This is a genomic window from Seleniivibrio sp. (assembly GCF_021209385.1).
Taxonomy (GTDB): Bacteria; Chrysiogenota; Deferribacteres; order Deferribacterales; family Geovibrionaceae; genus Seleniivibrio.
In genome coordinates this window covers 57,672-115,342 of sequence record NZ_JAJOIL010000022.1, presented here as the reverse complement: position 1 = coordinate 115,342, position 57,671 = coordinate 57,672, and the positions used below count along the sequence as shown (strand labels likewise).

Genomic DNA, 57,671 nt, shown 5'->3' with positions numbered 1-57,671 from the left:
CCATTATAGTTTTCGCAAAGCAAAAGAATAGTCTGATTGCCGGATGGATTTTTAGTCTTGAATTTTCCGACGGAAAATAAGATAATGATTATCATTATCTTTAGTGGACGTTACAATGGCTGCAATCTTAAAGCAAAGCAATTCCGATATGCATAATATGTGGACAGTTACGAACAATGACAAAACCATCGGGCGCATCAGAAGGATGAATCTTGATAAAGGCATGTGTTTTACACACAGCAGCATCACTGCAAATGAAACTTTTGATTCGTTTCATTATGAATCCGGATCGGTGTATAATTTTGTATTCGTTCTTAACGGGCTATTTGATATCCTCACCGAAAACAGGTTTTACAGAAAAACCATGTCCAAAGGTTCCGCCTACGCTTTTAAAACCGGTGACGAAAAAATCTCTAAAATTTTAAAGAAAAACATTTCTTCGGAAGCCATAATCATAAAAGTTTCGGAAGAGAAAATGGACGAACTTCTCTCGGACACAGGTTCCGCCCTTGCCGACGGGATGGAAACTCACTGCTTCAAAAAAACAGCGGAGCTTATGTGCAGAAGGATGCTCTCCTGTAAATATTCGGGAGGCACTGCCTGTACTTATCTGCAATCGGCAGCGGTTGATCTTCTGGTTTCTGAATTTATGACACATTCAGCAAACACCACCGGAACCGAACAGAACACGGTCTATGAAATAGTGGACTATATAGAGAAAAACCACTCAGCCGACTTCACTCTGAGCGGACTGGCACGCATGGCTGGAGTGAGTCACACCAAGCTTAACAGAATTTTCAGGGACGTAACAGGTACAAGCGTTTTCGATTACATAAGAAATTCAAGAATAAAGACCGCCGAAAACTATCTTTCAAAATCGGATATGAGCATCACTGAGATAGCTATGAACACCGGATTCAGTTCATCCAGCCATTTTTATTCCTGTTTTCTGAAAGCAAAAGGTATCTCTCCTAAAAATTTCAGAAGCAGATCAAACGGAAATAACTGATCCGCACATGCCGATATCACTGCTGAAATGGGAAATAAGCATCAGTGAGCATCCGTTTTCTTCGCAGTAAGAGCGGACAAGGTTTGCTGCTTTTTCCCTCAGAACTGAGTCCAGAGCACTGAAAGGCTCGTCCATAAAAATAATGTCAGGTTCGTTTATCAATGCTCTCGCAAGTGCTGTTCTCTGCGCCATGCCGCCGGATATCTGCGAAGGTCTTAAATCACACGCATCCCCGATTTCAAACATCCGCATGTACTTTTCAGCTTTTTCAAATGACTCATCGTCCGGAACCCTCCCTTTAAGGGGAAAAACGATATTCTCCGAAACAGTTTTCCATGGCAGAAGTCTGTAATTCTGAAAAACGAAAGACGCTCTTGCATAATTGCGCAGAACCTCACCGGAATCCGGCTTCAGAAGTCCGGCGCATAGGCCGAGTAGGCTGGTTTTACCCTTTCCGCTTCTGCCTGTAATACCGAGAAACTCACCCTTTCCGAGCTTCATGCTGAACCCGTTCAGTATACGGTTATCTCCGTAACCGAAAGAGACATTATCAAGCTTTAAGATATCGTCAGACACTTCCCCATCTCCTTAGCAGATATTTAGATGCAGACTCCATCAGCCAGACCAGCCCGAAACATATGATCACGCAGCCGTACAGAACGGGCATATCCAGCCTTGCCCTTGAAACCGATACCACAAAACCGATACCGCTTTCTGTTCCCATCACTTCCGCGAGGATGACAAGTCGCACGCAGTTGCCTGTCACAATGAGTATGGAAGCGCAGAGAGCTGAGTATACAGCAGGAATATATATATCTGTTACGCGGTAAAAAACAGGTATCTGAAAAACTTCTGCCACCTGTATATATTTTTCATCGCTTAATCTTATCCCTTCCGCAACGTTGGCATATACGGTGGGGACGATGAAAACCGTACTCAGAACTATGACCATCAGACTGCCGAGTCCGAACCAAAGCATTGCCAGCACGGCTGCAACTATACCAGGGATACTGGTAAGCACTCTCCTGAAAGGCTCAGCGAAAATAAAAAAATGTCTGCGAGTCCCTCCGAGAATTCCCAGAATAACTCCGGCAACCACCCCTGAAATAATTGATACGGATATTCTGAATATCGTAACGGCAAGATGGGTTTCAACAAAATCCGCATTGTTCAGAAGTCTCCATGCGGCACGAAACGAATCTTCCGGCGAGGCAAGGACCAGACTTCCCATACCTGCCGAGGCAGACTTCCACACCAGAAACAGCAGGAGCACCCCGGCAATTCTTGCAGAAACATCAATATTCAGTTTCAACATACCGCTTCATAAGACCGATGAATTTATTAATTCCGCCGTTTTCAATGGAACCGCCGGAAACTTTAACCCGGCTGTTTTTCATTATTTTTTCGGCTGATTTCCTGTCCAGAGCAGGAAAATACTCCATAAACGCATCAACTGATCTGTCCGGATTGTCTCTGCATATTCTGTCATATTTAACATACAGCCTGCGAAACAGAGAATTCTGCCCGCTGTCCGTACTGAAGCCCGCAATGCCGCTGAAAATCAGAGGTATGTTTTTCTGATAAGCTCTGTTCCATTCATCGTAAACTGATATTTTTTTAACCAGTTTCCGGAGCCTGCTGTCCTGAAATGACATGGACTCTGCTGTGGATGCCATCGGATCGGGAAGAAGAACGGCATCCGCCCTGCCTGTCATAACAAGCTGTGCGGATGAAACTGGTCCTCCGGCGGAGACCACTCTGACCTTCTTTCTGTCAACGCCTTTTCCGGCGAGGAGCATATCCAGCAGAATCTCCGGCATATCACCCCTGAACGGCAGAGCTATTGTTTTTCCGGATATGTTTTCCATTGAAAAATCTTTGTCGCATGACAAAAACCACATGGGTGTGTTTTCAACGGCAAATAACAGCGACGCTCCCTTTACTCTCCCTGAAAGGCGCATGTAATCAAGCATGCTCACTGTCACATAAACGGATTTCCCCTGAGATACTGCAACTCTGTACTGATCGGGCGAGTTCCATCCTGTAAATTCAGCCGAATATCCTGCCCTGACGAACTCCGGATCTTTCTGCATCATTATCATCGGACAGCTTTCGTAAACGGCAGTTCCGGTAAGCAGAATTTTATCACCGCAGTAACCGTATGCAGCAGCAGCGATTATAAGAAGCGTATAAATTATTTTCATGGTTTCCTCGCTATAATTACGTCAGCTTCCCCGCCGGAATCACCGGATATTCTGCTTCCGACAAGAATCAAGCCGCTTCCGGCTACTGCTTCCTCAATTTCTCCAATTTTGATGGAAACGTCAGAACCGGAAAGAGCCACACCCAGTCTGTTGATAATCACTTCCTGCGGCTGTGTTTTTTCGTTGTAAAGTCCTTCGTGAACCGATATAAAATATCCGCCGGCATTCAGAGCGCCCGCAATTTTGCAAAGCAGAGCATGGAGATCATCGGCATAATACAGACTGCGGCTCGCCCAGATAAGGTCGTATCCGCTTCCTATATCATCCTTAGAGTAACTCCCTGAAATATAGCTTATCCTGTCTCCGTGAATTTTCTGTGCCATTTCAATAACAGATGGCAGATCAAAAAGCGTCATGGACATTGACGGAAAAGTATCCAGAATGGATATGCCGATAAATCCGGGACCACCGCCAAGATCAAGAAATCTGCCGTCGGTGTTCAGTCCCTCAAGGGAAACAACAGTTTCCACAGCATTTAAGCCCACCATTTTCTGAAAAGGGATAAGGTTTTCAAACGCCTCTGTCCACACCGGTTCGTTGCCTAGATTAAAAACTGCGGCATCTTTTGCCGCTATAAGCGACATTATATCGTCAAGCCCGTACAGTCTTCTGGATGCAAGAGAAAGCACCAGTCTGCCCTGATACGTTTCTGAATCAGAAACCAGATACCTTGCACTCAGACTGCTGTTTCTGTATCTTCCGCAGCATTTTTCCAGATAGCCGCAGCTTACGAGTGCATCCAAAAATATCTCTGTTCTGTCGGTGCGACCGCCGAGTTTTCCTGCAACTGTACCAGCAACCGTCCATTCTTTAATATGGTCAAACACATGATGTTTAATGGCTGAACTTATCAGCTGCCAGCGTATATATCCGTTCATTTCGTTTAAAAGGGTTACATAACCCTTCATATCAGTATCTGTATGCAATTTTAACTCCGAATGTTCTGGGTTTTCCGTCTTCCGCAACTGTTGTCGCTCTCATGAATGACTGGGATTCCGTATAGGAAGTATCCGTCAGGTTTTCACACCATAGCGTCAACTCAATATGATCCCAAAGATATCCGGTTCTTGCGTTATAGAGAACATAAGCCCCTTCTTTCAGATTGTTCGCACCATCATAATAAAATCCTCCGGTATAAACAGAATCACCAGATATAAAAAATCCTGACGGGTGTATATACTCAAACCCTATGTCAAAAGTGTGTTCAGGAACAGTGGGAAGTCTGTTACCGGAATAATCGGTATAGGTATACTTCTGAGAGGATGAGTTATACTGTGAATCAATCCAGTCATCTGCAAAAGATTTTGTTAATCCGGCTGAAGAGAACAGCGTCAACCCCTTCGCAGCTTTATAATTGGCTGAAATCTCAGCTCCGTAAGCATGCGCTTTCGATGCGTTGCTTATCTTTACATTTCCTGCCTCGCCGGAAATAACCTGGCTGACCTGTTTATCTTTCATGTCTGTGTAGAACACTGCAGCATTAACACCCAGCCTTCCGGAAGCGAGAACCGCTTTATATCCGAGTTCATAGTTGATGGTATGTTCCGCACCGTACAAAAGGGATTCGTCGGAAGTGGCAAGATTATAGTTAACACCGCCCGCAAGATAGCCTTTCGCCACTGATGCGTACAGCAAACCGCTTTCAGTTTCAAAATTCAGTGAGAGTTTCGGAAGAACCTGCGTGTATGTTTGGCTGTCCGAAAATTTATAAAGAGCGGATGCTTTCGCATAATCCATATCTGAATCTATGGACGACTGCTCAATCCTCAGTCCAAGGTCAACATAAAAACTTTCTGTAATCCTTGGAGAAAACTGTCCGAAAACAGCATATCCCTTGTTTTCTGTATCGGCTGTTCTTTTTTCTTTGGTAAAAGTTTTCTCAAAGACTGTGTCTGTATCCTGTGTGAAGGCATACAGACCGCCTATGAATTTATAACTGTTTGTTTTACGGCTGATTTTCAGTTCTTCACTTAAAGCGGTATCTTCAAGATCAAGCACCGAAAGCCCTTGCGACTGAGAGGTTCCGTCAAAATCCTTTGAAAATTCTCTGGAATAATCAGTATAACCCGTTGTGGATGTGATAGTGTATCCGTTCAGCTCGTATGAATAACTCAGACTGTTCACCCAGCCGTCGTAGCTCTGAGTATATTTATCATTGTAATTTATCGAATATTGCGGCGTTGCATATGTGCCGTCCAGAACTCTGAATTTTCCTTTGGCATCGTCAGCATTGTAGTAATATGAACTGAAATATACCTCTGATTTCGCAGAGGGCAGAGCTCTCAGCTTAAACGTCAGATCCTTTCTGTCCAGTTCTCCGGCTTTGTCATCTCCGTTATATATATTTTTAAAATACCCGTCGGTACGGTTTAAAACCGCAGACAACCCCACAAAAAATCTGTCTTTTACCATTGGACCGCTGACGTCAAAGCTGTATTTTGTTCCGTACGGGTTGTCTCCGGTATCGTAAACATAATATTCGGCAGATATATAACCATTTACAATGTTATCCGGTTTCTTCGTTATGATATTAATAACACCTGATTCCGAGTTCCTGCCGTATAGAGTTCCCTGCGGTCCTTTAAGGATTTCGATTCTCTGAACACCGCTCAAATCCGGCTGCTGCATAAACAGCGTAGGCAGAGCAACTCCGTCGATATAAACGCCTACAGGATTTACAAGGGTTGTCGTGAAGGGCGCGACACCTCTTATAACAACCGAGTTGCCGACGTTATCTGACTTGATGTGCACATTTGCCGAGTAATTTGATAAATCCTTAAGTTCCGAAACATCCTTAGATGATATGTCGGCTTCGTCATACGCATCAATGCTCAAAGGCGTTTTATACTGTTTCTCTTCATATTTCTGCGCGGTGACGTTTATCTGGTCAATAACCAGCTCTTCCTGTGCCGAGGCATTGACTATGCCCGACAACAGAAAAACTGAAAAAAGAAATCTCTTCATAACTGCCTCCTGATAATTTCCGTGAATAATACAGAAGACACCAGCCGCAAAATATCATTTCCCGAAATAAAACATTCAAACGGCGCAAAAACAGTCTTTTGAAAACAAAAAAGATATTTTACCAGCGCTCGATATTGCAGTTTATCCAGAGATTCGCCAGATTAACGGCACCGCGGAAGCCCATGAATGGCGGCTCAAACGGGTGCAGATGCCATAACCTGTCAGGATATGATATCTGCATTGACAGGCTTCTCCCCGACCATTCCAATATCTCGCCGCTGGACATGAAAAGTCCGTCTTTCAGTCCCTCAACGGCGGAAATCCATTTTTCTTCTGAGTAATAAGGCAGCTCATCAGTCCCCATATCGGGGTTGTCGCACCAGCAGATGCCTTTATGAAATCCGAGCTCACGGCATCCGAAAGACAGTATGCCGCCAACAACATCAGCATGAGCGCCGAGATGGAGCGTAACATCCTCCTGATGCGCCCTCGCCATATGTCTGAAATGTGGCATGACCGGTTCAAGCCTTTTGCGGGCAATACTTTTTTCCGCTTCAATAAACTCCTTTGCGGGGCTTATTCCAAGCATCCTGCCTATTCTCTCAAGCCATTCGGCAGTTCCGTCAATCCCGTAGGGACGGTGGAGAATATACGGCGTTCCGTATTTCCTTTGCAGGTATTTAGCCGCCGCCTCGCCCTCACGTCTGATCACGAGGTTTATATGTGCCGAACCGATGCGTTCAATATCCTCAACACAGGTGTCGGATGTCAGCACGCACAACGTCTTCATTCCGAAAGCACCCTCAACAACCCGAACGGTCTCCTGTGCATCCGCCTGAAAACGGAACAGGTCGGCACAGGAACCTATTATGTTAAAAGAGGGTTCAGGTGTCCTTTCCGTTTCAGCGGGGATACTTTTAACAAGTGTCAGCAGGGCGTTTTTGATGCCTTCATGCTGATAAACGTTAAATCCGCCCTGCCCGAAAGGAATCATCTTAACCTCGGGATGTTCCTGCTGCAGCTCGTCACAAAGCGCGCGCAGATCGGTTCCGATGACCTCCGGCACGGCGGACGGCAGGAAGAAAATGACCTTTGGGCTGTCGTTTTTTATAACGCCTGCGACTGTATGCTCAAGCCGATCTGTTCCGCCCAGAGCTATGTCCGTTTCGTCTATGTGGGTTGAATAAAGTCTGCAAAGGTCGTTTACTCCTCCGTGTTTCAGCGTCACGCCGCTGTAAAGCATATGCCCCATACAGCCGAACTCCACCAGTGCGGCGTTTTTTATAGTTGAAAGCGTCCAGAGCGTCCCCATTCTGCCGGACGGTATCGGTTTAAACCTGAGAAGACCCATTTTATTCCCCTGTAACTTCAAAAATCCTTTTAAGAATGTTTACGGTGCGCCCGTATCCGGTCTGACCGTAAAAATCATACATATCCGAAACGCACTGTATATCGGTTTTCTGAAAATATCCGAAGCAGACATCCGGTTTAAGCTCCCTTATGAGCTTTTCATCTTCGGCTATATGCGTTATCCGGCAAACGAGCGGGTCGTGTCCGGCATCTTTTATTTTCTTCACATGTACGCTGTCGGCAGGGTAATATTCTTCAAGGTGCAGAAGCAGAGGCTCCATACCAAGCCCTGTGAAATAACCCGCCAGCGGAACAGGCATGTCTATTCTCTGGGAGAATACAAAACTCATCCCTTTGAGCCTTTCAGCAGCTTTCGCCTGCAGGTTTTCAGCCCCGAGCTTTTCCGCATCAAACTCACCGTTCCAGCTGAATCCAGCCGCATCGGCTATGTCTGCATATGCCTTCTCAATCTCCGCTGGGTCGTATTTATCGTGCAAAGCTATGAAGGGAGTGCCGAAGTCCTTCTCCATACGCACTGCCAAAGGCTGGGCAAACGGCGAAAGAACTATGTTCAGCGAAGCATCCGGAGCCTGTCTGAAATCATCCAGAGATGCTCCCGGCGCAAGATATCTCAGTTTCAGCTCTGCCGATTCCAGATGATCCAGTAAGGCGGGTCTCGGGATATGCTCCTCAACTGGCGACCTGCCCAGAATGTTTACCCTCATGCCGTCCCTTCCGGCGCTGTCCATCAGTGATGCCATAGCCTCCATGGTTTTCCATGAACCTGGCGGATAGCTTACGTTCTTGAACTGACCGAGCATAACGAACGCAACTCTTGCCTTCAGCTCAGGCTGTATCTCGTGTATCAGCCCCTCCATATCCTCGCCGATAAGCTCCGGTATGCAGGTGCCTATTATGAGAATCGCCTCAGCGCCCGCTCTGTCCATTTTGCGCAGAGCGTCCATAATGCCTTCGCGGCACCCGAACACAACTTCGTTGGAATCTATAACATAAAGCCAGTGCAGTTCGCCGTGTCTGCCTTCCGGCAATGGGCTGAAAAGTCTTGAGTGGGTGGCACATTCAGGTGTACCAACCAGAAGGGATGAAAGCCCCTTAATATCCTCAACGATCACAGATGCGATCCTCATGGGGCAGTGATTGCCCGGAAAGACCGCAGGAGAAAGAAATTTTATACCGTTGCCGGATTTCACTGCTGAAAGTTTTTTTAAATGATCAAACATCTTCGCCGCCATCCAGCAACAGCTTTGCGAGGGTTCTGTAATGCTCTGCCATATCAGAATCAGGAAACGCCTCAATAACTGTTTTGCCGTCCGCCTCCGCCTTCTGAACAAGCTGGTTTCTAGGCATTCTGTAAAGCACGGGAGTGCCTATCTCCGCCGCCGCCTTGTCCACAAGCTCCTGTTCGCCTTCAAAGTTCTTCGCATTCAGAATCAGTCCGCGCAGAGAGGCATAGCCCCGTTTTCCGAAACTGCGCACTGCGTGGGATATGTTCGTTGCGGCATAGAGTGACATCATCTCGCCGGACGTCACTATGCAGACGTCATCCGCATAACCGCCCCTGATAGGCATGGCGAAACCGCCGCAAACCACGTCGCCCAGAACGTCGTACATAACAACGTCCGGCTGATATACGCCGAAAGCGTCCAGCTCCTCCAGTTTTTCAAATGCAGTGATAATACCCCGTCCGGCACAGCCCACACCGGGTATGGGACCGCCGGATTCAACGCAGTAGACCCCTGTGGTACTCTTTACCACAAGATCTTCTAGTTCGGGGTCGCCCTTCTTTCTCAGCACCTCAAGAACCGTGGGGATGTTCTGTCCTTCTGTCAGGTTTCTTGACGAATCCGCTTTCGGGTCGCACCCCACCTGAAGCACTGTCAGCCCCATTGAAGCCATTGCCGCAGATATATTTGATACGGTGGTGGATTTCCCTATCCCACCCTTGCCGTAGATAGCTATTTTTTTCATACTGAATCTCCTTCGTCCCTTATCAGGTCATATGATATACACGCCGGTCGTCCCGAACGGGGGTCTGTGACTATCTCCGCATGTACGCGGAAGGTTTTCTTTAAAACTTCCGCTGTCATAACCTCTTCCGGTGTGCCGTATTTCATTATGTTCCCGCCCCGTATGGCGATCATGTGATCTGAAAAGCGTGCTGCAAGGTTCAGATCGTGCAGAACCATGGCTATTGTGCAGTTCTGTTCGCGGTTCAGCCTGTAAAGCAGTTCAAGCACCTCAAGCTGATATGACATGTCCAGATAAGTTGTCGGCTCGTCCAGCAGGATAAGGTCGGTCTGCTGAGCCAGCGCCATGGCAATCCACACCCTCTGCCTCTGTCCGCCGGACATGTTGTCAACCGCTGTGGTCTCAAGGTCGCTGAGTTTCGTCACCTCGAGCGCCCATTCAATTACCTTTCTGTCCTCAGGTTTAAGAACGCCGAACCCTTTCTGGTGCGGATATCTGCCGTATGCGACCAGTTCACCCACCGTCAGACCCGAAGGAGCCTGCGGTGACTGGGGAAGAATAGCCATCTTTCTGGCTATCTCTTTTGTCGAAAGGTCGCTTATGTCCTTTCCGTTCAGATATACCATTCCGTTCTTAGGTTTCATGATGCGTCCGATGGTTTTAAGAACCGTGGATTTGCCGCATCCGTTAGGTCCTATGATGGAAGTGACCCTTCCTTTGGGTATGTTAAGATCAAGCTCATCAACGACAAGCTTCTCCTCATATGCAACACTCAGGTTTTCGGTGGTGATGCTGTTCATAAACAAGGCTCCTTACTTTCTCGTCATCAGCCATATGAAATACGGCGCGCCTATCACTGCGGTGACTATTCCTGTGGGAATTTCCGAAGGCTGAACAATGACCCTTGCAAAAGTGTCCGCCGCCGAAACAATAACGGCTCCCGTGAGAGCGCATACGGGCAGAAGAACCGTATGACGTGGACCCACAAGCCGCCTCGCCATATGTGGCGCTATCAGCCCTGCGAAACTTATATTCCCGCTGACAGCCACGCATGAAGCCGCAAGAGCAACTGCACATGCGAGCAGAATCCTCTGTTCCCTCTCAACAGCGACACCGAGACTGCACGCGGCACTGCTGTCAAGGCTCAGAACATCCAGCATCCTCGACCTGTAAATAACAAAAGGTATAAGAACCGCCTGCCACGGCAGAAGCGCCAGCACATATTTCCAGCCGGAACCCCATATGCTTCCCGCCTGCCACATGGCAACGAAATCGAACTGTGTCTCGTCAAGATTTATGACCAGCACTGTCGTCAGGGCAAAAATCCCCGCCTGAACAGCGATACCTGTCAGGATAAGCCGAACGGGTGAAGTTCCCTCGCCCGCCTTAAAAGCGAGCAGATATATCAGAACGGAAGTGACACCTGCACCAGCAAAAGCGAGTATGGGAAGGGTGAACACCGCCATGAAAGTTGTTGTACCGAAAAAAAGTACGTAAAGCAGAACAGCTAGTCCGGCTCCTGCGTTGATCCCCAGAAGTCCGGGGTCAGTCAGCGGGTTTTTTGAAATATCCTGAATGATACAGCCGGAAAGCGCCAGCCCCGCACCTGCCATTGCCGCCAGCACAACACGAGGCAGCCGGAACTGGAACAGTATAAGATTTTCAGCATCCGTACCGCCGCCGAACAGTATCCTGAAAGTATCCGACGGAAGAAGTCTGGTATATCCTGTGTTCATGCTGACCACAAGCGCCGCCAGCAGAAGCAGAATGCCCGCCGATGCCACGGCAGTATTGCGCATATACACTTTTCTTTTATATACCTGACAGGCGGTTGACATCAGACCGCCCTCTTCTGTTTACGCGAGAGATAAAGAAAAAACGGAACGCCTATCAGCGCAGCAAAAGCACCCACCGGAGTTTCTGCGGGCGGGTTAATGGTTCGGGATGCAAAATCCGCCAGCACCATCATAATAGCGCCGAGAACCGCCGAGACCGGAATTATCCGTCGATAATCCGCACCTGTGATAAATTTTGCCAGATGCGGGAATATTAAACCTACAAAACCCACAGCGCCCACAACAGCAACCGACGCGCCTGCAAGCAAAGTCACACATATAAACGATGCCAGCCTGACAGTGAACACATTAAGCCCAAGCCCCTTTGCAATATCTTCGCCGAGGCTGAGGACTGTAATATGGCGGGATATCAGCATGGATACTGCCAGTGCGGCGAGTATGCATGGCGTAAGTACGGCAACCTGATTCCAGCCGACACCTGCAACGCCGCCAACAGTCCAGAACATGATATCCTGCGCGACGTTGAAATACAAAGCTATACCCTGACTAAGAGCCGCCAGAAGAGCTGTCACCGCCGCCCCGGTTAAAACAAGCCGCATGGGGGACGCTCCGCCTTTGCGCATGGAAGCCACAGAATAAACGGCAAACGCACCGAAAGCCGCTCCCGCAAAGGATGCCATGACGATATAAACATATCCTGCCGACGGGATGAAAGCGAAACAGAGTGCAACGGCGAACCCTGCCCCTGCGTTAAGTCCCAGAAGTCCCGAATCCGCAAGGGGGTTGCCCGTGGTTCCCTGCATAACGGCACCTGCAACAGACAGTGCCGCACCCACAAGCGCACTGGCAGCAACCCTAGGCAAACGCAGGTCAGTCACTACGAGATGCCGCATGTCGGACGGGTCAAAGTGAAACAGCGCCGACCACACCACGGCAAAAGGGATATCGGAACTGCCGCCTGAAACCGATAGAAACATCAGCAGGACAAGAACAGCCATCCCTGAAACAATTACGGAAAATGATAAGAGGAATTTTCTCAACGGGAATATACCTTTAAAAGATTTTCGGCGGTAAGGCGCAGAGCCAGCGGTCCGAATGAATTGAAGGAATCGTCGAAATAGAAGACCCTGCCGTTTTTGACTGCATCAAGTGAACGCCAGACGGACATACTTCCGAGAAATGAAGCATACGCGTCCGATCTCGCAGTGCTGTCCTGAAAAACAATATAGTCTGGGTTCATTTCTGCAACCGATTCGATTGATACAGGTGAGTACTCATCAGGGTAACCCTTCGGTTTTGATAATCCGAAAAGCGCGTAATAGTCTTTATCCGCTCTTGTAACAAGTGTCTTTCCATCGGTGCGGAACATTGCAAATGTCCTGTCTTTATGTGCGGAGAGCTTCTCTGCGGCGGAGGCTATAACGTCTTCAGTCTCCTTTATAAACTGTTCGGCGAATGCCTCTCTGCCGGCAACCTGAGCGCAGAGTCTTGTCTGGTGCTGCCACGGGGCGTAAAAATCTATCTGAACAACCGGAGCAATCTGCACCAGTCTGTCATATACTCTGCCGGCATGTCCTTTAAATGTGACAATAACATCGGGGTTCGCCGCAAGCACTGCTTCGGCGTTTATTTCGCGGGCGCTGCCAAGATCTATTATATCCGCAGTATTTCTGTAAGGTTCTAATGTTTCTGCGGCGTTTATAACGTCAACGGCATTGCCAGCAGACGCACCCGTTGAAGCAACCGGAGGTTTACCCAGTGCAAAAAAATATTCCAGATACATTGCATGAAGTATCACTATTCTCTGCACATCCGCTTTAACGGTGATGGATTTTCCCGTATCATCAACGATCGTTTTCGTCTGAACGGTATCTTTCTTTTTGGTATGAGTTTTCGTACAGCCAGCAATCAGTATGATCAGCGGCAGAACCGCCGCAATAATAAACTTATTCATTATCTCTCCGCAGTCATGATATCAAAGAGCGCTCTTCATGGGAATCGCCCCATCCTGAAACGCACATGGATTATTCCTGAACAGCTCACGCAGTCCGCTTGGCGAAACACCTATGCGCTTTCTGAATATCCTGCTGAAATACAGCTGATCCGGATAACCGACACTCTTCGCGACACAGCCGACAGCTCCGTCAGTGGTTATCAGAAGTTCTTTCGCCCTGTTGAGACGGTACTGGGTTATATAGTCGGCAGGTCCCATGCCCGAAAATTTAGTAAAAACATAAAACAGCCTGTTCTCGTTCACATCGTTCAGCTCTGCCAGTTTCCGCACGCTTAGAACATCCATGTAGTGTTCATGGATATAAGAAGAGACATGTTCAAAAAGACCAAGTGAGCCGTCACTCTGGCGGTTGCCGGCACAAACGAAAACCTCCTCAAGCACGCATCTGAAAAGCATCTCGGTGCGAAAAGCGGAAATAGCTCCCGGCTGGTTATAAGCCCGCCATAAACGCCACAAAAGATCGATCAGCCGCGGACTCTGACCTGTCACCAGCTCAAAATCCTTACCGGATGGCGTAAAGTCTTTCTGTTTTTTCCCCTCTGTTTCGTAAAAGACGGAGATGTATTCCCACTTTTCACTGCCCAGCACTTTTTTTTCAAGATACATGTCCGGTCCACCATGGATAACATTTCCCTGACGCACTATGTATGGCGTACCGTTGAATTTGAACTGAGCCTTTCCCGACACGGGAAACAGAAATCCGGGAACGGGAGCAGTCATTTGATTATGCACCGTATTGGGTTTTATGGTGTAATGGTGCACGCCCACCACCTTAAAAGATAATCCGGCGTAATATCTTACCAGTGAGTTAAGTTCCATCTCCATTTTTCCTTCCACGACAACCACCGCACGAAAAATTCAGGCGTTTCCGGCACAGTGTATTTTCTGCTGCGCCGGAGAACGCCAAATCTACCTACAGGTGGTCGCCGATATTAACTGTTTTATCTTTATGTCAGAATCTGACGGTCATATCCGCCGCAATCCTGAGACCTTCGTCCACCATCCAGTTGCCGTCCAGCCCGCCTGTACGGGTGCGGTTGTCAATGGCAACTTTTTTATCGGTTATGTTAAGAACAGACATTTTGAAAGTTACATATTTGTTCAGGTCATACGCGCCGCCGATATCATATGTCGCCGTTCCGGGGCGTGTTCTGCTGCTCATGGCATAGTTCCTGAATCCTAACCAGTATTGCTCGCTGACAACGTTTACACGGGTAAACAGACTGAGAGGTCTGATAGGCTGCCAATCAAGCTTTGCGTTGAACATGTGTTCGGGCGTCTTGTCCAGAGGTTTGCCGTCCAGAGAACTGCCGTCGAATGCAGTTTCGCCGCCTTTTCGCTCGGAATCCGTATATGTGTAGTTGGTCGTCAGTTTAAGTTTCTTTGTAAGAGGCGTTGCGAAAGAAACTTCAGCGCCTCTTATGGTTACCTTGTCGATGTTTTCATATTCGTAGATATAGTTGTTGTATGCGTCCTGTTCACCTGTGGCATAGCTTGAAACTTTGTTCTTTATCTCGTTATTAAACACTGTAAAGCCAAAGCTAAGCCCGTTGGGTCTGTCGTATCGGATACCGATCTCTTCCGTGAGGCTGGTTTCGGGATCCAGATCAGAACTGCCGCAAAGAACTCCGGGAGAATAAGCAGTTCCGTTGCCTGTTGTCATGCAATAGCCGTCGGTTGTCTGACGAAGAGTGGGAGCTTTGAAGCCTGCCGCAACACCGCCTCTGAGTGTCCAATCGTTTGCAATTCGGTAAACAGCATAAACTCTGGGCGTAAAATGGTCGCCGTATCTTTCATCGTCGTCCATGCGCAGTCCGGCAGTAAGGGATAAATTATTCGTTATGAAATATTCATCCTCAAGATAAACGGCATATGCGTCGTTATCAACTTCGTCCGTATTTACAGGATAGTTGGTGAGTGATGCCTCTTCGCTGATTCCGGTGAGTTCGGATTTTATAACCTGTCCACCGATGCGCAGTGTATTGGTTGAAAAACTATAAGCCATTCCGGCATCAATAACAGTGTTGGTAAGCTCCTGTTTTGATGTGCTTTCAACCCCGCCCGTCCATTTTCTCTGTTCCGCTATTTCCTGACTGATAGCAAGGTTTGTCGTCGCTTTGCCATATCTTCCGTCGTGAGTTACAGACCAGTGGTCGCGAGTATGTCTCGTTTCAAGATCAGCGGCGTTATCCGCAAGGCTCTTTCCGCTGTTCTGGGTGTATATGAGCTTCTCGTTGCCGACCTCGATGTTTATATCGTTATTGCTGTTGGGGGTTATAGACACCTTTCCTGTGAGGTTCTGTTCCTCTTTCCCATAGTTGCCGCTGGCATAGGAGTTCGCATAATAGATATCATCCTCCATCCTGTCCACCAGATCACCGTAAAACTGTATGCCTACTTTGTTTTTAATGACAGGACCGCCTACCCAGAATTCTCTGTTTACGGTCTGTCCGTATTCTCCATCCTTATGCTGTATGGTTCCGAAAGTGAACGAACCATGCCATTCGTCGGGAACTTTTTTGGTGATGATATTAACAACGCCGCCCATAGCATCTGAACCGTAAACCGAAGACATGGGTCCTCTGACGATCTCTATCCTCTCAATGGCGTCAAGCGGCGGGATCATGTTAGCCTGAACGCCTGAGGTTCCTCTGTTCATCGTTTCTCTGGTGTTCTGCCGCTTCCCGTCCACCATTATAAGAGTATACTCGCCCGGCATACCGCGCAGAACAATATCAGTTTCGCTCGCCATCCATCCTGTGATGCTTACACCCTCCACGGTTTTAAGCAGATCTGTGATGGTTGCCGCAGGCATCTTTGCAATCTCCTCTTTAGTTATCACGCTGATGCTTGCGGGTGCATCCGCAATGTACTGTTCAAATCCCGTTGCAGTTACAACAACAGGCTTGATCTCCTGAACCTCTTCCTCTGCTTTAGCCGTAAGCGATGAAAGGAGCATGGAAACCGCAATCAACAATCCGCCGGTTTTGAATAAACGCCTCTGATTCATCTTTCCTCCGTTTTTTTCTCCCACACCAAGCATGTAACACATCACGACTTAATCTGTGGTATTGAAAATCATTATCAGTATCGAGAAGTATATCAAAACCTTACCTGTATTGGAATAGTCCCATCCTGAACGGTTTATAGACTGTTACTGAATTTTATTCCGATTCTGCATTTATAAGGAAAACCGGATGCAATAAAAGATATTGAGTATTAATATCATTATATCAACGTGTATTAGTTATCAATGAAATCGACCTCTGTCAACTGTTTTCGGAGATTTCTGATATTTAAGAGAAGGGTATGAAAACTACATATATCAAGGCATAAACCGAAAATATTTAAGTAAAATTTAAACCGATCTTATACCCTGCGATTTTCATAGCCGTTTTCAGTTTTGTCTGAACGATCTTTTCCATATCCCATGAATATATTTAAATACCACAGGCACAATCAGAAGGCTGAGAAATGTCGAAGCCAAAAGACCGCCTGTAACAGCCAGCGCCATCGGACGCCGGAAGCTCGCGTCGCCTCCGAAACCGAGTATTATGGGCATCATCCCCGCTATCATGGCGATAGTGGTCATAACGATCGGCTGCGCCCTTTTATGACATGCGTCAAGGAGCGCTTCTGTCAGCGGCATATTGTGTTCCTTCATGTTCATTATGGCGTAATCAGCCAGCAGGATAGAGTTTTTTGTAACTATCCCCATCAGCATGACCATCCCTATGAGCGCGACAAGACTGAGTTCCTCACCGCTGAAAAGCAGCGCCGCAACCGAACCGCCTATGGATAGCGGCAGCGCCGAAAGGATGGATATTGGTTGTAAAAAATCTTTGAACAGCAACACCAGCACACAATACATGCACAGAACACCTGTCACCATGGCAACACCGAAACCGGAAAACAGCTCGTTCATAAGCTCCGCATCCCCGCCGTCTATTATACTGACGCTTTCCGGGATATTCTTCATGGACGGCAAAGCCTTCGCATCTTCGATTGCCTTACCCAACGGCACCGAGCCGATGTCGGCACTCACGGTTATGTATCTTTTTCGGTCATAACGGTTAATCTCCGCAGGACCGTTGCCCACGGATATATCAGCAATATTTGAGAGAGCCGTCGTCCCGTCCTGTGTCGGGATTCTAAGATTGCTTATAACTGCAATATCTGAAACGTCGGCATCCGACATATAGGTACGGATGTATACCTGTCTGTTATCGAGATTAAGCTTCGCAAGGGACGAATCGTAATCTCCTGACATTGCCACCCGAAGAGTGGACGCTATATCAGAAGCGGTCACCCCCAGCTCTGCGGAGCGCAGAACATCGGGGCGAACTATCAGCTCCCGTTTCTGAAGGCTGGCAGTGGATTTTATATTATTCAGATAATCCAGAGTTCTTAATTCCTTTTCAAATGCTGTCACAGTGGAGTTGAGCGCATCCGCATTGTCTCCGGCAAAGATGACGTTAAGTCCGTCGTTCTCCGACCCCAGAGTAAAACGCGCACCCGCTACAAGTTTCAGCTTCTGACGAACTTCGTTCTCAATCTCCCTCTGCGAAGGTCTTTTTCCCATCGGAGTGAAAACCAGCGTCATTTTGCTCTTATCCATTTCGCCGGAATTCCCCGATTCACCGACAACGCAGAACACATGGGCAATACCGTTAACATCACCGAGAACACTCCGCAGTTCCTCCGCTGTCTGTCTGCTCTGTGATATGGAACTTCCGGGCGGCAGTTCGATGCCTACGTCGGTGTAACCTTCGTCTGAAGCCGGTATAAAACCTGCCGAAAGTCCCGAAGCAAGGATGAAAGTCAGCACCATGTAAACGGAGGCAAACGCAAGTGTGTCTTTCCGTGTCCGAGACACCATCTGACAACAGTTATATAAGTTTTCATTACAAACCCGTCAGGCTTATGCGTATGAGCGTCGTCCTTCAGAAACCGGAACGCCATCACAGGGGTTAAAAGCCGAGCCACCAGCAGGGAGAACAGCACGGATATCACCACCGTCCACCCGAACTGTTTAAAGAAAAGTCCGCCCACACCAGCCATCAGAGAGGTCGGAAGGAACACGACAACTATGGTGAAGGTTGTGGCTATGACAGCCAGCGCTATTTCGTTGACGGCATCAGAAACGGCGGTGAAGACAGGCTTGCCCATCCGCTTGTGACGTACGATATTCTCAATCTCAACTATGGCATCATCTACCAATATCCCCACAACCACCGCCTGCGCAAGAAGTGTCAGAGTGTTCAGCGAATATCCCAGCCAGTGCATCACAGCATAAGTCGGGATGATGGAAAGCGGAAGAGCTGTCGCAGATATCAGTGTAGCGCGCCAGTCACGCAGAAAAAACCACACAACTATGACGGCAAGCAGAGCGCCTTCATAGAGCATACTCATTGAGCCTTCATACTGCGTTATGGTGTAATTGACAGTATTATTTACCTGTGTCAGAAAAATTTCCGGATGTTCTTTCTCAAGTTTTGTCAGAACTTTATGCACGTTTTCGGCGATCGTCACCTCATCCGCGCCTTTGGCTCTGTATATGTTGAACCCAACAACCTCTTTCCCGTCCAGAAGCGAAAGCTGGCTGCGCTGTGCATGGGTATCAAGCACCTTTGCCACCTGTTCAAGCCTTACGGTTCGTCCATCCTGCGACGGTACGGAGAGCTGCGAAAGTTCCGATGCCGTTGAAGCCGTCGTTATGGTGCGGATAAGCTGTTCCTGCCCGTCAAGCCTGCTCCGTCCGCCGGAATCTTCCGTCTGAACGTTTTTCAGGGTTTGCGAAACATCAGCCGCAGTCACGTTGAGAGAGGCAAGCTTTACGGGGTCTATTTCAATTTTTATCTCCCTGTCCGTTCCGCCTATGCGTTCAAACTTACCCACTCCATCCACAGCAAGAATCCTTTTGCCGATAACGTCATCCGTAAACCACGAAAGCTCCTCTTCGTCCATGCCCGCAGAGGAAACAGCGTACACCATAATGGCATTGGATCCGATGCGGTCGGCAGATATCACAGGTTCTTCAAGGTTGGGCGGCAGGTCTGATCTTATGCGGTCTATTGCATCCTTGGTCTCAAGCAGGGCATCCGACAGATTCTTTTCCAGCACGAACTGCACGTTCATCGAAACAAGACCGTCGATAACGGTTGTGTTTATGTGTTTGATGCCTGCGATGGTCGCCAGAGAATCCTCCGCCTTTCGCGCAACTTCCGTTTCAAGCTGAACAGGCGAAGCACCGGGAAGGGTCAGCTCAACATTCACCGCCGGAAGGTCGATATCAGGAAGATCCTGTATGTGAAGGCTTTTAAAACCGTAAAATCCCGCAATTGTGAGAAGCGCAAAAAATAATATTGACGGTATCGGGTTTCTCAGAGACCAGCTGGCAAAATTCATCTTCCATCCTTAGTTGTCATTTGGAGATAACGGTAACAAAGTCCCCGTCGTTCAGAAATCCGGCTCCGCGCACTGCAACGACGTCCTTTTCAGCAACGCCGCCGGCTATCTCCGTCAGCCCGCGGGACATACGCCCTGTTTCCACTTTCCTGCGGACAGCTCTAATACCCTTTTCCGACGTTTCCACGCGGAACACATAGCTGAATCCGTCGCGTATTACCACACTTTCGGATGGAAGAACCATCGCAGGCGTTTCGGGCAGGGTTATCACCCCTTCACAGTAAATCCCTGCCCGAGCGGAGCTTCCGCTTTTTATGTCGGCATACACCGTTGCCATGCGCGATTATTGTCCAAAGAGGGGGCGATCCTGCTTATGACCGCTTCGGCAGAGTTACCGTCGGGAAGTTTCAATTTGACAATCTGCCCTTTTTCAACCCTGTCCAGCTGTTTTGGCGTAAGCTCGCCCTGCCACTCCAGACGCCCCTGACGGATTATGCGGAACAGTTCCTGTCCCTGCGTGCCGACGGCACCCAATATAGCCGAACTGGAGGAAATGATGCCGGAATCCGGTGCCGTCACCGCCGCATATCCTATCTGGAGATCTTTTGAATCCAGCCGCGCTTTCGCACCCGCCGCCGTATTCAGATAATTGTCTATGGTCTGTTCGCTCATGGCTCCGGTTCCCTTAAGCGCCAAAGCTCTCTCTGCGTCGGCATCCGCCTGATCCCATGCGGCTTTCAGCTCCGCACGCTCCGCAAGCAGGGTCTCTGTTTTGAACCGCGCCAGAACCTGTCCTTTTGTCACTCTGTCGCCGACCTCCGCGTCTATCTGCCACAAACGCTGACCGTCTGTTTCCGAAGCTATCACCGCTTCGCGCCATGGCGCTATGGAACCGGTTGCCCTGACCGTTTCGGCAAGCATTATTTTTTTAACCGACGCCGCTGTGACGGTCATAACAGGCGTCTGCGTTTCATCCTTTTTTTCCGGTTTCCGGTTTACAATAAATATGGCAATGCATAACACCAGAAAGATTGCCGCGGCTATCGGGATGTATCTTTTCATTTTATATTTTTCAGAATCTGTACATCAGACCGGCGCCCGCCATGAACTGTCCCTCAGAACCGTCCTTATCAATTATAGGGCTGTCTGCCGCGTCGCCCAAAAGACGTTCATATTTTGCGATTCCCATAACGCTCCAGTTCATGTTGAAACTGTAACCCGCTTTAAAGCCTACTCCGACGTTCTTAAACCCGCCTCCGGCGCTGTATTCTCTCAGCCCGCTTCTGGCGGCATTGTCCGCATCCACACCGAAATAGGTCTGGTTATAGTTCTCGTCCGCATAGACTGCCGACAGACTGACACCGAGTATCACTTTTTCAACGGGAAAAAACTGATACTCGGACTCAAGGCTGACTGTGTATCCTTCGTGTGTGTCGCCTGTGTCGGCTAAGTATTCAACCTCAAGCGACAGCTCGTCTCTGTCTCTGAACAGGTCTTTCGTTGATATCTTGGCAAACACGCCCGCCTCAGCGGCATCGTCTATCTTGCGCATTTTAGCGACATATTCGTTTTCCACATCACTGTCACGCCCTCCGTGCATGGAAACAGTCGGTCCGAACTCTATCCCTTCCAGCGGGGATACGTTCGCACGAACACCAAGTTCTTTCGCTTCAAGGTAGTATCCGTCATATTCTATCTTGCCCATAGCCATGGGAATGAATTTATAATCCTTTGAACCTTCGTATTCCGGCGCCATACCGCCGCCGATCATGATATTTCCGCCTATTCCGCTCTCCTGTGCGAACGCAGGCACAGAAACAGCTGCAAAGGTCAGCATAAGTGTGATAAAAGCCATTTTTTTACTGAAACCCATATAGAGAATCCTCCTGTTCTGATTTGATATAACGCATAATAGGACATGGACGCGTAACAGTGGGTATCAATATGTAACATTATATTTCAGCCGCCGAATGGGCTTTAAAGTACGTCTGAACTCATGTTATATTGATGTATGAAATCTGAAAAAACAGCACCGCACATACTTATAGTTGACGACGATTACTCCATCCGCAGTATCCTTGCCGAGTTTTTACAGAGCCACGGACTGATAACATTTCAGGCGGCGAACGGTGCGGAAATGTTTTCTGCACTGAAAAGGGAGAGCATCGACCTTATCCTGCTTGACCTTATGATGCCCGGGGACGACGGGCTGACTCTCTGCCGCAGACTCCAGAACGGGTATCAGATACCCGTTATAATACTGACAGCAGTCGATTCTGAAACCGACAGGATAATAGGACTGGAACTGGGTGCCGATGATTACGTCACAAAGCCTTTCAGCTCGCGGGAACTGCTCGCGCGCATCCGCAACATACTGCGCAGGTTTGGTGACGACCCGCGGAAAACTGCGGAAAAAAAGCCAACTTCATACAGATTTGCAGACTGGACAATAGACTCCAAAAGAAGAACTCTCTTCTCGCCATACGGAACTCTTATCGTTCTGACCAGTACTGAATTTGACCTATTGATGGTCTTTGTCGAGAACTCACAAAGGGTTCTGAATCGCGATGCACTTCTCGACGCACTCCACGGACGCACATCTCATCAGTTCGACAGAGCCATAGACGTTCAGATAAGCCGTCTGCGCCGAAAGATAGAGACCGACCCGCAGAACCCGGAATTCATCAAAACAATCCGCAACGAAGGGTATTTCTTCACCCCGGACATAGAGCAGGCTGACATAAAATGAGAATAGCACCAAGACTGATAATACTTATGCTGTTCATCCTGCTGGCTTTGATTATCACCAATACGATATCCAATCGCCTGATAGCACTGCCGAACGTGTATCTGTTTGAATCCCGATGGCTTACCGAAAGAATCATTCATACGAAAAAACTTCTTGACGATAATTTGGTATCGGAACGTAAAGCTGTTCTCGGCAATGCGCCAGACCTTAACGAGTGGTTCGACATGGCCGTTGTCCCGAAAGGAGAGTTCACCCCTGCCCTGACATATCTTCCCGAAACACTCCTTAAACTTCAGGATGAACTGAAAAAACGTATAGGCGGTTCCGTTGCTCCGGTGATAACTGCAAAATACCCTTATTTCAGTTATAATAACAGGTTACGACCTCTCACCGTTGTTGTGGCAAAACTTCCAGTCAGCATGGATGATAAACTGGAGGACAAAGGTCAGGGCGATGTCGCTATATCCGCCGATCTGAAAATAAACATTCCTCTGTCAAACGGCGACTGGCTGATCCTTACCACAAAAAACAGCAATCTCGCTGCACAGGCATATCTGAACCTGCTTATAACCCCCGTTGTAGTGATAATCTTCATTCTGGCGGCATCCGTCTGGACAGCACGTTCACTTCTTAAGCCGCTTTACAAGCTGTCTGAAGCAGCCGAAACCCTCGGACGCGAGCGCACGCTGACTCAAATACCCGAAATGGTGATACCCGAATACAAAAAAATAGCAGATGCGTTCAGCAAAATGCAGATTCAGCTAAGCAGGTTCGTGGATGAACGAACCAATATGCTCGCGGCGATATCCCACGATCTGCGGACGCTTCTGACCCGTTCACGCCTTCTGACAGAGAATCTTGAGGACGGACACAGCAAAAAACAGATACTTGCCAGCCTTGCGGATATGGAAACCATGATAAGGGAATATCTCACCTTTGCCAGAGAGGACGCGACACAGGAACCGCGCGTCAAAATGGACTTGGTTTCATTGATAGTGAGCATCTGCGACACATGTCAGGATGAAGGGTATGACGCGGTATATTCCGGAATCGAACACGCACAGCTCCACTGCCAGCCCACAGCAATGAGACGTGCATTCGCAAACGTTATAGAGAACGGATGCAGATACGGCGAAAGCGTCAGAGTTGAACTGACCGACGGCAAAGATTCCATAATCGTTACGGTGAAAGACAAAGGGCTTGGAATTCCGCCTCATCTCATAGAGCAGGCTTTCCTGCCTTTCAAGCGTCTGGACACATCCAGAAACAGAGACACCGGAGGCACGGGGCTTGGACTTGCCATAGCCAAAGATATCATACACGCACACGGCGGCGAGATACGCCTTGAAAATGCGACGGAAGGCGGTCTGGTGGCAAGCATAATCCTGCCGAAATCGGATTCGGCGGAAAAATAAACTGAGACATGATGTTCATTTCACCATGTCCCAGCCTGTATTGAAAACTATTGAGTAACAAATCTATCCACAAGCATTTTAAGTTCATCCGCCTGCTGCTGAAGATAGTTCACGGTTCTGGTCACTTCCGTGAGTGCTGCCGAACTCTGATCCAGCCCGGAAGATATCACCTGTGCATTGTCGTTGATATTCGTAATGGCGCATCCACAAAATACTGGAAGACGAAAACTGGCGATGACGTCACTGTCAAATACATAGGACACTGTCCGGTTTTGAAAACCGGACAGTAACAAAGGAGGATGTTGATAAAGAATCTTTTTTTATCAGGGAACAGATATCTGGAAAGTATGGTGACAAGTATTACAGTACAATTTTGAAGGATTATGACCGGAATGGCACAGGGTACATCTGATCTGTCCGGCGTGTGAATTGTGGGGGCTGAGTTTATACTCTTTTCCGCCCTGATCTTTAAAAGACAGTTCTTTACTGTCTTTCATATCGCCGTGGCAGGCAATGCATTGTTTAGCAGATGCCTTTTTAGTAGGAGTATCCTCCAGGTGGCAATCCGCGCATTTCATACCGTTCTCTTTATGTTTGTCAGCAAGTCCGCTTCCATCCGCCAGCGCAGAAAGAGCGAAGCAGAGGCAAAACAGTATCGCAATTGAAATTATTGTTTTCATTATGTCCTCGGAATTGAAACAAAGTGCGCCGCACGATTTTTATACGGCGCACAATATCTTATCTGTTATTTCAGACCTTTTGCAGCGTTCTCGCCTGCGAGCATACCGGATGTGAAGCCAAATCCAAGAGTACCGCCCTCAATATCAACATAACCGTTTCCGTACATACCTGTTGCATCATTACCGACGGCATAAAGACCTTTGATAACTTTGTTGTCGTTGCCGAGTACCTGAAGGTTCTCATTAACAACGATACCGCCAAGTGCACCGATGGATCTGCTGATATTGCTGAATGCATAGAAGGGACCTTTCACTACAGGATACATAAAACGGGGGTCATTATAGAAATCCTCGTCTTTGCCTGCTTTGGCAAATTTGTTGTATCTGGTCACTTCAGCCTTAAGAACAGCGGGATCAATATTCATTTTAGCTGCAAGTTCTTCTATTGTATCGGCTTTAACCATAGAGCCGCCTACAATTCCGTCCTCAATGAATTTTGTAAGATCTGTGGGAGTCGCCCATTTTTTAGCGCGTTCGCTCACAGATATTCTTTCGTTGAATTCGTAGAATTCCTGTTTGGAATTTTTCCACTCACCGTATTGATTAATGATTGCAGAGAAACCGCTTTTTTTGATCTTGTCTACTGATGTCTGATCAAAAATCTGCCAGGCAACGTGCTGGGGCTGATCAAATATAGCGTTACCGATCATTGCATAGTCAGATGCTCTGTCCTCTCTGATGAATCTTTTTCCAAGGATATTGACTCTGAGGAAAGGCAGATCGCAAAGTGTCCATGTTTCATCAGACATACCAAGGGGTGTGTCTATTTTGTTATTAGGGTTGGTAGCAAAATTCTGCATGATCACGTTGCCTTTTTTCGCTCCGGCAGCCCATGCCATTGCGAGACCTTCACCCTGTGCATTATTAACAGGTGAAAGAGGCAGGTCGGGATAATTAAAGAATTCTTTAAGCATTTCTGCATTGGCGCCCATACCGCCTGTTGCAACGATGACAGCTTTGGAAGCCATCAGACGAAGTTCGTTTCCGTCTGCATCTTCAGCAACTACACCTGCAATGCTTCCGTCAGCATTTTTGATAAGGCTTGTTGCTTTGGTTTCAAAAAGAAGAGTACCGCCTTTTTTCTTGAAAGTGTCCTGAAGACGACCGATGTTTTTTGAACCGCCGCCGTTCTGATATCCATGAAGAACAGCCTCTGTACCTTTGTGCCAGTATTGACCGCCTGTACCGGGATCTACAAGCTTCATTTGAGCGCCGTTGCTGTTGACAAAGTCAACCGCACGACCGGCATTGTTTACAATATTGGCTACAAGTCTTGCGTTGGCGTGATAGTTGCTCTGCTCCATGTATCTGTCGATGAGCTTCTTTTTGTCTACAGTCTTGCCAAGTTTCTTTTGCTGTGAGCTGTCAGCGGCAAACATACCGCCTGAAAATGTTCCTGCTCCGGCAGGAAAAGCACCTTTTTCAATAAGTATGGTTTTTGCACCGTTTTCAAGAGCCGAAAGAGCCGCGGATGTACCGGAAGTTCCCGCTCCGATGATAACCACGTCGGCATTCATAACTTCTGCCAGCGCTATCGGAACAACTAAAATAAAAACGAAAACTGAGATCATCAGTTTTTTAATTAAATTGCCCATTGAGACCTCCTAAAATTTTCACTAATCATAATGAAAGGAGGTTTTCAAACAATGCTCAGATAATGAATAATTACCTTACCAGATTTTTTGGTAAGCTCTATCTCGGTGCGTATTTTTTGATGTGTGATGCGACTCTGCCGAGCGTTTCGTCCAGTAAATCCATATCCAGCCCGACATAGTTGAACCATAGAAAATTTCTGCTGCTGCCGAAAACTTCCGGTGGATAAACCAGAATACCGTCAGACAATATCTCCTTGAATACCCTGCTGATATCGAAATCAAAATTAACCCTGAAGCTGACGCCGCTGTCCGGCTTTTGCCATGTGCCTATCCCATCAAAATGTTTTCTGACAATTGCATCGGTCTCACTGCATTTATTGATAATCTGCGGTCTGATGCCATTCATATAGCCGGAATATATCCCTTTTGAAAGAAGATTTTCCAGCAGAAGCTGAGACATAATATCAGTGTATTCGTCATGGACAAGCTTAACGCTGATCAGAGAAGGCATAACTGCTTCCGGAGCTATAATAGCTGTCAGCAAAGGGTTCATGAAGGGTCTTGCAAGCGAGAATATGTATATCACGTTTTCGTATCTGTCCATAGCCTTCAGAGAAGGGTACGGCGGATGTGTATGCCAGCAGTCGCGGACAGCCGGACACTCAACTATAGGAAGCTGATGCTCGTATGATATCTTCAAAAGCTCCTTACGGCGCTCTTTAGAATGAATAATACCGGTTGGCATAGCATAATCTGAATCTATGAAAAGCATCCCTGATTTCTTACCTTTGATGCGTTTCCGAAGCTCCATGGGAATCATTCCTTCGTTATCAAGCGGAATTTTTATGAACCGCAGATAGTTATCCGCATGAAATATTGATTCTTCCTCAATGTAGCATGCCGAAGAAAGATTCAGCGTCGCCTCAAAGATAGTCATATAGGCATTCTCAAGACTGTTGCATATCAGAACCTGAGAAGGGGTAACATCTATCCCGTCACCGCGCAGATGGTCGCATATCGCCCGGCGCAGAGACAAAATACCGCGCACGTCGAAACAGGTACGGTGATCAATAGCTGCCAGATCCTTGCTGAGATAACTGAATGCCTCCTGAAGAGGTTCGTATGGATGAAGGTCGTGTCCGAAATAACACTCAAACAGATTTATGAGGTTCTTTTCACTTCTTATAATATTATAATCTTTATATAACAACGAATTATCAATATGAAACGACGATTCTGAGTATTGAGTCCAATTAATCGGATTATACTCCTCCGTATCCTTTCTGATATTAATAACCGCCCTCTTTTTCGCCTCTATCCTAATGAGATGTTCATAATCCAAAAGCTCAAAGACCTTTGATATTGTCGGGCGGCTCACATCCAATATGTTGCAAAGATCTCTCTGAGACGGCAGCTTATAACCGTCAACAATGGATCCGTCTTTTATGAGGGCTTTAAAATAGTCTGCAAGCTGTTCATAAATAGGTTTCTGTGAATCATTTTCCGGTTTCCAGTTACTAAACATGCTGCACCTTGTATATGGGCATTATTTTGATCAAATCCGGTGAACATACAATACCAAATTTCAGAAACTTTACACGCAGAAATCAACGATCGGATATCATATCGGAATGTCCGAACCAACTCAGGCTGCCGGTTGAAAAGACATAAAGAGTTATCATGAAAAGATTGATGATACCTGCACTGATAAAGGCAGCTCTGACTGAAAACAACTCTATCATCAGAGACGCAAAGAGCGTCCCGCATACAAAACCGATATTAAGAATACTGCCGAACCGTCCCATGACAGATGATGATACACTCTTATCAGAAGAACAGCTGAACAGCAATGAAACACTCGCAGGTTGAGAAATCGCCCCGCATAACCCGAAAAGAGCCGAAAACACCATCGCCTGCTTAAACGTAAAAATATCCTGAATATGAAAAAAAGCAATTGAAGACAGTATGCCTCCCGCCACGACCAGAAGCGGTTTTGATACCCTGTCCGAAAGTTTTCCCATCGGGCGCAGGAACAAAGCCATAACGCCCGTGGAAAAAGATATTGTAAAACCTGTCTCAAGAGTTGTGAAATGACATTCATTTAAAAGAAACAAAGGAAAGTAGACCGTATAACAGGCAATCAGAAAGGATTTTCCGACTATGAACAGATAAAGCGAATACTCCGTTCTGCTTGGTCTGGACACATGACACACATGTTCATCCTGTTTCTGTCTGAGGAGACATATTCTGTTCAGGCTGAAGCTGATCAAGGCAGCCAGCAGACAGATAAAGAGCAGTACGGCAAAAAGTGCCTCGAATCCGTAGCTGTGTATTATCCAGCCTCCAACGAATGGTCCGGCAGCAATGGATGCATAGAAAGAGATATCAAAAGCGCCGAAAACCTCACCTTTTTTCCCTTCGGACATGCTTCCGTTGATCATGCTGTACATTATAGGTTTTAACGACGAACATGCAGCACCCTGAAGAAACCTCAGAAGGACAAGGATATAAAGACTGTTTAAAACAAGATAAGATATTGAAACCACAACATAAATAAGAAGACTGACAACGATAAGCCGTCCGCTGCCGAATCTCTGCTCCAAACGACCCACAAAAGGTCCGAGAACAATTTTGGATATCTGATATGACGATGCCGAAAAACCTATAAGAGCAGCATTCGCACCCAGGTTCTGAAAATATGCGGGAAAAAAACTGTCGCTCATGCAAAAGCCGAAACTGATCAGGAAATTAATCGTGAACAGCATCCGAAAAATGGATACACCGTTATTACGGTCCTCCGCTAAACTGCTCATAATAATAACCACGCTTTATAATGGATTTTGATGATTCTAGCGGAGACTTAATTCATTTAATATAACCAGAACAAAGAAATGTGACTTACCAGATTAATAAGCAGGGACGGCATGAACACGCCGCCCCTGTTATCAGATATTCAGCTTATTTTTTTCCGCCGAATGCAAATGAGTATGAAGCAATCACATGAAGTTCTGTCATGTCAGGATCGTCTTCATAGTCGATCTGAGCATATCTTACTTCAAGATGAAGACCGTTCAGCGCGCCTTTCAGTACAGCATCGTTGAAATCATACATTAAGTTCCAGTCAACTTCTGAAGCGTCGGATGCTTTATTCACACCTGAATCAGGAGTATCAAATGTAGCGTATGTAACCGCCGCATAAACTCCTGGCATACCAAGTTTTGAAAATTCATAACCTGCATAAGCCATCATAGCTTTTTCTTCGGCTCTTTCTGAAACAAGGAACTGAGCAGGCACAGCCGCGCTGTGTCCCCAACCTCTGAAAATCTTGTCGTCGCCGGTTTTAGCATAGTACAGACTGGCATTGAAACCGTAAGCGTCAACACCTGCCACACCGCCATATTGATAAGTATCAAAATCGCCGCCGACTTCATCACCTGTGGAGCTTTGTTTCAGATATGAAGGAGTAACGTATACGTTCCATTCGCCGAGTTTTGTGCCGATTGTTGTTCTCACATAGTTGTTGTTAATGAAATTTTCCATGTGATATGTCCAGCCCTCAGCACTGAATTTGAGGTTTTCGGAAGGCAGGTTGTATTTGATACCGCCGATAAGAAGAGGCTCTGAATCCGCAGTAGGATTTGCGGTTTCCATGATATCTTTAAAACCGCTTTCGTTCCACATTGAAATACCTGTTATGTAGTATGCGTGAATCTCTGTGTTGCTGATGCTTTTGTTGACAAGTGATGCACCGCGATATGTGATTGGCAGCATGAAAGGATAAATATCATCATTTACCCAGGGGGTGCTGATCTGTTGTGCGCCGTATTTTACGGTGGTGTCAAACAATTCACCCTGAACATAGTATTCCTTCATGGAGTCAAAGCTCTGGTGGCCGTCACCAAGCACTCCATAAGAGAAATCGTCTTTGTCACTGTAAGCATTGTTTGCAGTGCCGAATGTCACCCCAAGGCTCACACCGTGAAGGCTTCCTGTTTTTGCAGCCAGAATACCGCCTATGCCGCTGTCTGAAGCATCGGTGGAGTTTTCCATTTTCAAGTCATTAAAACGATAAAGTAACTTTCCTTCGACTGACGTTTCCTGAAACATGTCTGCAATGTTGTCCGCGGCAAACGCCTGAAATGAAAACATGGTACATACGGCAGCGATCAGCAGCTTTGTTCTGCCGGACATGCCGGATAAATGTTTAGAACTCATGTAAAACCTCCTTAAAAATATTGTTTGAATTTTATTGTTTTTTAAGAGAGGCTTACAATAACCAGAAAAATAGTCCGAAGATTACCAGATATAAAGAGAACAAAATCATTAAACCATTCAGCGTGGCATCCGATATCCGTATTTCTGTTTCAGCAGAAAAAACCGCCGCACTTCTCAGTGCAGCGGCTCTGTAACATTTCAGATCAGATCTATTCAGCGTGACATGTATCGCATTTGTCGAACAATTTCATATGATGGCATGTATAGCAGGCTTCAAGGTTCGGGCGGACAACTTCAGCCGCAGACTGGATATCCTCTTTGTGCGGAGTGTGGCATTTGGTGCAGTCCGGAATACCTGAGTCACTAACGTTCTCATGGGGCCAGTACCTGTGCGGATTGACCTTTGTGATACCTCTTTTTGAATCCTTTCCGTTGAATTTATCGTAGAAGGGTTCCTTTGCCGCCAGATCTTTGTAATCACCGTGGCAGTTAAGACAATACTGAGCTTTTTCGTTGATCCCTGCTGCAAAAGCAGTCAGAGCTGCAAACAAAACAAATACCATGCAGACCGAAAGACAGATATAATATTTCCGTTTCATACCAACCTCTTATTAATTATTGATATTAAAACGGTATAGCAAATGCAAAAATTGAACAAGTTACAGAAACAGGGTCGCTAATGGTCACAGATACAGAGAATGTACACTTTTCAGTCGGTTTTCATTTTTGAGATGGCGGATTTTGCCAGACGGGAAATAACCATAAGCACAGTCTCCATTTCCGTTATCGATATGCATGAGTAGCAGAGCCACAGACAATTCCTGTAGCTGTTGCCCGCCAGAGCGCCGGAATATATCAGAATACCCTCTTTTTCACATGCAAGGCTGCTCGTATCAATATCGCTGTTGAATCTGATCCAGAAATTCAGTCCGCAGTCCTCTTTCTTCCATGTTGCTATATCGCCGAGATACCTCTGCATAAGGAGATCAACCTCGTCTCTCCGTTCAAGAAGAGCCGGTCTGATGCTGCCCATATAGTTTTTGAAAAGATTTTCCGAAATGAGCTCACCGAACGTAAGCTGACTTATGGTATCAGTTCCCCATTCGCTCTGAAGCTTTACATCAGCAAGCTGATTAATGACCTGCGAAGGAGCGATGATAGCCGCCATGCGCAGACCGGGGATCAGAGGACGGGTAAAAGAGTAAATATAGATGCAAACACCGCTTTTGTCATATGCCTTCAAAGGAACGGGAGGTTCTTTAACAAGCCAGTATTCCCGCATCATATCGTTTTCCATCACAGGAAGCTTTTTTGCAGAACAGAGCGAGAACACATCTTTTATTCTCTGGTCGGACATGGTAAGCATGTTAGGCCAGAAGGCAACAGGGTTGACATGCAGTATCCCGCCCCTCGCCTTATGTGTCTTTGATTTCAGATCCTCAATATTTATTCCGCCGCTGTCCTGATTCACATTGATTACATTCAGACCGAACGTGTTGAAAAAGTTCATAGGTTTAAGTGAATTGGGGGACACGGTAAAAACGTTTGTACCTATTGACAAAAGCCCTTTGCAGATAAGGGTCATTGCGTTCATGGGACCGGATGTCAGAAGCACCTGAGACGGGTCTGCCTCTATACCGTATTCCCTGACAGCAGAACAGACCAGTTCGCGCACCATAGGGATACCTTTGACATCGAAAAAACTGTGGTGATACAGACCGGATATCTTCTTTGACACCTTCGCCAGAGCCTCATTAACCGGAACTTCCGGATGGAACTCTTTGCCCAGTCTCATTTCATAGGTGTTGATAAGCCCCGCCTGACCTCTGAGATAGCTTAGTCTGTGGTAGTGTTCGTCCGTGGGAAAATGTTTTCCGTGTTTGATATACCGGAACCAGTCGGGTGACGAGCTGGACGGCAGATTATTTGTTGTATAGATAACAACAGGTTTTTTCTTTGGACTGATCTCAATGAGTCCTTCACTGCTTATCTGTTCCAAAGCGTTGATGCAGGTGTTCCTGCTGACTGCAAAAACGTTCTGCATAACAGAAAGCGAAGGAAGCTTTGTTTCGGGGAGTATTCTCCCGTCGATGATTTCGGAACGAAGATAGCTTGCCAACTGCATATAAAGAGGAGTCTCCGATCCTCTGTCCGGATTCCAGTTACTGAACACAGCTACCTCCTATATTAAAAAGTTTGGCAGCCCGAAGCTTTGCCGCGGGCCGCCTTTGTGATTATAATAGATAAAACCTTAGGGAGGTGGAAAGCTTATTTCGCCGCTTTACCCCCGAAATTGAAAGTATACACCGCATACAGACGTTTATCCACATAGTCTGTTCCGCCGTCTGTATCAATATCGGCATATCTTGCTCTCAGCGAAAGACCTTTCAAAGCAGGCATACTGAATTTATATGTCAGGTCATAGTCGGTCTCACTCTGGTCATCGCTTTTATTAACTCCTGAGTCCGGTGTATCGTAGTTTGCATAAAACACTGCGAATGAAAGTCCGGTAGCGCCAAGTTTAGTAAAATCATATCCCACTTTTGCGGCATATGCTTTTTCCTCTGCTCTTGTTGAGGCAAGTACCTGCTGAACGATAACCTTTGAGTTGCCCCAAGGAGCGGATACAGCATCGTCGCCCGTTTTGGCATAGTAAAGACTGATGTCAAAACCGTGTGTTTTCAGGTTGCCCGCAACACCGTACTGATATGTGTCAAGATCACCGCCGTCTTTTGAACCTATAGCCTTCTGTGAAAGATAGGAGGGTTTCACAGAATATTTACCTAAAGGAGAGGCACCTGTAAACTCAACATTGCCGTAAGTGAAAGCAAATCCGTCCTGCATTGTATAATACCATGCCTGAGGAATAATTTTGAAAGATTCGCTTACCTCTGCCGAATATTTAAGACCTGCCGCATAAAGAGGGTTGTCATCCATATTTTTATTAAACGAATAACCCGCATCAACATAGTCCAAAGAGTTGTTATCCATAAAATCTGTGATGTAATACAGTGAAGCTTCAAGGTTTTCAACTGATCTGTTAACGACTGCGAGACCTTTGTAAGTTTTAGGAGACATACGGAAGTCGTATTTATTTACAAACGGAGTCACAATTTCCTGTGCTCCGTAGCGTATGGTGGTGTCAAACCAATCGCCCTGTACAAAGTATTCAGCCATTTTGGTATAGCTTTCGTGGCTTCCGTCGGAACCTTTTGCAAGGTTGCCGTAAACATCGTCATCGTCATCACTGTTGATATCGTTTGAAGTATAGAAACCAACGCCGAAGGATACGCCTTTAAGAGGAGCTGTTTTATAATGGAACATACCTCCTATCGCCTGATCCTCCATATCAGCCTTGCTGCTGTTGAATGTTCTGTTGAAATAGAGTGTCCGTATCTCAACTGAACCCGTTCCCTCTTCAAACATCTCTTTGATGTTTGTCGCGGCAAATGCCTGCATTGCCGTGATAAGAATAATTAAAACTAAAAAATACAATCTGGTTTTCATGTTTCCTCCTTTATAATACGGAAATCTGATATGGAAAGAATCAAGTATTCCCGACAAATCAACAAGTTACAGATTGCCTTGTAATAAAGGTCACAGTTTTGTCAGGTACCGCAAAAAACAGCCGATCTATGCGTAAAGTTCTGAAACACCCCTCAATACTGCGGAAAACAATGGTCACAGATTAAAACACCGCTTAGTCATTGATTTATAAAACGTGTCTTTTCGCGCCTATTAAAAGCCAAATAACCGTTTCTTATATCCGGCTGAAATCTGTAACCATTCATATACTCTGTTCTGTAACTTGTGGCACAGCCACGCAGGAGATATTTATTAGGCATCAAACTTGTGTTTTTATAATAACAGGAGGTTCTCAATGAATTTTTCCAGAAGAGACTTTATTAAAACAGTAGGAGCAAGCGCAGGAATATTCGCAGCAGCAGGTATTCCGGCTGCGCATGCCACTATCCTTCCCGAACCTAAAAAGAAGATCAAGGCTGACGTTATCGTGGTCGGTTCCGGTATGGCGGCAACATGTGCCGCTCTTCAGGCGGCAGAGCTCGGCGTTAAAACCATCATGATCGAAAAACTGCCCCTCGAAGAGATCGGCGGCAGTACAAAATTTTCAGGCGGTTCAATAGGTGTTGCGTCAGAAGACACCCCTGAATCCAAACAGATATTCTTTGAAGAGATAGACAAGGCGAGCCTCGGCAGAGGAAACAAGGAGATAATGAAAGTTATCGCTGAAAACAGCCTTGAGAACACACGCTGGATAAGAAGCTATGGTCCCACAGCACCCGACCCTATGTACCGCCCCGGAAAAAAAGCTAAATCTGTTATCTTTGACCCCGGAATGTACAGAAACATGCGCGTGGTTCTGGCAAAACTCAGAGAGGCTTACCAGCAAAAACTTAAAGGTCAGATACACTGTGACACAAAAGCAAGACAGCTTCTTCTTAATGATAAAGGCGAAGTTATCGGCGTGAGAGCAGAAACAAAAGCGGGACTTGTGGACTACATGGGTAAAGTGGTTCTTGGAACAGGCGGCTATGCCAGAAACAAGGAAATGCTTGAAATGTACGTCGGTCCCGACGCAGACGAAGCATGGTACAGAGGTTCTCAGGGCAACACCGGCGACGGTCATTTGATGGCAAAAGAAATCGGTGCTGGTCTCGTGAGAATGGGGGGTTCCGAATCAATCATGCTTGCAAACGTAAGCCCTGTGAATCCTCACGCCGGTAACCCTTCATACATCGTTCAGTATGGTCTTATGATAAACGTTAAGGGTAAAAGATATATCGACGAAGGTCTCGGATACGGCTACGTTTGCCCCGTTCTGCTCAACCAGCCCATGCAGACGGCCGCGATGGTCTTCGACTCTGAAATGAGAACAAAATTCGGCGCCATCGACGTAATGGTCAAACTTTTCGATACTAACAAAATTCCTTACGTTCAGGCGGATACCCTTGAAGGGCTTGCCGAAAAGATCAACGTTCCCAAAGACGAGTTCATGAAAACCGTTCAGGACTACAATGCCGCTGTTAAACCGGATGGAACAGCAATCAACCTCGTTCCCCAGAAAACAAACAGCGCAATTAAACTTGAAAAAGGTCCCTACTACGCATTTTATCCCCTGATGCCCGGCATTACGCTCACTTTCGGCGGTATCAACATCAACACCGACGCTCAGGTTATGCAGGCGGATGGTCGCGTTATAAAAGGTCTTTACGCAGCAGGCGAATGTGCTGGCGGAGTTTTCCACCACGAATACTATTCAGTAGGTCTGCCACTGGCAAACGCTATGACAATGGGACGCATCGCAGGGCGCAACGCCGCGAAGCTGAAGCTTTAATACATCTCATTATCTTTGGTCCCGCTGCGGAGCGGGACCTTCTTATTTTTCAAAGTGCCTGTCGTAAATTTTAAGAACGAAAACATAAAACAGAACCGCAGGAATTATATTCAACAGCCCAACGGAGATGAACAGTTTATCAAACGGAATCGACTCTGTTGCCTTTCCGCAGAAAACAGCTCCTGTGACTATGCCGAGAGAAAAAGCACACTCAAGAGTTGAGTTTGCCCTTCCCAGTGACGCCTTATCAACTATCTTCGCGGCTATGGTGGGCATCATGGTATGCTCTATTCCGGCTCCCATTCCTATGATAAAGGCTCCCGAAACTATCCCGAAATACTCTGTCGATACTGCAAAAATGCAGTAACCGACCAAAAGAAGGGAATAGGCAAGCCATGCGATTACCCCCGGAGACCTTTTGTCAAAGACATAGCCGGCAATAGGACGCATTATGATATTGCCCAGAGCATAAGCCGTAAGAACCACACCTGCGTTGGCTATGCCGGAATGACGGGCATGAAGCACCGCGTATGAAACAAAAAGCCCGTGCCAGATGCTGACTATAAACCGGAGAAATGCGGGCATAAGCACCCTGTATTCAAGAAAACTGGCGAGTGTCAACTTCCTCGAAGGCAGGATTATCTTCGGAACACGCATGAACATCACAGGAACCAGAGACAGGCAGAGAATGATACACAAAGTCATAAAAAGCATTTCATAGTCAATGTGTTCCAGAAAATAAAAAACTATCGGCGAAGCAACTACCATACCCATCATACCTGTCAGCCCTATGAAACCGATACCTTTGCCCGCGTTATGTTTGCCTACGATGTCGACGGTAATGGCAGGATATACCGCCCGTATGGCACCGGAGCCGGCACCCTGTGCGAGACGAACAAAAACCAAAGCCGTGAACATTGTCGTAAACGCATAAAAACCGGAACAGATAAGACACAGGATAAGTCCGGCGGTCAAAACCACCATTCTTCCCGTTCTGTCTGCTATGTAACCTGTAAAAAACTTAATAACCAGTGCCGAAACAGAAAAAATACCTATAAAAAGCCCGACATAGCTCCTGCCGTAATGGAGATTCTCCGAAATATAAACCGGAAATACTGCTATTATGCTGTACTCAACGAAAAAAGACATGGACATCGAGCAAAATAAGAGCAGTAAGTCCCTTGAAAGAAACTTATTATTATTCATAATCACGCCGTCATTGTTTTTATTTATTATATATTTTTCTTCAGGTATTTAAATTAGATTATTATATTTTCCCGGCAAAGGGTTTAATCAAGAAATTCTTTTGAAACCAACATAATACAAACACAAAACCAAACTGATACCATGATTATGGCTTAATCTGATACCTGACGTAAATTATTATGTTGCTTATTTTTAGGTTTATCCGGCGAAATACCGGACTGTTGGTAAAGTACGCTCTGCTAATCAAAGGGGAACCTTTCGGTTCCCCCTGACATTAAACTATTTCCCAAGTGATTCCATCGCGCTTTCTGCTGAAAGCCTGCCGAAAACAAGGTTCCCCGCAACTGCGTTGCCGCCGTAACGATCCTCTCCGTGCCATCCGCCGACAACTTCGCCGGATGCGTAAAGACCTTTGATAGGCTGGTTGTTCTCGTCAAGAACCTGCATCTTGGTGTTTACAGCCACACCGCCGAGTGTACCTCCGATACCCGGAATAACCTCTATCGCGTAGAGATTTCCGTTGGTCAGAGGTTCGGATATGGTAGGTCTGTTGAAATCAGTATCTTTCTGATTTTTGTAAAATAGAGCGTAGTTCTTCATGGTACTGACAAAAGCGTCAACCGGAAGTCCAAGCTTTTTAGCCATCTCTTCGGGAGTTGACGCAGTTGTTACAAAATTGAGATGGATATAACCCTCATGAACTTTTTTGCGGAGTTTTGCCACGTTGTCGTCATATATCAGAAATACTGACTGACCTTCCTGCCGGAGTATCTCTTCACCCATTTTGTTTCTGGGAGCCAGATCGTCCATAAAGCGTTTTCCAGACTTGTTGACCAGAATACCGCCGCCTATCCTCATATTCTGTGTGACCATAATAGACGTACCTGCGGCTGCGTTGGGGTGTATCTGAACGTTCTCCATATTAATGGCTTTCGCCCCGATCTTTTCAGCCATAACAACGCCGTCGCCGTGCGAACCGGGCTGGGCTGTGGTTATGATATCCTTAAGCTGGGGATTATATTGTGTCACAAGTGCCTGATTGTTTGCATAGCTTCCAGTCGCAATGATGGTCGCACCCACCTTCACTTCATAAAGTCCGCTGTGCTTTCCGTATATCAAAGCGCCTGTGACCCTGCCGTCTGCATCAGTTTTAAGCATTACCGCTTTACTGTTCGTTCTGACATCATTACCGGTTTTGCGCAGTTCTTTCAGCAATATAGGGATCATATACTGACCGATGGCGCCTGTTTCGGTATAGTGTGAACGGGGAACGGTTGTACCCCCGGTTTTGACTTTGGGGTTAAGAGTGAGATTCGCTCCGGCATTTATGAACCATTCCAGAGCTTCGTTTGATCTCTCCGCGAGGATACGCACAAGAGCCACGTCGTTTGTTTTACCGATGGCAAGGGTATCTTTGACCATGATTTCCGGAGAGTCGTTCATAACTCCTTTTTCATGCTGGATCTTTGTACCTGCGGCGTTCATACCGCCTGTGGAAAGGATTGAGCTTCCTCCGATAACAGGCATTTTTTCAACAATAATGACCTTTTTGCCTGCGTTTGCAGCAACACCGGCAGCCATAAGCCCTGAACCTCCGGAACCGATGACAAGGACATCCGCAGTTTCCACACGGTTAGGCTCTTTATCGTAATAATACGAAAGGTTTTCAGGAACATAGGGCGTTTTTGCCTTTGCAAAAGGAATCTTCATATCAAATGAATGGCAGTAGTTACAGTATGGGAAAGAACCCGAATGTCCCGAGTGGCAGGCAGTGCATGAGACATCAATCAGGTGTCCCTCGTGTCCGCTGACCTTTACAGGTCCTTTGTGACCCTTCTGTTCCTGTTTGATCTTCGCCTTGAACTCATCATAAGTTCCGTGGCAGTTGCGACAGCTTTTATTCAGCTCTGTTTCGCTGTCGTCCACATCAACAGATTTTCCATGGCAGTCTGAACAGCCGGAAACATACTCATTTCTGATGTGCAGACCGGCAAGATAATCATTCTTTACCCCATGTGAGTAAGCCTTGCCGACAATCATTCCCTCTTCCGGCGAACCGGCTTTGCCTGCTGTTCCGGATAAGGCGCACCCGACCAGCATAAGCAGAAACAGAACAGGAAGAAGAAAGTTCTTTAATACTTCTCTGTTATAAAATTTTACGAAAAACATTAATCCTCCGCTTTCAAGATTTAATATTCTTAAGGTGTCGCACTAAGGCTCTACGGACAAGTAACAGAACCGGACTATCGGTTGGTATCAGATTTCGAGACAGACAGACAAACCACAGACGAATGGCGTCTGCTTTTCAAAAAATTCAAATTCTGTTTACACTTAAACATCTTTACAAAAACAAGGTCTGCTAGTAACATATGCCTATAAAAAACTCTGGAGGGAAGTATGTACGGTCTGGTTAAAAGAATGCTTCAAATCGTTAAAGGACATTCAGATGCCGTTGTTACAGATTTGGAAAAAAGTAATCCCGAAGCCGTTTACAGAGCGTCTATAATGGCGGAAAGAGAAAAGATACTGGAACTGCAAAACATGGCCACCGAGCTTAAAGGTCGGATTTACATGCTTAATCAGGATAAGGAAACTGCGGAGACAGGAAAAGATAAACTTCATAAAGATTTTGATCTGATCCTTAAATCAGGCGGGGATTTTAACGGAGACGGCAATATTGATGCCGAGGACGAGGAATACGCTGCAAAAATACTCATGTACATTGATAAATTTGACACGAAGATCAAAGAAATAGATGACAATATCGCTCCTATTCAAAAGGAATACGATAATGTGCTTGCAATACTGCAGGAAGCAACCGAATCGCTTAAAAAGCTTGAAGATGAAATGGAAACAGGAATCGCGGCATTAAAAACAGCGGACGTCATTGCACAAATACAAAACAGGCGCAACCGGATCTCCAATGAAGGGGTATCGCTTGATACCGCCAAAGAGGCATTTGCCAGCGCCAAAGCAAAAAATCAGGCTTATCAGGAAATTCGTGAGAGCATACCGGAGGCAACACTGGAAAATGTTACAAAAACAGTTGCCATGTCCTCCTACAAAGAGAAAGCCAGACAATTAATGGCTGAAAAAAACTCAAAATAAGTATTCTTATAAGGCTGTTTCGGCTTTCAAGCCGGAACAGCTTTTTTTATCAGCTGACCGCTTCGGGTTCTATGCCGCTGCCTGCCGCCACTTGTCTGCCTGTGCTGACCTCTATAACCGAACCGATAATGTCCGCCAGCTTAAACTCGCAGAATGAGTTGGTAAGCTCGCAATAACCGTGTATCATCCCGTTATCGTTTATAGTTACCTCTATCTCGGACATATCTATTTCCACAGTTCTCATCGTCATCGTCTTATTCTGGGGGTCTAAATATCTGAAATATACTGTTTCATATTTTTTCGGTTGCGCTTCAGTTTTCTGCTCCTGCTCTTGCGAAGCCAAAGCGGTATCGGTTTCGGTATTATGTGGTTGCATTGAAGCCTTTCTTCTTCTTGCTTCAACCCAGACCGCCAATGCCGATGTCAACAAAAATCCTATAAGTACAAACAGGTATGAAAGGCTACGATTTTCTACGATGAATGCCATAATTAATACAGAAATAACAAATGAATAAATCAAAATAAAAAACCGATGTAACATACTCACGGTTATCTCAGTCAGGCAATATGGCAATATGATTCCTATGGTAAACAAAAAAGACAGCATCATGGGAAAACGTACAGAGGTGAGTTCAGGATCAAGAGGAGTTAAAGCCATGAGCGAGTTAAACGACAGCGCCGAATAATAAACAAAGATAGTAAGAAAAGTCTTAAAAACGCTTGGTTTATCTGCAAAAACAGCAGTTTGATATCCTGCGGGAGATGCCAAAGCGGCCAGAAGTGTAACCACTGTAAAAAGAGCCATAATCAGACTGACAAAGCTGAATTTGTATTCTGTCCACATGACCATTATGAGCAGCACCAAGAACAGCAGATAAATACTTTTAAAAAATATATTAATTTTCTTAGCGATCTTTTCTGTTTGAACGATTCCTGAATCCATCAAGCACCTGATATGTTAAAAGTATACCAAAGGTTATCATAAATTATTCGTTGAGTAAATTTCATAATTGTATTGATAATATCTTAATCAAAATACAGATGACATTGCCGGATAGGCTTTAATTGATATAGTTCTAAGAAATTTTGAACAGTTGAAACAATAAAAGCAGTCTTTCGGTTTCCTTTTTTATAATTTCACGCGCCTGAAAAGATTACAGTATTCTTAGTACAGAAACATCTCCAAATTAACGAATTATGACCAAGATTATGAAAGAATGCGGCGGATTTCATATCCGCCGCAAAACTAAAGGAGGTTAAAAATTAAACACGACTTGTGCTTGAGCAAAAAACCCATCATCATTACTTCCATAAGCATCTTCAGCTGCGTCGTTAGGCATTGCATACCCAAGTCCGCCATGAACATATATTGTTTCACTTAAAAAGTAATCTGCTATTACATTTATCTCATCAGCCCAGTGTTTGTTACCTTCTGTATTTTTCTCGGCAAGGTTATGGATGATATACATAAATGCTAAATTAACCTTTTCAACAGGAGAAAAGCCTGTTTCGAGAACAATTGATTCTTTGTTTGAATTTACAAGCTGATTTTCTCCTACAAATTCACCGATATAAAATTTGTTCCAGCCTGAAAACCCTGAAAACATAGGGTCATAAGCTTCGACGTCGGAAGAATTCGCATCATCGCCTGAGAAATAGTAATATGAACTTCTTACATAAGGGTTAAGAGCAACAGGAAAGTTATATGTCAAAGCCCCCCAGTAAGCATAAGATTCTCTATCAAATTTATCAGTCAGTGTTTTAACATCGCCGGTTTGATATGCTCCTTCAAATTCTATCTGGACTCTGTTAATCTTCATATCGAGACCAAGATCATAGCTGACAGTATCATTCTCCCGGTCATCAATCATTGATGATGTTTCTCCCAGCGAAGGTTCATCTTTTTTAAAAACAGAACCATAAATATAAGCACTGTCATTAAAGTCATAATGTACGTTTGCGCCATAAAGTTTAACATCGTTCTCAAAAGCACCTGCGCTGTATCTTTCAGCTTGCGCAAAAAGTGCTGTTATAAGAAGGTCATCGGTTTTATGGTCAACTCTCACCGCAAATGGGAAACTTTGTTGGAAATTAGTCCAAGCTGCTGTTTCAAGCCTTGGATTGCCCCATACAACAAAACCTTTTTCAAGGGCTATATCCTGACGGCCTACAGTAATATCAAAATTTGTGCTGAACGCATTACCAAGCTTTATCCAAGCCTGATTCAAAAGCACTTCATCAGCTTCAGAATCATATCCGGCAGCTTCCCAGGCATTGTTTGTATTGCTTTTCATTTGCCCGTAGAAATCATCCCCTATGGTTTTTCCAAAATATGCGCCAACCTGACCGGTAACAAGACCCAAATCTGTTTTTTGCTCTCCGGTTACTGCAACTGTTGCAGCTATTTCACTATATATTTTGTCCGGGGTATAGCCGAGCCGGCTATCTTCTGCCCCAAAATAGGGATTGTTTGTGTAACGGCTAAAAACACTAACCTTTCCACTAACGGATATCGGAGACTTTTTTTCTATATCATTTGCAAGTGCCACTATCGGGAAACTACATATTATAAGTAATATTGTAAATACTTTAGATTTTGCTTTCATGCGAAAGACCTCCATTTTTTTACTATCGATCAAAAAACATTACGAACTGAACCTATCTGCGAGCTTGAAAAGTAATGTGGATGCGACAAGTAACACGATGCTTAAGATCCCTGTAAAATAGTAAGCATTTTCAAAATTTGACTTACTGATAATAGAAGAACCTGCCACAGGACCTAACATAAGACCTAAGCTCATACATGTGTTGCTAACACCATTAGCAAAGCCTTGCCCAATTTTATTACCTTCAATAACCAGAACTGATTTACTGGCAGGCTGTGATGTCGCATTAAATATTCCGGTCAAAATAAAAATATAGATCATCGCCTTAACAGGAATATTCGGAATAACAAAATACAGCAAAGACACCAGCATGCTGCCGATTATCATAAGTGTCTGAACATTAATCAATTCCGCTAACCTTCCTGCAATCCTTAAAAATACAATCATGGATATTGATGAAAGTGATAGAATAATGCCTATTGCTGATGGATTCAGGTTATATTTCACTGCCAACATAATAGGCGTTACCGTTATCATCATTGACGTCATAAAGCCTTTGTTAAACAGAAAGAGACACAGAGCGGACAATCTGAAATTAACATCTGTTACTTTAAACTTATTAATACATTTACTTATTTGCTGGCTATGCCGTTGTCCTGATTTTCCAACTAATAACCATAAAAGAACTGAACATACCGTCAGTATAAGAATCAGATTGCACATTCCATAGTAACCAAATGACTCCTTTACCAGTCCGCCCAAAAAAGGGCTTATACAAACAGCACTGTAAAAGGAAATATCAAAAGTTCCCATGGCGGAAGCAGCTTTATCAATATCAATACTGTCACACAAGATTGAAAATATCAACGGCTGAAATAATGCAAAGAGAATACCCTGTATTAACCTTGCAATAAATATGGCAGCAAAATTATGTATTTCAAAACAAAACAAAGAAAGCAAAACAAACAATATGAGAGAAATAGCCATAGACCATTTCCTATGAACGAAATCGACAAGAAACCCCATAACTGCACTGAAAAAGAACTTTGATAACCAATAGGAAGAAACAACTGCTCCAAGCATAACACTGCTGTAACCATTCTCTGTTAAAAATATAGGGAGAAAGGTATTTAGCATTCCGAAACTGAGCGTTATCAAAAAATTAACAGAAAACAAGACTATAAAAATTTTATAATCCAATATACCAGCTGACTTATTTCGCACAAATGGGATTACTTCAGTATCATGCATAAATATTCCCTGAATATTTTTAAATATTCTATTTCATGCTTTCTGCTGTTTTGTAATAGAGGCAGATGTAATCTGCCTCTATGTAGTCTTTAAAAAACAAGTCTTTTGCTATTAAAAGCTTTTTACTTGTCTATGAAGAATAGTTTTCATCACATGCTCAACGGCAAAACGACCTGCATTCATAGCTGAACCGCTTGCATATCCAGGCATAATATAAGGATAATTAGTGCCATACATACCACCAGTAGTCGCGCCGGCAGCATAAAGTCCAGGAATATTATAGCCTTCAGTATTAATAACTTGTGCATTTTCATCGATTTTCAGACCACCGGCGGCATCACAAATTGTATTCATACCTATAAAACCATAATAGGGTGCATGTGTAATGGGTTTCAATTGTTCTACATCTTTACCAAAATCAACATCTTCGCCCTTTTCGGCAAGTTTGTTATATCTTTCTACAGATGCTTTAACAATCGCTACATCCATATTCATTTTTTTGGCAAGCTCTTCAATTGAGTTGGCTTTAAATGCGTATCCTTTTTTCATACCGTCTTGAACTGCTTCGTCAAAATGTTTGACAAGCTGACCACGGTCATAAAGAGTAAAGTAATTAGCGTGTGAACCTGCTCCAAACATAATATCTTTTCTTATTTCCTCATCCATGATCACAACAAGCTCACTGCCATTAGCCACAAGAGAGTTTGAAACTACAGTGTAATCACCGGAAAGAGCTTCATTCACGAATCTTTTACCATTTTTATTCAACCATATTGACGGTGTTTTCAGAATCATATAAGCATCAAGTCTTGCAGGGTTATCGTGTATCTCGTGATAGTCCATGTTAACCGGAACAGCGCTCTCAAATATCATGGTATTCATGTTTGCAACATCAGCGCCTATTTTTTGTCCCATTACAATGCCATCTCCCATATTTTTGAGAGGTGAAATGTGTTTGATGCCTTTAACAAGCTCAGGATTATACTTTTGGAGTATTTCTGCATTATTTACAAAAGAGCCTGTTGCAAGAAGTACAGCTTTGGCATTAACTCGGATTTCTTCTCCGTCAGCATTTTCAGCTATTACGCCGGTTACATTACCTTTTTTATCGGTAATAAGTGATTTTGCAGGTGTTTCAGTCAAGACAATATTGTTATTTTCTTTGATAACTTTCATCATACTGTCTATATAGTTTTTACCGGGGAATCCACTCTTATACATATGGTAGACCCTGTTTCCGTCGGGAGTATCTGTTGTAACTCCCTCCATTTCCACACCTTTTTTCTGAAGCCATTCAAGGGTACTTGCAGAATTATCAACATATTTTTTGTTATAAGCCGCATTTGCCCTCCAACCTGAATAATCCATAATCTGGTTGAAAGCTTCATCTTTTGTAAGACCAACCATGTCCTGACGCTGGGTTTTTGTTCCAACAGCGAAAGTACCTTCAATGATAATAAGCTGACCACCAACGTTGGGCAGTTTTTCAAGAAGAATTGTTTTGACACCTTGGTCAGACGCATACGCTGCTGCTGTCAAGCCGGCAACTCCTGATCCAACAACAACCAGCTCGGTATCGTATTGTTTCTGCGCGAACGCGTTACCAAATAAGGCAAAAAGCATACATAAAAACAGTAAGAACTTTCTCATCTTTTCCTCCTAGGATTAGAATAATCGAAAATAAAGCAGTTAAAACTGAATTAATACCCACTGGTGTCGGATGCCATAAAATTATTTTGAGATATATTATAATTAGTGGTGTAAACTAATGTTGAGGTATCAATATGGGAAAATATTATAAAACAACACCGTGGGTGATTCCTGAATTGCCACAATCGTTAAAAAATATTTTTAAAAAAAATGGCAAAAAGATTTCTATTAGGAAAAATCAAGTTATCTCAGGAAATGACGAAACAGCATTATTTTCCAACACTGAAAAACTAATTTATATTGATTCAGGTCTTTTAGGACAGGCGTACAAAACATATTGCGTAAACAAGCCTTATGCAATGAGCATTGTTTTGCCTGGAAGAATGGTAAACTATCTGCACTATCTTGAAATAGATAACTCCGGTGACATTATACTGGCGCTTCGGAAATCAGATATCTTCACTATGACCAAAAGTCAATTCGACGGCATAACGGAAAAAGACTTAAAAGATGAAATGGTAAAATATTGTAAAAAAGCTGTAACAAGCGATTTTGATGCTATGTGCTGTATGTTTACATGCGATACGCCGCAGCGCTTGGCATATTTTCTAAAAGCCCTTGCCGAGAGCTTCTACGATGATATCTCCACAATGCCTTTAGTCGAAATACCACTTAAGCTATCATATGCGGAAATGAGCTACATAATGCACACCACTATAAGGACAATTGAACGCTTGCTTCCAAAATGGCGCAGCATGGGGTACATCTCAACGGGCAGGAATTCAATAATTATTTATAAAAAACTATTCAATGAAATTGAAAGTTTAGCATAATTCTACCGACACAAGTGTGTAGATTATATCTACCAACATGTTATGCTCCTCAAAAATATTGGAGAATAAACATGAAAATTATCACAATTATTTTTCTGGCTCTAACATTATGTATTAGTTTCAGCTCCATCTCTTTCAGTAAAGATGTAAGAGGATCCCACTCCAATTTGCAGTGTTTGGATTGCCACGGGACAGCAACACCTGAAAAACAAGCTCCTCAAAGCGCCTGCAGAAATTGTCACGGCGACATGACCGATTCTAAAGTCTTAACATTTAGCGACTCGCACGGAAAAAGCTACACTGTTTCACCGCATAACTCTCATGCCGGTTCACTGAGATGTACATTATGCCACACTGCGCATAAAACTCCTACGCTTTATTGTAATGAGGCATGCCACCATACTTTTTCATTGCAAATGCCTTAGTCAGCGCAATAGTTTTATTATTATCGGATAGACTAGCCTTATTTCTCACTCAACTTTTTAGGCTAGTCTATTTCATATTGAATCAACAATTCTAAATGTTAAACCTTATGTCAAATATACGAATTCTTATTTTATATCTAATTTCTACCCTATAACTAAATAAAACATACGCATAAAGAACAAAAGAAACGTTTTTTACTTACATAAAAAAATCCGAGATACTTACAGTACCTCGGATTCTATTCACGCGCCTGAAGAGATTCCAGCAGGCTCGGAGCAGAAACAGCTCCATAAAATAGTGTCGCTGTTTTTGAACTCCTAACCTTTTGATCCGTAGAAAACCGATACAAAGAAAATTATGCTTATTTATCAACTTACTTCAAATTAATTTGAAGCATTTTTGAAGCAGCAACAATATCTGCTTGAAGTAACATTTATTGTAGTATAATTCAAAGTGGTCATTTGAGAAACTTAAAAACAAAAAATGCGTACTTAATTATCATCAATACGACCTATTAAGCGTATATGGCGGAGAAATAAGCTACAGTGAAAAAATTTAACTTAAAAGATAAAAAACTAATATCTGACATTGAACTTCATGATCAAGAAATTAATGCATTATTCCCTTTAACCGAGAGAATACAAAATGCTACAGTTGCATTATTTAAATGCCATAAAATGAAAAAACCTGAATTAATTGGATCAGGGGTACTATTTAACATATTAAGCCATTATTTCCTTTTCACAGCCGCACATGTTTACACTAGCAACATTGGTATTGCACTTAAAACTGAGCCAATTTTTGAAATCCAAAAAAGTGATTGGTTCTCATCTTTAGATGGGCAATCAGGCACTCATGAAGATGACAATATTGATGCCGCAGTATGTTATTTTTTAACAGATATTCCTGAAGAATTGAAAAAAAATGCTTTGATGCTTGACGATGTTGATACTGGTCGGCATGACGAAAATAGCACTTATTTTATAAGCGGCTATCTAATTTCAAAATTATCCAGACCGACTTATGATCGTTGTATCGCAAATGGCATTCATTTTAATACATCAGAAAGTCATGGTTCATATGATGTATATGATATTAATAGAAAAACACATCTGGCTACTGTTTATAAAAAATATGCCATTAAAAATTCTGAACAACGAACAATGTTTAAGCCAAATGGACTAAGCGGAGGATCAATGTCAAGAATTATAGTAGATGACGCAACTAAAGAAAAGAAATGTGTATTGTCTGCAATAGTCGTTGAACATAAACCAGAAGAACGGCTTAAAGCTGGTTGTATTGTTGGCTCAAGAATTCAGTATCATCTTTCATACATTTGGGAGTACATGCCCGAGTTAAGATTAGCGATAGATAATAGCAATATTTTTTAATCCTTAATAATCCACTTCCCGCCGAACGTGCCTTGTCTTTCGATATAGCCGTTCTCACGCAGGAATCTGATGTTGTTTTCTATGGCTGTTTCAGAAATCCCAATCTTTTCAGACAATTGAGGTGTAGATATTTCAGGATTCTCAATCATTAGCATCACGATTTTCTTCCTGTTTTCGTTCAAGTCCCCCAACTTGTTCCCCAAGTTGTCCCCCAACTTGTCCCCCAACCTCATTCTGGACGTAAAGGTGGTCTTCAGGAAGTTATCCGTAAACATGAATATGCTTTCGTCATACTTCTCAAGGATTCTGGGGATGCCGGAACCAAGCTGTTCCACGAGGTCGAGGTCTTTGAAAACCCTCATCAGCTCTTTGTTTCTCGGAGCGGAATATCCCGCCAGAAACTCCTCTTTCGTAAAAGAATAAGGCAATCCTCCGGCAGAGGTGATTTCTATCCTGTCGGGGAATATCTCAAAAACAGGCGGGCGTTCATTGGAATAGTCGTTATGTACAATGGCGTTGATTATCGCTTCTCTGAGAGCCTTCGGGTCATATGGTCTGCTCTCTATCCGTTCTTTAGACGTTATCTGAGCAACGGTTTTGTTTTCAAGTTCCAGTTTATCAAGCACCTGCTTAGTTGCCTTCACCAGAGAACAGTAGCCGTATTCATTGTTTTCTATAAGCTCTGCTTTTGTTAAAGTGCCGTACTTTGCAACCTTTATAGATATGCTATTGTTATCGGCAAGGAGATATGCAGCGTAGTTGTATTTCTCGTCTTTAGTCAGCAGTTCGAGATTGTATGCGAACTGGTCGTTAAGCTGTTTGCCCTTTTCCTGATAATAGATTTTGAGCTGTTCAAAAGTAAGTTTATTAATCGGCGATTCAATTTTTCCGATAGAATTTCTGGTACGTTTGGAAAACAGGTCTTCAATCATCCTCTGCGGCATCGGTTCAGCAGAAGAACCAACCCTAAGATAACATCCCTTTTCGGTCATTCCGTTCTTTTTGATGTAATAAGGCTTTTCCGAACCGCTGGCAATGGTGACTTTAATAACTTTATCGTCTTCAACAGACACATCAAAAAGCCCCATCGTTGACGGTTCTATATTGCTTTTTATTCTGTCTTTGATTTTAAGCTGAGTGCCGTCAATATCATCAATGGGGTAATATGCTCCGCCTTTATCAATTCCGAAGTAAATAACACCGCCGTCTTTATAGTTCAAAAAAGCAACGACTTCTTTTTCAAATTTGTTATCATCATTCAGCTGACGTTTGTATTCTATGCGGTTAGTTTCAGTCATATTCAATATTAAACGTAACAAATAAAGATGTAAACAAACAAAAAAGCCGCCGTATCTTCCGATACAGCGGCTCTATATTACGCGCCTGAAGAGATTCGCTTTTTCTGCGGGCACATCCTATGCCCTTGCAAAAGCAAGCCACTTCGCTTACGCAAGCATCCTGCCTGCTCATCCTCCCTATTCGGTCGGCGCTCGGTGTCGTTCGAATCTCTTATTATTCCCATAAAAAAATCCGAGATACTTACAGTACCTCGGATTCTATTCACGCGCCTGAAGAGATTCGAACTCCTAACCTTTTGATCCGTAGTCAAATGCTCTATCCAGTTGAGCTACAGGCGCAGGGAGGGAAGTTATATAGTATTTATATGCCTTTGTCAACAGCCTAATCAATAAACTGCTGCAAAATCTTTTATCTTAATTTCAGTTTCGGTCTTTATTCTTTGTAACTGCTTTTCACTTAACTGTATTCCAGTTTTATTCAAAGCGGCTTTCAGTCCATCGTCGATCTGTTCTGTTCTAAAAAAAACCAGCATATTACATGCGAGATGCAATATCTTGGTTTCGTTCATGAACTGGTTCTCTTTCAAAGTGCCGGAAAACAACAGCGGTATGTAAAACTCTTCCGAGAATTTCCATTTTTTCATAAGAGTGCCGCCTACAAGTATATTGTTCTGTGTCGCCATCTTCCTATAGCTTCCGTCTTTAACATCTTCCGGTCTTTCCCCTGAAAGATAATCTGATATTATCGCAAGGATAAATATCTCGCCTATCTTTGAAAGCAAGCCAACGGAATACATCTGTCCTTTTGCACAGACTTTGAAAAAGTCGGACATAACATAACAAAGAGCGCCGATGATCTGTGAATCCTTAATAGCCTCGCCTATTTCATCTGCATAAAGAAGATTTTTATTTGCTGCCAATGATTTATTTATAAAATTAACCAGGTATGCCTTAATGTTGTTTATGCCAAGCCTCACCAACGCCTTCTGAACATCTGCAATATTTCCGTAACTTCCGCTGAAATATGCAGAGTTTGCCATTCGGATTATACCGGAATGAAGAGCAGGATCAAGCTTTGTCATACCGTCTATGGCCTTGAAAGTTATATTGTCGTGGTCGAGAACGCTTAGAATACGCACGGCACACTCGCCTTCAACAGGCAGGGTTATGTTGCCGCGTGCTAGCATGAATTTTATGTGTTCAAATATTTTTTCAGGAGACCGAGTATTGCCTGTTTCTTTCAGATAGGGTTTGCACACGTTTGATTTTGCAAGCATCTCTGAAAAGTCCAAAGTAACACTCTTGTGACTGATGCTTATCACACGACTGTTTGAGACCTGCTGCATAAGAGATTCATCCACACACACAACGAAAGTGTTCATTCGTCTCTCGTCTAAAAGATCTTTCAGACGGTTATATGTGACCAGATCATCTCTGTTTTCAATAATGACGATCAAAGATGTTATTTTTTTATCTAAAATAGCACGTTTCAGTCCGACGTTAATCGAGTTATAAGCCTCATTGACAACTCCGAGCATATCCATATAAGAGCTGTAAAAGCTTACTATCCTGGGATTAGACCCGATAACTGAACTTTTCATCATTCTCGCAATTTTATATTTTTTATATGCAAAAGTAACATGCATGCATAAAAGCTGCAATATTTTTAATTTTACTAAATATTTTCTGAAAAATGGACAATTAGTTAAGTATAAATTGATTAAAAATTTATAAATAATACACAAAACACCGGAGAAAAAAGCTCTTGTAATATGAAAAATAGTCCATATAATGTTTATCTATCACCGGAGATTATTTTAATGAATATTTTATATGTCGAAGATGAAAAGTTCACGAGGATGCTCGTGAAAAAACTTTTGGAAAAAGAAGAACTATATGTTCACGAAGCGGCAAACGGCGTATTGGGATTAAAGAAATTTCTTGAAGTTAAACCGGATCTGGTCATAACGGATCTTGCAATGCCGGAAATGGACGGCTTTGAAATGATTCACAAGATCAGAGAACATGATTCAACAATTCCAATAATCATAACCACCGCGTACAGGGAAGAGGCTGAAAAAGTATGCTCGCTGGTAAGCGCCTGCATATATAAACCCATTATACGCGAAGATCTTATAGCTGCAATCCACAAGATTGACAAATCAGCTTAAAAATTTTTGTATTGACATGCGTTTCTAATTGGAATATTAGACCCTAAACGGAGAATAACAAATGCTTGGCAGACTTTTTTACGGATTCTTTTTTGGTTTCTTTTTTTATTGCTTTTTTAGCAATAGGAGTGTAGCCGTCTGAGTCCGGTCTGACCAATGATATAAAATTTCCAAAGACCGCGGCGGCTTTACAGGCTCCCGCGGTTTTTTTATGCCTGCGGGGGCGCGTTAAGTCGCTGAAATTTAAATACCGGAGGTATAAAATGATCGTAGTTATGAAAATCGGAGCATCACAGGAAACTATCGCAAGGGTTATTGAAACCGCAGAGGAATCGGGTTTCAGTACGCACATCATCGAGGGCAAGGAAAGAGCCGTAATCGGACTGGTCGGAATCGACGGGCAAAGGGACAAGATAACCGTTATAGGAGAAATGGCAGGCGTTGACAAAGTTATCCCCATCAGCAAACCCTACAAACTGTCCAGCCGCGAGGTTAAAGACGAGCCATCTATAATCGATTGCTGCGGAGTTCTTTTCGGCGGAGAGAACATCCCCGTGATAGCGGGACCCTGTTCAGTTGAATCTGAAGAACAGACAATCAAAACAGCAGAATTCGTAAAAGCAGCCGGAGCATCCATGCTTCGCGGCGGCGCATTCAAACCCCGCACATCCCCCTACGCTTTCCAGGGACTTGCAGAGGAAGGACTCAAAATACTCGCAAAGGCTCGCGAAGTGACAGGTCTGCCTGTGGTAACAGAGGTCACAAACCCGAAATATGTCGATATGGTATACAAATACGCCGATATGTTTCAGGTTGGTGCCAGAAATATTCAGAACTTCGCCCTTCTGACAGAACTTGGCAAAACAGACAAACCTGTTCTTCTGAAACGCGGCATGTCCACAACAATCGAGGAGTTCCTCACGGCCAGCGAATACATCCTCTGCGAAGGCAACAAGAACGTGATACTCTGCGAAAGAGGCTTGAGAACCTTTGAAACAGCCACCAGAAACACACTGGACATCAGCGCAGTGCCTGTTATCAAATCAAAAAGCCACCTGCCCATCATGATAGACCCCAGCCACGCGGCAGGTCATTGGCAATATGTCGGACCTCTCTGCAAGGCAGCGGTGGCTGTAGGTGCTGACGGACTCATAGTAGAAGTACACCCCAACCCTGAAAAGGCATGGTCAGACGGCGCACAGTCGCTCACACCGACACAATTTCTCGAGCTTATGGGCAGCCTGCGCTCGATAGCTCTTGCGGTTGGCAGAACAATATAACGCGCTGATATAAGCGGGAAATATTTTATTGAAAAAATGCAAAATAGATGTTGACATCGAAGGTGTTTTTCGATATTTTTAGACCTCGCTTTTGAGAGCGTACCGCCCAGGTAGCTCAGTCGGTAGAGCAGTGGACTGAAAATCCACGTGTCGATGGTTCGATTCCGTCCCTGGGCATTCAATAAAAAAGGCAACCCTTGTGGTTGCCTTTTTTATTGAATAATCTGACTTGACGGAATCGAAGCCTGCGAACGCCGACCGAAAAGGGAGGATGAGCCGACAGGATGTCGGCGGAAGTGAGTAGGCAGGTCTTTTTGGAGCCCGCACGACGCGGACGAACAAAAAGGATTCCGTCCCATATAAACTACTTTGTGCTGAAGAATATCATAAAAATATAAAGCCTCTGTTTTCGCAGAGGCTTTTGTCGTTAAAGACTATGATGTATAAATGATGTAATTTGTTGTTGTTTTATTTATCCGCTTATAACTGTTTTAGTCGCACTTATCTTCTTGTCTGCATATTCAACAACATCTTTAATAACCAATTTCTGAATGGCAGATATAAGGGTACCCATCTTCGCATAATCTGGCTTATCGTTTAGAGTTGGTAGGGATGCAGTATCTTTCTGTATCTTTTTGTTACTTACGCTATCTCCCCATGAGTATTTATGACTCAAACTTTTAGCAACACATGTTGCTAAAAATAATTGATTAAGTTTTATCTGTTGAGTGTTATCTTTCAGATATAAAACCAGATTATGGCTGTCATTTGAGAAAAAATCATGCTCTTGATAAGTCACCGTAAAAGTTTTACCGCCAATAAATATACAATTACCTTTATCTAAATATTTATTATCATATGCAATATAAGAGCTTACAGCATTATTTTCAGCACTTGCACACAAATATGGTATTTTTCCACTATTTTCAACTATATCTCTAGATAAAATATTTCCTGTGTTCTTAATTTCAAAAATGTCAATCAGGTTGTATTCTTTAAATATACATTTATCATATTCACTTAAAACTTGTTTTTCTTCAGTAGTTAAGGTATAATCTTTTAGGTTGGTGACTGCGAGATATGCCTCCAACTCCGCTATTCTTTCTGCCTCCAACTCCGCTATAAAGCTCTCCATAAACTCAAAATCAATTTCGCCATTTTTTAAGACTGGCAATATAGCTTTCTGTTTTTTGATAATTTCTACACTAAAACTGGAAGAACCCCAAGAAAAAGAAGCAAACGATTTTGTCATTGCCGAAATAAAGAATTGAGCATTCTTTTTACTAAATTTCTTATTTTTCGCCTTCAGGATTTTTATTTTATCTCCAGTGAAATATGGGATTTCTTGATAAAACATTGTAGCGGTATCTTGTCCGAAGGAAATAGTATTCCCTTCATTAAGATAAGATGTATCTTCATTAATAAATCCTCTTTGACCGTTGTTAGAACCCATTCTGACAACATAGGGATATTTACCGCTTTCCAGAATCTCAACTTTGTTTGCGTCAAATCGTTTCTGATAAGAATTAATCTCAAACAAATCCCCAATCTTGAATTCACCCCACTCAACATTTTCTAATCTTTTGTTGAGCAGGGCATCTACTTTCCCAGATTATCACCTTTGTTTTGTGACTTTAAAATATTTGACACTTCCCATGCGAGATAATCGCTGACCGTTTTTTTAAAGTCCTGAAGTGTAGGTACAGTGTCTATCGGAGCGGTCTGATTCCAATCTGTTCCGTTTTTAGGATCGATTGTGCCTTCATAATATTCTTTTTCGGTAAAAATACTCAACTTGCTCCTGCCGAAGCGAACTAAATCAACCACCTCTTCATAGCGTTCTTTTGCTCGATCTGTATCTCTCAGGTTATTGCTTGCTTTTTTTCGGTTAGTTCTAGTGTATCCGTCATTAGAGAAATCGATAAACTTTACTATATCACCCTTTTGATGTTTCTCATTTACCTTAAAAACATACACATTTGTCTGCACGCTGGATTTGCCTATAAATAAGTCTATGGGCATCTTAATACTTGCCAGAAGTGTATGCTTTTCCAGTATCTTTGTTGTGTACTCCTTGGCTTTACCGGAACCTGCGGAGTTTTGAATAATAATTGCCGCATAACCTCTGTTCATCATACCAAGGGCTTTTTCAACAAAGTTCATTCCGTTCCCTTTAGCTGAATAAGGAGGGTTAAGCACAAAAGCATCAGCAGGGAATTTGTCATTTGTTTTACCAAATGCATAATTACCCTCAAAATCCGTTAACGAGTCTTTATTTAAAATATTGGAACTACCATCTCCCATCAATATCATGTTTAGAATAGCCAGCATGTAAACACTTGGAAGTAATTCCAAACCGAGTAGCTGCCTGGCTTTTATTTCAACTTGCTTTTGATTAAGTTGTTCGGGAGAAGTAATTGTCTCTTTCGCATCTTTCAGCATCTCGTTCATAGCGGCAACAAGTAAACCAGCTGAACCAGTGGCAAAATCCCAAACATATGAATCTTTGTTTACTCTTGCTAATTTCACCAAAAACGATGCAACGTATGACGGTGTGAGAACTACATCGTTTAGCTTATCCTGACTGAACCCAAGCCATCCGTACATCTCATTAAACAGTTTTCCGGTAAAATCAGTTGTTAAACCTATTTTGTAATATATTCCCAAGTCGTCTACTATTTTTGTAAAAACTCTTTTGAGCTGGCTTTCTCCGTTCTCAATTTTATTTATATTTTCTGTGGTCAGCGTATTTTGTAATGTTCTAAGGATAAAATCTTTCTTTTCGGCAGGTATTTCTTTTTCATCTAAAAAGGCTTTTATTTTCCTGACTATTATTTCACCATCTGTATTGCCTTTCTCTGTAGAAGATTTCAGGTCTGACTTTTCCAGAGGAGCAACTTTGCCAGGTATCCCAAGTGTTGCTATAATTGAAGCGGCAACAAGATAAACACGATCGTTTTCGCCTAGTCCTTTTTCATTCTGATAAATATCATTATTCAGCTTTACAAGACTGGCATCAATTTCTTTTTCTCTTTGTTCCTTTAACTTATCAATTTCTTCCTGAGATAAATGCAGAGTCTTGACTTTTTCGATAAACGCATCAAAGTTTTTTGGAGCAAGGAATGAAAAATCTGAAAAATCACCAACTTTCTGACCAGCACCAAGATTGCTTTTCGATACATAATACACACCGATTTGATGCTGTATTTTTCCAAACTCGTCTTTATATCCCGTCATCCCTATCGCTATAATATCAGTGTAGCTTGTATGATGGAGCAACGCATTTGCATAGTGTACCGCACCATTAACGGCGTATGAGTTAATATTTTTTAAATTGGGTTCGTTTTTGGCATTTCTATTTTCGACTTGTCCGTCATTATCCAACTTAACTAGTTTATCTTTATAACCTTTATACTCTATAAGAACAGGGTAAAAGTTTAAGTTTTTATCTTTCAGCAGTAGCTTAGCATCTGGGCGATTCGCACCGACTCCACCATTTTTTGTAAAATAATCGGAAAGTGCTTTATCTATTTCAGAATTTAATGACTCTTGCTCTAATTTATAATCTAACTTATAAGACTTTAACCACCCATTAGCTAAGTCCGCAATATTTGGCTCTATTGATTTCGTCTCATTTTTCATTTCAGGTAATCTCCCTATACAAAAAAATGTATTAATTTATGTTTATACCAAAAAGAACTGTCAAAATCTAAAAAAAATATCGGCTCACACACAGCAGGGGGATAGCTCATGCTATATACTGAATTGTTATTTGACCACTCCCAGCCACTCACGCAGATAATTTGCTACACTCAATTTGATTCTTACTATTCTGTAATTGTTAATAACCCAAATTACTCAAATTTTCTTGACATCACAGTCATATACAATATTATATGGCTGTATGTTTTAAAAGCACAAAACACTCAACTATCATAGTAAGAAAAAATTGACGGTAATATCAAAACATGCCAAATAAATTTTCAACAATTATAAATAAATTACAGACGTAATTTGATAGAGGTCCTCTTTTTAATCTTATCTTTTTTGGGCTGTCCAGCACCTTGATGTATATTTTATCTTAAAGACGTCGGGCAGGCTATTCATCATTTCGGTGCTTATTTCTCCGAACAGTTTTCTTCCCCCTTCCGTATCCATATCCCAATATTGGTTCCTGACACTGCGCCATGCATTGATATAGTTCTCTTTCGTCTGCTCGAACCAGAAGTCATGTTCAATATAAAAAATATCACTGAAAAGATGACTGTTTTTTTCTATGACAGGTCTCTGGTCTTCCCGCCGGACACCTCTGGAATATTCAGGAACATATTTAATGATAATATTTTCTGCGATTTCCTGCGTTTTATCGTTAAGATCTCTGTGGTTCCACATACAGGAAAAGCAACCGCCGTCTTTAAGAATTCTGTGGGATTCAGCCAACGCAATATCCCTGTCCATTACATTAAAGCTGCTTCCGAATGTAACCCAGTCCACAGATTTATCCTCTAAACCTGTTACTGTTCCGTTTGCCTTCCTCCACACAACGTCCTGACCGACGGTTCTTTTTATACCCTCCTCACGCATTGC

Annotated in this window: 49 protein-coding genes and 2 tRNA genes (1 of these 51 only partly in view); 11 read left to right on the top strand and 40 right to left on the bottom strand. The window is 44.0% G+C overall.

What is annotated here, in order from left to right:
- Positions 1 to 115: 115 nt before the first annotated feature.
- On the top strand, positions 116 to 1,009 hold the full coding sequence (locus LRY47_RS06835) for an AraC family transcriptional regulator (protein WP_295223650.1): 894 nt from the start codon (positions 116 to 118) through the stop codon (positions 1,007 to 1,009).
- Here LRY47_RS06835 and LRY47_RS06830 read toward each other — a convergent pair.
- The 19 genes from LRY47_RS06830 to LRY47_RS06740 form a co-directional block, all read right to left on the bottom strand.
- Positions 992 to 1,585 (bottom strand): ABC transporter ATP-binding protein, encoded by a 594-nt coding sequence (locus LRY47_RS06830; RefSeq protein ID WP_295223649.1) that lies wholly within the window; start codon positions 1,583 to 1,585, stop codon positions 992 to 994. The genes LRY47_RS06835 and LRY47_RS06830 overlap by 18 nt on opposite strands.
- Complete coding sequence (locus LRY47_RS06825; RefSeq protein WP_295223647.1) at positions 1,578 to 2,324, bottom strand: ABC transporter permease subunit; 747 nt, start codon at positions 2,322 to 2,324, stop codon at positions 1,578 to 1,580. The genes LRY47_RS06830 and LRY47_RS06825 overlap by 8 nt, the downstream gene beginning before the upstream one ends.
- Positions 2,305 to 3,213, bottom strand: a complete 909-nt coding sequence (locus tag LRY47_RS06820) for an ABC transporter substrate-binding protein (protein WP_295223646.1) — start codon at positions 3,211 to 3,213, stop codon at positions 2,305 to 2,307. Before LRY47_RS06820 ends, LRY47_RS06825 begins: the two co-directional genes overlap by 20 nt.
- Entirely contained in the window at positions 3,210 to 4,199 is a 990-nt protein-coding gene (locus LRY47_RS06815; protein WP_295223644.1) for a methyltransferase, read from the bottom strand. Before LRY47_RS06815 ends, LRY47_RS06820 begins: the two co-directional genes overlap by 4 nt.
- Positions 4,183 to 6,237 carry a TonB-dependent receptor gene (locus LRY47_RS06810; protein WP_295223643.1) on the bottom strand — a complete coding sequence of 685 codons (2,055 nt, stop codon included), beginning with the start codon at positions 6,235 to 6,237 and terminating at the stop codon, positions 4,183 to 4,185. The genes LRY47_RS06815 and LRY47_RS06810 overlap by 17 nt, the downstream gene beginning before the upstream one ends.
- A gap of 118 nt (positions 6,238 to 6,355) precedes the next feature.
- Positions 6,356 to 7,588, bottom strand: coding sequence for a nitrogenase component 1 (locus LRY47_RS06805; RefSeq protein WP_295223641.1), 1,233 nt, complete (start codon positions 7,586 to 7,588; stop codon positions 6,356 to 6,358).
- Between the two features lies 1 nt (position 7,589).
- Positions 7,590 to 8,828 carry a nitrogenase component 1 gene (locus LRY47_RS06800; RefSeq protein WP_295223640.1) on the bottom strand — a complete coding sequence of 413 codons (1,239 nt, stop codon included), beginning with the start codon at positions 8,826 to 8,828 and terminating at the stop codon, positions 7,590 to 7,592.
- Entirely contained in the window at positions 8,821 to 9,576 is a 756-nt protein-coding gene (locus LRY47_RS06795) for a nitrogenase iron protein NifH (protein ID WP_295223639.1), read from the bottom strand. The genes LRY47_RS06800 and LRY47_RS06795 overlap by 8 nt, the downstream gene beginning before the upstream one ends.
- Positions 9,573 to 10,376 (bottom strand): ABC transporter ATP-binding protein, encoded by an 804-nt coding sequence (locus tag LRY47_RS06790; protein WP_295223638.1) that lies wholly within the window; start codon positions 10,374 to 10,376, stop codon positions 9,573 to 9,575. Before LRY47_RS06790 ends, LRY47_RS06795 begins: the two co-directional genes overlap by 4 nt.
- A 12-nt stretch (positions 10,377 to 10,388) precedes the next feature.
- A complete protein-coding gene (locus LRY47_RS06785) occupies positions 10,389 to 11,414 on the bottom strand; it encodes an iron ABC transporter permease (protein ID WP_295223637.1) in 1,026 nt (341 codons plus the stop codon).
- Positions 11,414 to 12,370 (bottom strand): iron ABC transporter permease, encoded by a 957-nt coding sequence (locus tag LRY47_RS06780; protein ID WP_295223636.1) that lies wholly within the window; start codon positions 12,368 to 12,370, stop codon positions 11,414 to 11,416. The genes LRY47_RS06785 and LRY47_RS06780 overlap by 1 nt, the downstream gene beginning before the upstream one ends.
- A 38-nt stretch (positions 12,371 to 12,408) precedes the next feature.
- Entirely contained in the window at positions 12,409 to 13,326 is a 918-nt protein-coding gene (locus tag LRY47_RS06775; protein ID WP_295223635.1) for an ABC transporter substrate-binding protein, read from the bottom strand.
- A 21-nt stretch (positions 13,327 to 13,347) separates the two neighbouring features.
- Positions 13,348 to 14,211 (bottom strand): AraC family transcriptional regulator, encoded by an 864-nt coding sequence (locus tag LRY47_RS06770; protein WP_366043400.1) that lies wholly within the window; start codon positions 14,209 to 14,211, stop codon positions 13,348 to 13,350.
- A gap of 127 nt (positions 14,212 to 14,338) precedes the next feature.
- Positions 14,339 to 16,396 (bottom strand): TonB-dependent receptor, encoded by a 2,058-nt coding sequence (locus tag LRY47_RS06765; protein ID WP_295223633.1) that lies wholly within the window; start codon positions 16,394 to 16,396, stop codon positions 14,339 to 14,341.
- 387 nt (positions 16,397 to 16,783) lie between these two features.
- A complete protein-coding gene (locus LRY47_RS06760) occupies positions 16,784 to 18,265 on the bottom strand; it encodes an efflux RND transporter permease subunit (RefSeq protein ID WP_295223632.1) in 1,482 nt (493 codons plus the stop codon).
- Complete coding sequence (locus LRY47_RS06755; protein ID WP_295223631.1) at positions 18,208 to 19,794, bottom strand: efflux RND transporter permease subunit; 1,587 nt, start codon at positions 19,792 to 19,794, stop codon at positions 18,208 to 18,210. The genes LRY47_RS06760 and LRY47_RS06755 overlap by 58 nt, the downstream gene beginning before the upstream one ends.
- 16 nt (positions 19,795 to 19,810) lie before the next feature.
- The gene (locus LRY47_RS06750; protein ID WP_295223630.1) at positions 19,811 to 20,131 is read right to left on the bottom strand and encodes a hypothetical protein; all 321 of its coding nucleotides are present in this window, start codon (positions 20,129 to 20,131) and stop codon (positions 19,811 to 19,813) included.
- Complete coding sequence (locus LRY47_RS06745; protein ID WP_295223628.1) at positions 20,107 to 20,856, bottom strand: efflux RND transporter periplasmic adaptor subunit; 750 nt, start codon at positions 20,854 to 20,856, stop codon at positions 20,107 to 20,109. The genes LRY47_RS06750 and LRY47_RS06745 overlap by 25 nt, the downstream gene beginning before the upstream one ends.
- A gap of 10 nt (positions 20,857 to 20,866) precedes the next feature.
- The gene (locus tag LRY47_RS06740) at positions 20,867 to 21,667 is read right to left on the bottom strand and encodes a MipA/OmpV family protein (RefSeq protein WP_295223627.1); all 801 of its coding nucleotides are present in this window, start codon (positions 21,665 to 21,667) and stop codon (positions 20,867 to 20,869) included.
- Positions 21,668 to 21,805: 138 nt separating this feature from the next.
- Between LRY47_RS06740 and LRY47_RS06735 the strand changes: the two genes are divergently transcribed.
- Positions 21,806 to 22,543 carry a response regulator transcription factor gene (locus LRY47_RS06735; RefSeq protein WP_295223625.1) on the top strand — a complete coding sequence of 246 codons (738 nt, stop codon included), beginning with the start codon at positions 21,806 to 21,808 and terminating at the stop codon, positions 22,541 to 22,543.
- Positions 22,540 to 23,958, top strand: a complete 1,419-nt coding sequence (locus LRY47_RS06730) for an ATP-binding protein (protein ID WP_295223624.1) — start codon at positions 22,540 to 22,542, stop codon at positions 23,956 to 23,958. Before LRY47_RS06735 ends, LRY47_RS06730 begins: the two co-directional genes overlap by 4 nt.
- A 47-nt stretch (positions 23,959 to 24,005) precedes the next feature.
- Here LRY47_RS06730 and LRY47_RS06725 read toward each other — a convergent pair whose 3' ends face one another.
- The 9 genes from LRY47_RS06725 to LRY47_RS06685 all read right to left on the bottom strand — a co-directional run bounded on the left by LRY47_RS06725 (position 24,006) and on the right by LRY47_RS06685 (position 34,015).
- A complete protein-coding gene (locus tag LRY47_RS06725) occupies positions 24,006 to 24,221 on the bottom strand; it encodes a hypothetical protein (protein ID WP_295223622.1) in 216 nt (71 codons plus the stop codon).
- A 60-nt stretch (positions 24,222 to 24,281) separates the two neighbouring features.
- Positions 24,282 to 24,638 (bottom strand): cytochrome c3 family protein, encoded by a 357-nt coding sequence (locus LRY47_RS06720; RefSeq protein WP_295223621.1) that lies wholly within the window; start codon positions 24,636 to 24,638, stop codon positions 24,282 to 24,284.
- A gap of 65 nt (positions 24,639 to 24,703) precedes the next feature.
- Positions 24,704 to 26,293, bottom strand: coding sequence for an FAD-dependent oxidoreductase (locus LRY47_RS06715; RefSeq protein WP_295223620.1), 1,590 nt, complete (start codon positions 26,291 to 26,293; stop codon positions 24,704 to 24,706).
- A 97-nt stretch (positions 26,294 to 26,390) separates the two neighbouring features.
- Positions 26,391 to 27,818: a PLP-dependent aminotransferase family protein gene (locus LRY47_RS06710; RefSeq protein ID WP_295223619.1), complete on the bottom strand. Its 1,428-nt coding sequence runs from the start codon at positions 27,816 to 27,818 to the stop codon at positions 26,391 to 26,393.
- An 82-nt stretch (positions 27,819 to 27,900) separates the two neighbouring features.
- Positions 27,901 to 29,058 (bottom strand): MFS transporter, encoded by a 1,158-nt coding sequence (locus tag LRY47_RS06705; protein ID WP_295223618.1) that lies wholly within the window; start codon positions 29,056 to 29,058, stop codon positions 27,901 to 27,903.
- Between the two features lie 193 nt (positions 29,059 to 29,251).
- Positions 29,252 to 30,508, bottom strand: a complete 1,257-nt coding sequence (locus LRY47_RS06700; RefSeq protein WP_295223617.1) for an OprD family outer membrane porin — start codon at positions 30,506 to 30,508, stop codon at positions 29,252 to 29,254.
- Positions 30,509 to 30,717: 209 nt separating this feature from the next.
- Positions 30,718 to 31,107, bottom strand: a complete 390-nt coding sequence (locus LRY47_RS06695; protein ID WP_295223615.1) for a cytochrome c3 family protein — start codon at positions 31,105 to 31,107, stop codon at positions 30,718 to 30,720.
- Between the two features lie 110 nt (positions 31,108 to 31,217).
- Positions 31,218 to 32,681, bottom strand: coding sequence for a PLP-dependent aminotransferase family protein (locus LRY47_RS06690; RefSeq protein ID WP_295223613.1), 1,464 nt, complete (start codon positions 32,679 to 32,681; stop codon positions 31,218 to 31,220).
- A 95-nt stretch (positions 32,682 to 32,776) separates the two neighbouring features.
- Positions 32,777 to 34,015 carry an OprD family outer membrane porin gene (locus tag LRY47_RS06685; RefSeq protein ID WP_295223612.1) on the bottom strand — a complete coding sequence of 413 codons (1,239 nt, stop codon included), beginning with the start codon at positions 34,013 to 34,015 and terminating at the stop codon, positions 32,777 to 32,779.
- 373 nt (positions 34,016 to 34,388) lie between these two features.
- On the opposite strand from LRY47_RS06685, the gene LRY47_RS06680 reads away from it, so the two are divergent.
- Positions 34,389 to 35,864 (top strand): FAD-dependent oxidoreductase, encoded by a 1,476-nt coding sequence (locus LRY47_RS06680; RefSeq protein WP_295223611.1) that lies wholly within the window; start codon positions 34,389 to 34,391, stop codon positions 35,862 to 35,864.
- A gap of 42 nt (positions 35,865 to 35,906) precedes the next feature.
- Here the strand turns inward: LRY47_RS06680 and LRY47_RS06675 are convergent, their stop codons facing one another.
- Together LRY47_RS06675 and LRY47_RS06670 are read right to left on the bottom strand one after the other, a co-directional pair.
- Entirely contained in the window at positions 35,907 to 37,019 is a 1,113-nt protein-coding gene (locus LRY47_RS06675; protein ID WP_295223610.1) for an MFS transporter, read from the bottom strand.
- A 330-nt stretch (positions 37,020 to 37,349) separates the two neighbouring features.
- The gene (locus LRY47_RS06670) at positions 37,350 to 39,239 is read right to left on the bottom strand and encodes a flavocytochrome c (RefSeq protein ID WP_295223609.1); all 1,890 of its coding nucleotides are present in this window, start codon (positions 39,237 to 39,239) and stop codon (positions 37,350 to 37,352) included.
- Positions 39,240 to 39,467: 228 nt separating this feature from the next.
- Here LRY47_RS06670 and LRY47_RS06665 point away from each other — a divergent pair, with 228 nt between their 5' ends.
- On the top strand, positions 39,468 to 40,178 hold the full coding sequence (locus tag LRY47_RS06665; protein WP_295223608.1) for a hypothetical protein: 711 nt from the start codon (positions 39,468 to 39,470) through the stop codon (positions 40,176 to 40,178).
- A 49-nt stretch (positions 40,179 to 40,227) separates the two neighbouring features.
- Here the strand turns inward: LRY47_RS06665 and LRY47_RS06660 are convergent, their stop codons facing one another.
- The 4 genes from LRY47_RS06660 to LRY47_RS06645 form a co-directional block, all read right to left on the bottom strand.
- Positions 40,228 to 41,121: a hypothetical protein gene (locus LRY47_RS06660; protein WP_295223607.1), complete on the bottom strand. Its 894-nt coding sequence runs from the start codon at positions 41,119 to 41,121 to the stop codon at positions 40,228 to 40,230.
- A gap of 313 nt (positions 41,122 to 41,434) precedes the next feature.
- Positions 41,435 to 42,784, bottom strand: a complete 1,350-nt coding sequence (locus LRY47_RS06655; RefSeq protein WP_295223605.1) for a hypothetical protein — start codon at positions 42,782 to 42,784, stop codon at positions 41,435 to 41,437.
- A 39-nt stretch (positions 42,785 to 42,823) separates the two neighbouring features.
- The gene (locus tag LRY47_RS06650; protein ID WP_295223604.1) at positions 42,824 to 44,035 is read right to left on the bottom strand and encodes an MFS transporter; all 1,212 of its coding nucleotides are present in this window, start codon (positions 44,033 to 44,035) and stop codon (positions 42,824 to 42,826) included.
- 111 nt (positions 44,036 to 44,146) lie between these two features.
- Entirely contained in the window at positions 44,147 to 45,685 is a 1,539-nt protein-coding gene (locus LRY47_RS06645) for an FAD-dependent oxidoreductase (RefSeq protein ID WP_295223603.1), read from the bottom strand.
- A 134-nt stretch (positions 45,686 to 45,819) separates the two neighbouring features.
- Between LRY47_RS06645 and LRY47_RS06640 the strand changes: the two genes are divergently transcribed.
- From LRY47_RS06640 to LRY47_RS06635, 3 genes are all read left to right on the top strand, one after another.
- Positions 45,820 to 46,518: a Crp/Fnr family transcriptional regulator gene (locus LRY47_RS06640; protein WP_295223602.1), complete on the top strand. Its 699-nt coding sequence runs from the start codon at positions 45,820 to 45,822 to the stop codon at positions 46,516 to 46,518.
- 71 nt (positions 46,519 to 46,589) lie between these two features.
- Complete coding sequence (locus LRY47_RS14155) at positions 46,590 to 46,943, top strand: cytochrome c3 family protein (RefSeq protein ID WP_366043383.1); 354 nt, start codon at positions 46,590 to 46,592, stop codon at positions 46,941 to 46,943.
- A 546-nt stretch (positions 46,944 to 47,489) separates the two neighbouring features.
- Positions 47,490 to 48,335: a hypothetical protein gene (locus LRY47_RS06635; RefSeq protein WP_295223600.1), complete on the top strand. Its 846-nt coding sequence runs from the start codon at positions 47,490 to 47,492 to the stop codon at positions 48,333 to 48,335.
- Here LRY47_RS06635 and LRY47_RS06630 read toward each other — a convergent pair.
- The 3 genes from LRY47_RS06630 to LRY47_RS06620 all read right to left on the bottom strand — a co-directional run bounded on the left by LRY47_RS06630 (position 48,332) and on the right by LRY47_RS06620 (position 51,234).
- Complete coding sequence (locus tag LRY47_RS06630) at positions 48,332 to 49,633, bottom strand: RNA-binding domain-containing protein (protein ID WP_295223599.1); 1,302 nt, start codon at positions 49,631 to 49,633, stop codon at positions 48,332 to 48,334. The two genes, LRY47_RS06635 and LRY47_RS06630, sit on opposite strands and share 4 nt — an antisense overlap.
- A gap of 265 nt (positions 49,634 to 49,898) precedes the next feature.
- A tRNA-Arg gene (locus tag LRY47_RS06625) sits at positions 49,899 to 49,972 on the bottom strand.
- A 47-nt stretch (positions 49,973 to 50,019) separates the two neighbouring features.
- Complete coding sequence (locus tag LRY47_RS06620; RefSeq protein ID WP_295223598.1) at positions 50,020 to 51,234, bottom strand: HDOD domain-containing protein; 1,215 nt, start codon at positions 51,232 to 51,234, stop codon at positions 50,020 to 50,022.
- Between the two features lie 219 nt (positions 51,235 to 51,453).
- Between LRY47_RS06620 and LRY47_RS06615 the strand changes: the two genes are divergently transcribed.
- The 3 genes from LRY47_RS06615 (at position 51,454) to LRY47_RS06605 (ending at position 53,261) form a co-directional block, all read left to right on the top strand.
- Entirely contained in the window at positions 51,454 to 51,804 is a 351-nt protein-coding gene (locus LRY47_RS06615) for a response regulator (protein WP_295223597.1), read from the top strand.
- A gap of 263 nt (positions 51,805 to 52,067) precedes the next feature.
- On the top strand, positions 52,068 to 53,084 hold the full coding sequence (aroF, locus tag LRY47_RS06610) for a 3-deoxy-7-phosphoheptulonate synthase (RefSeq protein ID WP_295223595.1): 1,017 nt from the start codon (positions 52,068 to 52,070) through the stop codon (positions 53,082 to 53,084).
- 104 nt (positions 53,085 to 53,188) lie between these two features.
- Positions 53,189 to 53,261, top strand: a tRNA-Phe gene (locus LRY47_RS06605).
- Positions 53,262 to 53,556: 295 nt separating this feature from the next.
- Here the strand turns inward: LRY47_RS06605 and LRY47_RS06600 are convergent.
- From LRY47_RS06600 to LRY47_RS06590, 3 genes are all read right to left on the bottom strand, one after another.
- Positions 53,557 to 54,678 carry a restriction endonuclease subunit S gene (locus LRY47_RS06600; RefSeq protein WP_295223657.1) on the bottom strand — a complete coding sequence of 374 codons (1,122 nt, stop codon included), beginning with the start codon at positions 54,676 to 54,678 and terminating at the stop codon, positions 53,557 to 53,559.
- Positions 54,679 to 54,683: 5 nt separating this feature from the next.
- Positions 54,684 to 56,726: an N-6 DNA methylase gene (locus LRY47_RS06595; protein WP_295223594.1), complete on the bottom strand. Its 2,043-nt coding sequence runs from the start codon at positions 56,724 to 56,726 to the stop codon at positions 54,684 to 54,686.
- Between the two features lie 396 nt (positions 56,727 to 57,122).
- A protein-coding gene (locus LRY47_RS06590; protein ID WP_295223593.1) for a class I SAM-dependent methyltransferase crosses the window boundary here: on the bottom strand, positions 57,123 to 57,671 show its 3' portion. It continues 213 nt past the right edge of the window; 549 of the gene's 762 nt are visible here — the last part of the coding sequence; the start codon falls outside the window, past its right edge; the stop codon is at positions 57,123 to 57,125.

Coding starts and splice junctions, on each gene's coding strand:
- LRY47_RS06795 (WP_295223639.1), bottom strand. CDS start 9,576: ATGAAAAAAATAGCTATCTACGGCAAGGGTGGGATAGGGAAATCCACC.
- LRY47_RS06805 (WP_295223641.1), bottom strand. CDS start 7,588: ATGGGTCTTCTCAGGTTTAAACCGATACCGTCCGGCAGAATGGGGACG.
- LRY47_RS06825 (WP_295223647.1), bottom strand. CDS start 2,324: ATGTTGAAACTGAATATTGATGTTTCTGCAAGAATTGCCGGGGTGCTC.
- LRY47_RS06760 (WP_295223632.1), bottom strand. CDS start 18,265: ATGGTGTCTCGGACACGGAAAGACACACTTGCGTTTGCCTCCGTTTAC.
- LRY47_RS06800 (WP_295223640.1), bottom strand. CDS start 8,828: ATGTTTGATCATTTAAAAAAACTTTCAGCAGTGAAATCCGGCAACGGT.
- LRY47_RS06655 (WP_295223605.1), bottom strand. CDS start 42,784: ATGAAAGCAAAATCTAAAGTATTTACAATATTACTTATAATATGTAGT.
- LRY47_RS06695 (WP_295223615.1), bottom strand. CDS start 31,107: ATGAAACGGAAATATTATATCTGTCTTTCGGTCTGCATGGTATTTGTT.
- LRY47_RS06735 (WP_295223625.1), top strand. CDS start 21,806: ATGAAATCTGAAAAAACAGCACCGCACATACTTATAGTTGACGACGAT.
- LRY47_RS06790 (WP_295223638.1), bottom strand. CDS start 10,376: ATGAACAGCATCACCACCGAAAACCTGAGTGTTGCATATGAGGAGAAG.
- LRY47_RS06780 (WP_295223636.1), bottom strand. CDS start 12,370: ATGGCTGTTCTTGTCCTGCTGATGTTTCTATCGGTTTCAGGCGGCAGT.
- LRY47_RS06765 (WP_295223633.1), bottom strand. CDS start 16,396: ATGAATCAGAGGCGTTTATTCAAAACCGGCGGATTGTTGATTGCGGTT.
- LRY47_RS06740 (WP_295223627.1), bottom strand. CDS start 21,667: ATGGGTTTCAGTAAAAAAATGGCTTTTATCACACTTATGCTGACCTTT.
- LRY47_RS06640 (WP_295223602.1), top strand. CDS start 45,820: ATGGGAAAATATTATAAAACAACACCGTGGGTGATTCCTGAATTGCCA.
- LRY47_RS06630 (WP_295223599.1), bottom strand. CDS start 49,633: ATGACTGAAACTAACCGCATAGAATACAAACGTCAGCTGAATGATGAT.
- LRY47_RS06700 (WP_295223617.1), bottom strand. CDS start 30,508: ATGAGTTCTAAACATTTATCCGGCATGTCCGGCAGAACAAAGCTGCTG.
- LRY47_RS06665 (WP_295223608.1), top strand. CDS start 39,468: ATGTACGGTCTGGTTAAAAGAATGCTTCAAATCGTTAAAGGACATTCA.
- LRY47_RS06645 (WP_295223603.1), bottom strand. CDS start 45,685: ATGAGAAAGTTCTTACTGTTTTTATGTATGCTTTTTGCCTTATTTGGT.
- aroF (WP_295223595.1), top strand. CDS start 52,068: ATGATCGTAGTTATGAAAATCGGAGCATCACAGGAAACTATCGCAAGG.
- LRY47_RS06755 (WP_295223631.1), bottom strand. CDS start 19,794: ATGAATTTTGCCAGCTGGTCTCTGAGAAACCCGATACCGTCAATATTA.
- LRY47_RS06620 (WP_295223598.1), bottom strand. CDS start 51,234: ATGAAAAGTTCAGTTATCGGGTCTAATCCCAGGATAGTAAGCTTTTAC.
- LRY47_RS06720 (WP_295223621.1), bottom strand. CDS start 24,638: ATGAAAACAATAATTTCAATTGCGATACTGTTTTGCCTCTGCTTCGCT.
- LRY47_RS06705 (WP_295223618.1), bottom strand. CDS start 29,058: ATGCTGTTCACGATTAATTTCCTGATCAGTTTCGGCTTTTGCATGAGC.
- LRY47_RS06660 (WP_295223607.1), bottom strand. CDS start 41,121: ATGGATTCAGGAATCGTTCAAACAGAAAAGATCGCTAAGAAAATTAAT.
- LRY47_RS06820 (WP_295223646.1), bottom strand. CDS start 3,213: ATGAAAATAATTTATACGCTTCTTATAATCGCTGCTGCTGCATACGGT.
- LRY47_RS06785 (WP_295223637.1), bottom strand. CDS start 11,414: ATGTCAACCGCCTGTCAGGTATATAAAAGAAAAGTGTATATGCGCAAT.
- LRY47_RS06770 (WP_366043400.1), bottom strand. CDS start 14,211: ATGGAGATGGAACTTAACTCACTGGTAAGATATTACGCCGGATTATCT.
- LRY47_RS06810 (WP_295223643.1), bottom strand. CDS start 6,237: ATGAAGAGATTTCTTTTTTCAGTTTTTCTGTTGTCGGGCATAGTCAAT.
- LRY47_RS06650 (WP_295223604.1), bottom strand. CDS start 44,035: ATGCATGATACTGAAGTAATCCCATTTGTGCGAAATAAGTCAGCTGGT.
- LRY47_RS06670 (WP_295223609.1), bottom strand. CDS start 39,239: ATGTTTTTCGTAAAATTTTATAACAGAGAAGTATTAAAGAACTTTCTT.
- LRY47_RS06615 (WP_295223597.1), top strand. CDS start 51,454: ATGAATATTTTATATGTCGAAGATGAAAAGTTCACGAGGATGCTCGTG.
- LRY47_RS06710 (WP_295223619.1), bottom strand. CDS start 27,818: ATGTTTAGTAACTGGAAACCGGAAAATGATTCACAGAAACCTATTTAT.
- LRY47_RS14155 (WP_366043383.1), top strand. CDS start 46,590: ATGAAAATTATCACAATTATTTTTCTGGCTCTAACATTATGTATTAGT.
- LRY47_RS06750 (WP_295223630.1), bottom strand. CDS start 20,131: ATGGCAACGGTGTATGCCGACATAAAAAGCGGAAGCTCCGCTCGGGCA.
- LRY47_RS06675 (WP_295223610.1), bottom strand. CDS start 37,019: ATGTCCATGTCTTTTTTCGTTGAGTACAGCATAATAGCAGTATTTCCG.
- LRY47_RS06680 (WP_295223611.1), top strand. CDS start 34,389: ATGAATTTTTCCAGAAGAGACTTTATTAAAACAGTAGGAGCAAGCGCA.
- LRY47_RS06835 (WP_295223650.1), top strand. CDS start 116: ATGGCTGCAATCTTAAAGCAAAGCAATTCCGATATGCATAATATGTGG.
- LRY47_RS06685 (WP_295223612.1), bottom strand. CDS start 34,015: ATGAAAACCAGATTGTATTTTTTAGTTTTAATTATTCTTATCACGGCA.
- LRY47_RS06730 (WP_295223624.1), top strand. CDS start 22,540: ATGAGAATAGCACCAAGACTGATAATACTTATGCTGTTCATCCTGCTG.
- LRY47_RS06775 (WP_295223635.1), bottom strand. CDS start 13,326: ATGAATAAGTTTATTATTGCGGCGGTTCTGCCGCTGATCATACTGATT.
- LRY47_RS06715 (WP_295223620.1), bottom strand. CDS start 26,293: ATGGGCAATTTAATTAAAAAACTGATGATCTCAGTTTTCGTTTTTATT.
- LRY47_RS06595 (WP_295223594.1), bottom strand. CDS start 56,726: ATGAAAAATGAGACGAAATCAATAGAGCCAAATATTGCGGACTTAGCT.
- LRY47_RS06745 (WP_295223628.1), bottom strand. CDS start 20,856: ATGAAAAGATACATCCCGATAGCCGCGGCAATCTTTCTGGTGTTATGC.